This is a genomic window from Streptomyces sp. MS19, assembly GCF_047200595.1.
Classification (GTDB): Bacteria; Actinomycetota; Actinomycetes; order Streptomycetales; family Streptomycetaceae; genus Streptomyces.
The window spans coordinates 1-57671 of record NZ_JBJZOH010000026.1 but is presented as its reverse complement, the minus strand read 5'-3'; the positions used below and the strand labels follow the sequence as shown (position 1 = coordinate 57671).

General features: G+C 74.0%; 44 protein-coding genes and 1 pseudogene (1 of these 45 running past the window's edge). 21 read left to right on the top strand and 24 right to left on the bottom strand.

The window, feature by feature from the left end; translation table 11 throughout:
- From ACL02R_RS21890 to ACL02R_RS21875, 4 genes are all read left to right on the top strand, one after another.
- Nucleotides 1-285 carry the 3' portion of a hypothetical protein gene (locus ACL02R_RS21890; protein ID WP_412798666.1) on the top strand. The gene continues 408 nt to the left of window position 1, outside the view, so 285 of the gene's 693 nt are visible here — the last part of the coding sequence; its start codon lies off the left edge, out of view; its stop codon occupies nt 283-285.
- Nucleotides 286-415: 130 nt separating this feature from the next.
- A complete protein-coding gene (gene zwf / locus ACL02R_RS21885; RefSeq protein ID WP_412798665.1) occupies nt 416-1855 on the top strand; it encodes a glucose-6-phosphate dehydrogenase in 1440 nt (479 codons plus the stop codon).
- A 41-nt stretch (nt 1856-1896) separates the two neighbouring features.
- Nucleotides 1897-3687, top strand: coding sequence for a glycoside hydrolase family 15 protein (locus ACL02R_RS21880; protein ID WP_412798679.1), 1791 nt, complete (start codon nt 1897-1899; stop codon nt 3685-3687).
- A 204-nt stretch (nt 3688-3891) separates the two neighbouring features.
- Nucleotides 3892-4041: a hypothetical protein gene (locus tag ACL02R_RS21875; protein WP_362967147.1), complete on the top strand. Its 150-nt coding sequence runs from the start codon at nt 3892-3894 to the stop codon at nt 4039-4041.
- 90 nt (nt 4042-4131) lie between these two features.
- Here ACL02R_RS21875 and ACL02R_RS21870 read toward each other — a convergent pair whose 3' ends face one another.
- A complete protein-coding gene (locus ACL02R_RS21870; protein WP_412798664.1) occupies nt 4132-6603 on the bottom strand; it encodes a hypothetical protein in 2472 nt (823 codons plus the stop codon).
- Nucleotides 6604-6929: 326 nt separating this feature from the next.
- The gene (locus tag ACL02R_RS21865) at nt 6930-9407 is read right to left on the bottom strand and encodes a hypothetical protein (protein WP_412798663.1); all 2478 of its coding nucleotides are present in this window, start codon (nt 9405-9407) and stop codon (nt 6930-6932) included.
- Nucleotides 9408-9852: 445 nt separating this feature from the next.
- On the opposite strand from ACL02R_RS21865, the gene ACL02R_RS21860 reads away from it, so the two are divergent.
- The 3 genes from ACL02R_RS21860 to ACL02R_RS21850 all read left to right on the top strand — a co-directional run bounded on the left by ACL02R_RS21860 (nt 9853) and on the right by ACL02R_RS21850 (nt 12908).
- A complete protein-coding gene (locus ACL02R_RS21860; RefSeq protein ID WP_412798662.1) occupies nt 9853-11151 on the top strand; it encodes a hypothetical protein in 1299 nt (432 codons plus the stop codon).
- Between the two features lie 61 nt (nt 11152-11212).
- Nucleotides 11213-12175, top strand: a complete 963-nt coding sequence (locus ACL02R_RS21855; RefSeq protein WP_412798661.1) for a MerR family transcriptional regulator — start codon at nt 11213-11215, stop codon at nt 12173-12175.
- A gap of 94 nt (nt 12176-12269) precedes the next feature.
- The gene (locus ACL02R_RS21850; RefSeq protein ID WP_412798660.1) at nt 12270-12908 is read left to right on the top strand and encodes a flavodoxin family protein; all 639 of its coding nucleotides are present in this window, start codon (nt 12270-12272) and stop codon (nt 12906-12908) included.
- Between the two features lie 9 nt (nt 12909-12917).
- Here ACL02R_RS21850 and ACL02R_RS21845 read toward each other — a convergent pair whose 3' ends face one another.
- From ACL02R_RS21845 to ACL02R_RS21805, 9 genes are all read right to left on the bottom strand, one after another.
- Nucleotides 12918-13574, bottom strand: coding sequence for a molybdopterin-dependent oxidoreductase (locus ACL02R_RS21845; protein WP_412798659.1), 657 nt, complete (start codon nt 13572-13574; stop codon nt 12918-12920).
- The gene (locus tag ACL02R_RS21840; RefSeq protein WP_412798658.1) at nt 13571-14368 is read right to left on the bottom strand and encodes a formylglycine-generating enzyme family protein; all 798 of its coding nucleotides are present in this window, start codon (nt 14366-14368) and stop codon (nt 13571-13573) included. The genes ACL02R_RS21845 and ACL02R_RS21840 overlap by 4 nt, the downstream gene beginning before the upstream one ends.
- Nucleotides 14368-14805, bottom strand: coding sequence for a DUF2000 domain-containing protein (locus tag ACL02R_RS21835; protein ID WP_412798657.1), 438 nt, complete (start codon nt 14803-14805; stop codon nt 14368-14370). Before ACL02R_RS21835 ends, ACL02R_RS21840 begins: the two co-directional genes overlap by 1 nt.
- A 68-nt stretch (nt 14806-14873) precedes the next feature.
- A complete protein-coding gene (locus tag ACL02R_RS21830; RefSeq protein ID WP_412798678.1) occupies nt 14874-15848 on the bottom strand; it encodes a DMT family transporter in 975 nt (324 codons plus the stop codon).
- A 48-nt stretch (nt 15849-15896) separates the two neighbouring features.
- Nucleotides 15897-16496, bottom strand: a complete 600-nt coding sequence (locus ACL02R_RS21825) for a hypothetical protein (protein WP_412798656.1) — start codon at nt 16494-16496, stop codon at nt 15897-15899.
- A gap of 274 nt (nt 16497-16770) precedes the next feature.
- On the bottom strand, nt 16771-16893 hold the full coding sequence (locus ACL02R_RS21820; protein WP_412798682.1) for a hypothetical protein: 123 nt from the start codon (nt 16891-16893) through the stop codon (nt 16771-16773).
- Between the two features lie 41 nt (nt 16894-16934).
- Nucleotides 16935-17495: a snapalysin family zinc-dependent metalloprotease gene (locus ACL02R_RS21815; RefSeq protein WP_412798655.1), complete on the bottom strand. Its 561-nt coding sequence runs from the start codon at nt 17493-17495 to the stop codon at nt 16935-16937.
- Between the two features lie 173 nt (nt 17496-17668).
- Nucleotides 17669-20725: an alpha-mannosidase gene (locus ACL02R_RS21810; RefSeq protein ID WP_412798654.1), complete on the bottom strand. Its 3057-nt coding sequence runs from the start codon at nt 20723-20725 to the stop codon at nt 17669-17671.
- 157 nt (nt 20726-20882) lie between these two features.
- Complete coding sequence (locus tag ACL02R_RS21805) at nt 20883-23051, bottom strand: ROK family protein (RefSeq protein WP_412798653.1); 2169 nt, start codon at nt 23049-23051, stop codon at nt 20883-20885.
- Nucleotides 23052-23395: 344 nt separating this feature from the next.
- Between ACL02R_RS21805 and ACL02R_RS21800 the strand changes: the two genes are divergently transcribed.
- Nucleotides 23396-27304, top strand: a complete 3909-nt coding sequence (locus ACL02R_RS21800) for a discoidin domain-containing protein (RefSeq protein WP_412798652.1) — start codon at nt 23396-23398, stop codon at nt 27302-27304.
- A gap of 459 nt (nt 27305-27763) precedes the next feature.
- Here the strand turns inward: ACL02R_RS21800 and ACL02R_RS21795 are convergent, their stop codons facing one another.
- Together ACL02R_RS21795 and ACL02R_RS21790 are read right to left on the bottom strand one after the other, a co-directional pair.
- Nucleotides 27764-28996, bottom strand: a complete 1233-nt coding sequence (locus tag ACL02R_RS21795) for a glycosyltransferase (protein WP_412798651.1) — start codon at nt 28994-28996, stop codon at nt 27764-27766.
- 98 nt (nt 28997-29094) lie between these two features.
- Nucleotides 29095-30687 (bottom strand): N-acyl-D-amino-acid deacylase family protein, encoded by a 1593-nt coding sequence (locus tag ACL02R_RS21790; RefSeq protein ID WP_412798650.1) that lies wholly within the window; start codon nt 30685-30687, stop codon nt 29095-29097.
- A gap of 71 nt (nt 30688-30758) precedes the next feature.
- Between ACL02R_RS21790 and ACL02R_RS21785 the strand changes: the two genes are divergently transcribed.
- Both ACL02R_RS21785 and ACL02R_RS21780 read left to right on the top strand, forming a co-directional pair.
- Complete coding sequence (locus ACL02R_RS21785) at nt 30759-31160, top strand: RidA family protein (RefSeq protein WP_362967107.1); 402 nt, start codon at nt 30759-30761, stop codon at nt 31158-31160.
- Nucleotides 31161-31240: 80 nt separating this feature from the next.
- A pseudogene (locus ACL02R_RS21780) lies at nt 31241-31369 on the top strand (SAM-dependent methyltransferase); the annotation flags it as partial.
- Between the two features lie 144 nt (nt 31370-31513).
- Here the strand turns inward: ACL02R_RS21780 and manD are convergent.
- A complete protein-coding gene (gene manD / locus ACL02R_RS21775) occupies nt 31514-32743 on the bottom strand; it encodes a D-mannonate dehydratase ManD (protein WP_412798649.1) in 1230 nt (409 codons plus the stop codon).
- Nucleotides 32744-32864: 121 nt separating this feature from the next.
- Between manD and ACL02R_RS21770 the strand changes: the two genes are divergently transcribed.
- Nucleotides 32865-33599, top strand: a complete 735-nt coding sequence (locus ACL02R_RS21770; RefSeq protein WP_412798648.1) for a GntR family transcriptional regulator — start codon at nt 32865-32867, stop codon at nt 33597-33599.
- 27 nt (nt 33600-33626) lie between these two features.
- On the opposite strand, the gene ACL02R_RS21765 is transcribed toward ACL02R_RS21770, so the two are convergent.
- Nucleotides 33627-34118 carry a cupin domain-containing protein gene (locus ACL02R_RS21765; RefSeq protein WP_412798647.1) on the bottom strand — a complete coding sequence of 164 codons (492 nt, stop codon included), beginning with the start codon at nt 34116-34118 and terminating at the stop codon, nt 33627-33629.
- Nucleotides 34119-34458: 340 nt separating this feature from the next.
- On the opposite strand from ACL02R_RS21765, the gene ACL02R_RS21760 reads away from it, so the two are divergent.
- On the top strand, nt 34459-36531 hold the full coding sequence (locus tag ACL02R_RS21760) for a S9 family peptidase (protein WP_412798646.1): 2073 nt from the start codon (nt 34459-34461) through the stop codon (nt 36529-36531).
- Between the two features lie 52 nt (nt 36532-36583).
- Here ACL02R_RS21760 and ACL02R_RS21755 read toward each other — a convergent pair whose 3' ends face one another.
- Nucleotides 36584-37381: an MBL fold metallo-hydrolase gene (locus tag ACL02R_RS21755; RefSeq protein ID WP_412798645.1), complete on the bottom strand. Its 798-nt coding sequence runs from the start codon at nt 37379-37381 to the stop codon at nt 36584-36586.
- A gap of 135 nt (nt 37382-37516) precedes the next feature.
- On the opposite strand from ACL02R_RS21755, the gene ACL02R_RS21750 reads away from it, so the two are divergent.
- Complete coding sequence (locus ACL02R_RS21750) at nt 37517-38296, top strand: SDR family NAD(P)-dependent oxidoreductase (RefSeq protein WP_412798644.1); 780 nt, start codon at nt 37517-37519, stop codon at nt 38294-38296.
- Between the two features lie 11 nt (nt 38297-38307).
- Here the strand turns inward: ACL02R_RS21750 and ACL02R_RS21745 are convergent, their stop codons facing one another.
- The 5 genes from ACL02R_RS21745 to ACL02R_RS21725 form a co-directional block, all read right to left on the bottom strand.
- The gene (locus tag ACL02R_RS21745; RefSeq protein ID WP_412798643.1) at nt 38308-38763 is read right to left on the bottom strand and encodes a VOC family protein; all 456 of its coding nucleotides are present in this window, start codon (nt 38761-38763) and stop codon (nt 38308-38310) included.
- Between the two features lie 84 nt (nt 38764-38847).
- Nucleotides 38848-39966, bottom strand: coding sequence for a homoserine O-acetyltransferase MetX (gene metX, locus ACL02R_RS21740; protein ID WP_412798677.1), 1119 nt, complete (start codon nt 39964-39966; stop codon nt 38848-38850).
- The gene (locus tag ACL02R_RS21735; RefSeq protein WP_412798642.1) at nt 39963-41324 is read right to left on the bottom strand and encodes a bifunctional o-acetylhomoserine/o-acetylserine sulfhydrylase; all 1362 of its coding nucleotides are present in this window, start codon (nt 41322-41324) and stop codon (nt 39963-39965) included. Before ACL02R_RS21735 ends, metX begins: the two co-directional genes overlap by 4 nt.
- Before the next feature lie 90 nt (nt 41325-41414).
- A complete protein-coding gene (locus ACL02R_RS21730) occupies nt 41415-41903 on the bottom strand; it encodes a beta-class carbonic anhydrase (RefSeq protein WP_412798641.1) in 489 nt (162 codons plus the stop codon).
- Between the two features lie 200 nt (nt 41904-42103).
- A complete protein-coding gene (locus tag ACL02R_RS21725) occupies nt 42104-43777 on the bottom strand; it encodes a SpoIIE family protein phosphatase (RefSeq protein ID WP_412798640.1) in 1674 nt (557 codons plus the stop codon).
- A 333-nt stretch (nt 43778-44110) separates the two neighbouring features.
- On the opposite strand from ACL02R_RS21725, the gene ACL02R_RS21720 reads away from it, so the two are divergent.
- From ACL02R_RS21720 to ACL02R_RS21710, 3 genes are all read left to right on the top strand, one after another.
- Nucleotides 44111-46951: a PQQ-dependent sugar dehydrogenase gene (locus ACL02R_RS21720; protein ID WP_412798639.1), complete on the top strand. Its 2841-nt coding sequence runs from the start codon at nt 44111-44113 to the stop codon at nt 46949-46951.
- On the top strand, nt 46948-48675 hold the full coding sequence (locus ACL02R_RS21715; protein ID WP_412798638.1) for a ThuA domain-containing protein: 1728 nt from the start codon (nt 46948-46950) through the stop codon (nt 48673-48675). The genes ACL02R_RS21720 and ACL02R_RS21715 overlap by 4 nt, the downstream gene beginning before the upstream one ends.
- A gap of 169 nt (nt 48676-48844) precedes the next feature.
- The gene (locus ACL02R_RS21710; protein WP_412798637.1) at nt 48845-49732 is read left to right on the top strand and encodes a ricin-type beta-trefoil lectin domain protein; all 888 of its coding nucleotides are present in this window, start codon (nt 48845-48847) and stop codon (nt 49730-49732) included.
- A gap of 242 nt (nt 49733-49974) precedes the next feature.
- On the opposite strand, the gene ACL02R_RS21705 is transcribed toward ACL02R_RS21710, so the two are convergent.
- On the bottom strand, nt 49975-50622 hold the full coding sequence (locus tag ACL02R_RS21705) for a restriction endonuclease (protein WP_412798636.1): 648 nt from the start codon (nt 50620-50622) through the stop codon (nt 49975-49977).
- A 380-nt stretch (nt 50623-51002) separates the two neighbouring features.
- Here ACL02R_RS21705 and ACL02R_RS21700 point away from each other — a divergent pair, with 380 nt between their 5' ends.
- The 5 genes from ACL02R_RS21700 to ACL02R_RS21680 all read left to right on the top strand — a co-directional run bounded on the left by ACL02R_RS21700 (nt 51003) and on the right by ACL02R_RS21680 (nt 55428).
- The gene (locus ACL02R_RS21700; RefSeq protein WP_412798635.1) at nt 51003-51596 is read left to right on the top strand and encodes a sigma-70 family RNA polymerase sigma factor; all 594 of its coding nucleotides are present in this window, start codon (nt 51003-51005) and stop codon (nt 51594-51596) included.
- Entirely contained in the window at nt 51593-52390 is a 798-nt protein-coding gene (locus ACL02R_RS21695; RefSeq protein ID WP_412798634.1) for an anti-sigma factor domain-containing protein, read from the top strand. The genes ACL02R_RS21700 and ACL02R_RS21695 overlap by 4 nt, the downstream gene beginning before the upstream one ends.
- 127 nt (nt 52391-52517) lie before the next feature.
- Complete coding sequence (locus ACL02R_RS21690; RefSeq protein WP_412798633.1) at nt 52518-54149, top strand: molybdopterin-dependent oxidoreductase; 1632 nt, start codon at nt 52518-52520, stop codon at nt 54147-54149.
- Between the two features lie 69 nt (nt 54150-54218).
- On the top strand, nt 54219-54881 hold the full coding sequence (locus ACL02R_RS21685) for a fasciclin domain-containing protein (protein ID WP_412798632.1): 663 nt from the start codon (nt 54219-54221) through the stop codon (nt 54879-54881).
- Nucleotides 54882-55041: 160 nt separating this feature from the next.
- The gene (locus ACL02R_RS21680; protein WP_412798631.1) at nt 55042-55428 is read left to right on the top strand and encodes a Dabb family protein; all 387 of its coding nucleotides are present in this window, start codon (nt 55042-55044) and stop codon (nt 55426-55428) included.
- A 13-nt stretch (nt 55429-55441) separates the two neighbouring features.
- Here the strand turns inward: ACL02R_RS21680 and ACL02R_RS21675 are convergent, their stop codons facing one another.
- Nucleotides 55442-56716, bottom strand: coding sequence for an MFS transporter (locus ACL02R_RS21675; RefSeq protein WP_412798630.1), 1275 nt, complete (start codon nt 56714-56716; stop codon nt 55442-55444).
- A gap of 166 nt (nt 56717-56882) precedes the next feature.
- A complete protein-coding gene (locus ACL02R_RS21670; RefSeq protein WP_412798629.1) occupies nt 56883-57467 on the bottom strand; it encodes a TerD family protein in 585 nt (194 codons plus the stop codon).
- Nucleotides 57468-57671 lie beyond the last annotated feature (204 nt).

Here is a 57671-nt window from a genome sequence, read left to right as displayed (position 1 = left end):
AGGAAGGGCAACCCCTTCTGGTGGACGGTCTGGTGGCTCGTCTCCCCGATCCAACTCCTCCTCCTGCTCGCCGCGCTCCTCGGCGGCGACGTCGCCAGGCCGCCGCGCCGCACCAAATGGCGCACGGCGGAGGGCGTCGTCCTCGACTGGGCGTCGGGCGGCCGCGACTTCGAGCTGACCGAGGTGGCGGGGGAGTGGGACCCGCGTGTGACGGCCGCCCTGATCGCCCTGCTCCTCAGCCACGAGGGCTGGCTCGGCGACAACTGGGCACGCCCCCGAGGCTGACCTCCCGCCCCCTCTTGGAGCGGCAAGCCGGTGACCCCGGCGCCCGTTCCGGCGGGTTCCGTTGGCCGGCGGCCCCGCGGCGCGCAAGGTGAGGTCAGCACCCGGCGCACGAGAGGGAGACGACCCCACCATGACCGCCGACGATCACTCCTCGCCAGCCGCCCCCGGCGACCCCCAGGTCCTGGTCATCTTCGGCTCCACCGGCGACCTGGCACGCCGCAACCTGTTCCCCGGCCTGTTCCGCCTCCACCGGGCGGGCATGCTGCCCGACCGCTTCCGCGTCATCGGCTCCGGCCGCCACTCGCCCGGCACCGACGAGCAGTTCCGCGACCGCCTCGGCGCGTCCGTGCGCGAGTACGTCCCGGACGCCTGGGACCAGGCCGCCTGGGACGCCTTCGCCCCGCACATCGGCTTCGTCGCCTCCTCGGCCGACGACGGCGAGGAGCTCGCCGCCGCCGTGCGCCGCGCGCGCCAGGAGGCGGGGGACCGCTGCCGCACCCTGCTCTACCTCTCCGTGCCGCCCTCCACCGCCGAGGACATGGTCCGCATGCTCGGCGCCACCGGCATCGCCGAGGACGCCTCCCTCATCATGGAGAAGCCCTTCGGCCGCGACCTGGCCAGCGCCTGCTCCCTCGACGCCGCCATCGCCGGGATCGTCCCGGAGGCACGGGTCTTCCGCATCGACCACTTCCTCGGCAAGGAGGCGGTGCAGAACCTCCTCGCGCTCCGCTTCGCCAACGGCGTGTTCGAGCCCGTCTGGAACCGCGAGCACATCGCCTACGTCCAGATCGACGTCCCCGAGGACCTCGGCCTCGAAGGCCGCGCCGGATTCATGGAGTCCACCGGCACCTTCCGCGACATGGTCTCCACCCACCTGTGCCAGATCCTCGGCTTCGTCGCCCTCGAACCGCCCGCCAGGATCGCCGCCGAGGAGCTGCGCGACGAGAAGCTGAAGGTCTACCGCGCGCTGCGCCCGTTCGACCCGGCCGAGACCGTCTTCGGCCAGTACGAGGGCTACCGCGGCGAGGACGGCGTCGCGGACGACTCGGACGTCGAGACCTTCGTCGCCCTGCGCGCCTGGGTCGACAACTGGCGCTGGCAGGGCGTCCCCTTCCTCCTGCGCACCGGCAAGCACATGGCCAGGTCGGAACGCGTCGTCACGGTCGGCTTCCACAGCCCGCCGCACGCTCTCTTCGGCGACGCGCCACGCCCCGAGTGCCCCGACGAGCTGTCCCTCGCACTCAGCGACGAGCCCGTCGTCGCACTCCACCTCCGCGCCAAACGCCCCGGGCCCGAACTACGCCTGGGACGCGGCACGTTCACCTTCCGCTCCGACGACGACTTCGGCGGCGCGGTCCCGCTGGAGGCCTACGAGAAGCTCCTGCTCGACGCGATGCGCGGCGACCAGACGCTCTTCACCGGCGCCGCCGAGATCGAGCGGCTGTGGGAGGTGTGCGACCCGGTGCTGCGCCACCGCCCCGACCCGCTCCCGTACGCCCGCGGCTCGTGGGGCCCCGACGCGGCGCTGCGGCTGCCGGGCGGACGCGGCTGGGCGGTGGGGGACGCGTGAGGCCGCTCGACCCCCCGTACCTGCCGATCGCCGAGCACGGCATGATCGGCGACCTGCGCACCGCCGCCCTGGTGGGCACCGACGGCAGAATCGACTGGTTCTGCGCGCCGCGCTTCGACTCGCCCAGCGTCTTCGGCGCGCTCCTCGACCCGGACAAGGGCGGCCACTGGGTCATCGCGCCCCAGTGCGACGTGGCGTCGCGGCAGCAGTTCTACTTCCCCGACACCAACATCCTCATCACCCGCATGCTCACCGAGGACGGCATGGTGGAGGTGCAGGACTTCATGCCCGTCCTGCGCGAACGGGACACCGGCCACCGCCAGCGGCTCGTCCGCCGCGTCGTCAGCGTGCGCGGCGGGATGCGCATGCGCGTCGAGATCGCGCCGCGCATGGACTACGGGCGCGGCCGGCACCGCGTCGAGCCCCGTCCCGGCGGCCTCCGCTTCGTCGGCGACACCCAGACCCTCACCCTCCTCAGCGACATCCCGCTGCACCTGCGGGACACCGACGCCTGGGGCGAGTTCACGCTGGGGGAGGGGCAGTCGGCGCTGTTCGTGCTCGACACGGCGGGCGATCCCCCCGAGGCGGCGGTGGACGAGAAGGACGCCGAGCAACTGTTCGAGGCGACCGTCGCGTTCTGGCGTAGATGGCTCAGCCAGTCGCGCTACACCGGACGCTGGCGCGAGATGGTGCACCGCTCCGCGCTCACCCTGAAGCTCCTCACCCACGAGCCGAGCGGCGCCCTCGTGGCCGCCCCCACCCTCGGCCTGCCGGAACGCCTCGGCGGCGAGCGCAACTGGGACTACCGCCACGTCTGGATCAGGGACGCGGCCTTCTCCCTCTACGCGCTGCTGCGGCTGGGCTTCACCAACGAGGCGGGCGCGTTCATCGGCTGGCTGACCCGCTGCCTGCGGCAGACCGGCGCGGGCGAGGACGGCGGCCCGCTGCGCGTGATGTACACCATCGACGGCCGCGCCGACCTGCCCGAGGAGGAGCTGGACCACCTCGCCGGCTACCGCGGCTCACGCCCCGTCCGCACGGGCAACAGCGCCGCCGGCCAGCTCCAGCTCGACATCTACGGCGAACTCGTCGACTCCATCTACCTGTTCAACAAGTACGGCACCGGCATCTCGCACGACAGCTGGACCGACCTGTGCGGCGTCCTCGAATGGCTCCTCGGCCACTGGGACCAGCCGGACGAGAGCATCTGGGAGACCCGCGCGGGCAAGCAGGACCACACCTACTCGCGCGTCATGTGCTGGGTCGCCGTCGAGCGCATGGTCCGGATGGCCCGCCAGCGCGGCCTGCCGGGCGACCTCAGCCGCTGGATGGCGGTCCGCGACCGCATCTACCGCCAGATCATGGACCGCGGCTGGGACCCGGACACCGGGGCGTTCGTCCAGCGGCTGCGCGACAGCACGGACAGCTCCTGGCGGCCGCTGCTGGACGCGTCGCTGCTGCTGATGCCGATGGTCAAGCTGGTCTCACCGACCGACCCGCGCTTCCGCTCGACGCTGGAGGCCATCACGGAGGGACTGGTCGCCGACACGCTGGTGTTCCGCTACGACCCGGCCCTCGCGCCGGACGGACTCGGCGGCGCGGAGGGCACGTTCTCCATCTGCTCCTTCTGGTGGGTGGAGGCGCTGACCCGCACCGGCAGGATCGGCCAGGCGCGGCTGGCGCTGGAGAAGATGTTCACCTACGCCAACCACGTCGGCCAGTACGCGGAGCAGATCAGCCTCACCGGCGAACACCTCGGCAACTTCCCCCAGGCGTTCACCCACCTGGCCCTGATCAGCGCCGCGACCAACCTCGACCGCACGATGGGCTGACACCCCCGCCGGCGGCGGACTCCCTCGCCGGCCGCCCGCCGGACGACCGTACAGAGTGGTCCATCGGCAGACCGCTTCGTGGGAAAGGCCGGTTCGCGCTCCAGCCTTTCCGCCCGCAGCCGCGCCGAGGAGCGGGCGGCATGGCACCCTTCGGCCGGGGTAACCGCAGGGCCAGGGCAGGAACGGGCTGCGAGGAGGCACACCATGTCCCGATTGATCAGCCGTATCAAGCGGTTCAGCCGTTCGCCGCAGGGGCGGCGCACGATGAGTTCGGCACGGCGCGCGAGCGCGGACCCCAGGAGGCGCATGCAGGCACGCCGCCTCCTCGGCAGGCTGCGCGGCGGCCGCTACTGACCCGCCGCCGCGGGGATCACGCCGACGGAGAGGGCCCGGACGAGCGGGCCCCCTCCGCGTGTCCCCACCTCACGGCGGATCCGGCACGCCTCACTTGGCCTTGAGGTCGTTGTGCGTCGCCAGGTCGTAGCCCCTCTCCATGGCGTTGACGTACGGCCCGAAGTACTCGCCGCCGATGTCCTTCGCCGCCGCCTCGGCGTCGTCCCAGCCGTACTTCGCGGGGTCGTGCATCATGTCGCGTGTCAGCTGGTCCACTTCACCGTCGGCCCCGCGGAAGTCGGCGCGCAGTGCGGCGTCCGCCACGGCGACACGCATCACGATGTCCCCGTCGTTGTCCAGCTTCCACTGCGCTTCGTTGATCTCCTCGTTCGGATCGCCCATTTTGTGGTAGACCATGTCCTGTAGTGCCCAGGTGGTCAGGTTGGCGCCGACGGGGATGAGCTTCGGCCCCGGGACCAGCATGGACGCGACACCGAGGGTGGAACCGATCCCTCGCATGGCGGTCATCTGCTGGAACCGTTCGCTCTCCACGCCGTCCATCTGCTGGGCGTCGGCGATCGCGCCCGCGACACTGCCGATGTTCTCGAAGTCGGAGGTCTCCGTCAGCTTGCCGTCCGACCCTTGGAACAGGAAGGTCGCGCGGTCCACCATCCACTCCGTGGCGCCGCCGGTGAAGGAGAGCCAGTCGCCCTCTCCTCCGTGGAGCATGGTCTCGACCAGCGCCTTCCGCGCGTCCCTGCCGATCTGGAACGAGTACGTGTAGTCCTCGCCGAACAGCTTCATGTCCTCCGTCCCCAGCTGGCTTTCCTCGGACACCTGGGAGATGAAGTCCATGTAGTTGAGCATGGTGTCGCCGAGCACCCACTTGAAGGCGGTGTGGTCGAACCGGGCCGTGTTGAACTCGTTGCTCTCGCCGATGACGGTGTCGGAGTGGTCCTTGGCGTCGGTCAGGAAGTGGTAGGCCGCGTCGATGTACTGCCTCGCCTCCCAGTCGTTCCAGTCCATGCCCGCCGGGACGGTCGTGCCGCTGTCGATGAGGCGGGCGACCCCCTCGCTGTCCTCCCAGTAGGAGGTCAGCAGATCGGCCCGGAAGTCGTCGTCGTTGACCAGGCGCGCGCTCACCTCGGAGTTGAGCGCGACCATGCCCAGCAGATCGCCGCTCCCCGTGACAGGCACGAGGTTCGCGGTGATGGACTGGCGGTACTGGCCCATCGCCGCGTGCTGCGCGTCCAGCGCCGCCCTGCCGACCAGCTCAGCCCAGCTGTCGTGCGGTCGGACGTCGGCGTGCGACATGACGGTGCCGAAGCCGTTCCACTCCCCGATGTGTCTGATGAGCGGATCGGCCGGGTCGGTGTTCGCCGTCATCGCCAGCAGGTCCCGTACGCCCTCGGGCAGCTTCTGCCGGCCCTCGTCGAACCAGACGTCGTAGCCCCCGAGCGACGGGTCGGTGAAGACGTTGAGCGCGTTGGCGATCCGTTCGAGCACCTCGCGCTGGGACGCCGCCACCGGGAGAGTCTCCATGGAGGGCACGGGTTCGAAGCGCCCCAGCGCCTCCCAGTCCTCGGCGGTGAGCGCGCCGAGGACCGTGGACAGGTAGGAGCGCTGGTCGTCGGTCAGCTGCGCGCCGGGGACGATGCCGCCGTCCGTCTCCACGATGCCGTCGAGGATGGCGGCCAGTCCCTCGGTGTACATCTTGACGGCGTCCACGCTCGGGTTCTCCCCGCCGAGTTCCGCGTGCAGCCGGTCGGCCACGAAGTCGGCCATCTCCGGACTGGTGAAGAGCGCGAACGGGCCGCCGTCGAGGTCGTAGCCCTCCTCGCCGAGCCGGAGGGCGTAGCGCAGCAGGTCCGCGCGGTAGTCCTCCACCTCGTGCGTGATCCGGTCGTCCGCAGCCTTGGCGGCCTCGGCGACCGAGGCGATGTGGCGCTTCCTGATGCGGTCGGCGAGGGAGTCGGGAAGGTCTTCCCAGGTGAAGGTGGTGCTGATGCCGCCCAGCGTCGGCAGGGAAGCGAGGGTCACGCTGTCGTCGCGGTACGTGAGGGTGAGAGGACGCAGCTGGGGGAAGAGCATCACCGTCGGATCGATGCCGGCGATCGCGGCGGCGACTTCCCGTTCGCGGAGTTCCTGCCAGTCGTTCCACTCGGTCAAGACGTCCTGCTGATGTCTCCGCAGCGTGGCGTCGAGGCCGATCCCGGACTCGTCGATGACCCGGTCCACGGCGTCCACGGCGTCGATGGCGCGGTTCATGCTCTGCACGATGTGACGGACGGCTTCGTCGATGCCGTCGCCGTTGCCATGGAGTGCCCCTGCCGTCTCGTCGATCCGCTCCCCAGGTGCGATCAGGGAGGAACCGTCCAACTCGCCCGCCTCGCTCGCGACGTCCGTCGCCTGCTTCGCGAGGGCGCCCGCGTGGTGCGCTTCGGGCGCGGCGCGCGCGTACGCCACCGCCAGCTCGGCCATGTCGTCGGGTTTGATCTCCTCGCGGAAGTCGGCGCGCCGCTTCCAGGGCTTTCGGCGCGCCTTGGCCTCGACGTCCTCGCGGGTGAAGTCGAGGTGGGGCATGGGGATCTCCTCCGTCGCTGGGCGGAAAGGTCGGTGTGGCGTTCCCGTGCCGTCGGCCGGCCGTTCAAGGACCGCGCGGAGCCAGGCCGTTGCCGGATCAGTCTGCACCAGCGATGTCACACGCGTCCACGACTTGACGCGATCTTGGGGAACACCTGGTCGGAGGAACATTCTGTTTCCTCCACGAGAAACGCGCTTCATGCGCGAATGCAATCCGCGGCGAGTGGTGGACCCCCGGTCGGCAGCACCCGCTGTCCTCGGCGGAGCGGACGCGGACGGGCCCCCGGATGGGGTCATCCGGGGCCCGTCGGTCCGTACGGCCGGCGTCAGTTGGCCGTCAGGTCGTCGCGCACGGCCTGGTTGTAGCCGTCCTCCAGAGCGTTGATGTAGCTTCCGATGTACTTGCTGCCGATGTTCACGGCGGCGGCCTGCGAGTCGTCCAGGCCGTAGACGCCCGGCTTGTTCAGCCTCTCCAGGTCGTCCTTGTCCACCGTGCCCGCCGCGCCGTCGACGTCGGCGGCCAGCACACCGTTCGCCACGGCCACACGCATCGGAATGTCACCCATGTTGTTCAGGTCCCACTGCGCTTCCTTGAGATCGGCGGCACCGTCCTCCCTGCCGTAGCGCATGGCCTCCTGGATGCCGAAGGCCGCCACACTGGTGAGGACGCTCGTCTTGCCGAGCCCGAGCACCGTGTTGAAGACGGTGCCCGCGGTGCCGACGGCGCTCATGGCCGTGAAGTGCTGCTTGGACTTGTCCTCAAGGCCGTCGTTCGCCTGCACCTGGGCCCAAGTGCCGTTGACACTGCCGAGGTTCTCGAAGTTCGACGCCTCGTCGGGCGAGCCGCCGGTCCGTGCGAGCGACTCCGCCGTCCGTGTCTCCGTCCACTGGGTGAGGCCGTTGCCGAAGTCACGGCTGACGTCTCCGCCCGCGTCCCACATCATCTGGAAGAGCGCCTCGCGCGTGTCCATGCCGATGTCGAACGAGAAGTCGTAGTCGTTGCCGAAGAGGTTCTTGTCCTTGTCGCCGAGATGGTTGCCCTCAGGACCCGACAGCTGCGAGATGGGGTCCATGTAGCGCAGCAGGGTGTCGCCGAACGCGCTCTGGAGAGCGGTGTGGTCGAACCGCTCCGTGTTGAACAAATGACTGTCGCCGAGGACGGAGTCGGGGTGGCTGCCCGCGTACTGGAAGAGGTGGTAGGCGGCCGAGATGTACTCCCGCGCCTCGGCGTCGTTGTGGTGCACGCCCGCGGGGATCGTGGTGCCGCTCGTGATCAGCGCGGCGGCTCCCGAGCTGTCCTCCCAGCGCGCCTCCATGAAGTCGGTGCGGAACTCCTTGTCGTTGAGCAGATCCGCGCTCAGCCCCGAGTTGAGGGCGACCATACCGAGCAGGTCGCTGCTGCCCGTGTCCGCCTTCACGTCGGACACGATCGACTGGAGGTACTGGTTCATGGTGGTGTGCTGCGTCTCCAGCGCCGACTCGGCGACCCGCCGTCCCCAGTCGTCACTCGGAGCGAGGTCCGCGTGCGCCATCAGGGCACCGAACGCGTTCCAGTCCCCGATGTGGTTCACGAAGGGATCGGCCGGTTCGGTGTTCCGCGCCAGCGTGAGCATGTCCCGGAAGCCCTCGGGGACCTTCTGCCAGCCCTCGTCGGTCGAGACGTCGTAGCCGCCCGCCGCCGGGTCGGTGAGGAGGTTGATCGCGTTGGCGACGCGTTCCAGCACAGCGTTCTGCACGCCCGCCGCCATCGGGTTGCCCAGGCCCGTGCCCGGGGCGAACCGTCCCAGCGCGGCCAGGTCGTCGGCGGTGAGCGCGCCGAGGACGGTGGAGAGGTAGTCGCGCTGCGCCCCGGTCAGCTTCGCGCCGGGGACGAGGCTCCCGTCCTCCGCCACGATGCCGTCCAGGACCGCGGCGAGTCCCTCGGTGTACAGCTTGACGACATTGGGGTCGGGGTTGTCCGAGTTCAGCTCGTCGTGCAGCCGGTCGGCCACGAAGTCGGCCATCTGCGGGTTGGTGAACAGGGCGAACGGGCCGGCGTCGAGGTCGTAGCCCAGCTCGCCCAGCTCTCCGGCGTAGCCCGTCAGCGTGGTGCGGTAGGCGCTGATCGCGTCCGTGATCTGTTCGTTCGCGGCCTTGGCGGCCTCGGCGGTGGCGGCGATGTGCCGCTTCCTGACCCGGGCGGCGAGGGAGTCGGGCAGGTCCTCCCAGGCGATGAGGCCGCCGGACAGCGACGGGAGCGACGGCAGCGGGGCGAGGGTCACGCTGTCGCCCCGGTGCGTGAGCGTGATGGGGTGGATCTGGTTGAAGAGGATCAGCGTCGGGTCGATGCGGCCGACGGCGGCCGAGACGCTCTCGTTCCGCAGCCGGACCCAGTCGTTCCACTCGTTGACGGCGTCGCGCTGGTGTGCGCGGAGGATGGCGTCGAGGCCGTTCTGGGGTGCGTCGATGACCATGTCGACCTCGTCGACGCCCTCGATGGCCCGGTTCATGCTGCGGACGATGAGCCCGACGACGGCGTCGATGTCACGGCCGTTGCCCTGGAGTCCGCGTGCGGTCTCGTCGATCCGCGCCCGCGTGGCGACCAGTGACGAGCCGTCGAGGCTGCCCGCCTCGCCGGCGACCTCGGTGGCCCGCTCGGCGAGATCGCCCGCGCCGTCCGCCTCGCCGGCCGCCCGCGCGTAGACGGCCGCGGTGTCGGCCATGTCGTCGGGCTTGATCTCCTTGCGGAACGTGGTGCGCCGCTTCCAGGGCTTGACGCCCGCCTCGGCCTCGACATCCTCAACGGTGAAGTCGAGATGGGGCATAGGGGTCTCCCTCGTCGCTCGGCCGGACGGTCGGTGTGGTGCTCCCGCGACACCGGCAGTACATCCAAAGGCCGCACGGAGTGATCCAGATGTTCTCCCAGTCTGCAACGGCTATGCCCGCGCCGTCCATCCTTTGCCGGTAACGGAAGAACGGCCAGTTGGCGGGGCGTATCCCCGCCCCGGCGGGGAAAACGCAGGGCATGTGCATACGCAATGCGCCGCGCCCAAGTCCCGCTCGTGGTCGGCACGTTCCCTCGCCCGCCGGGCGGCGGACGGACGTTCTCCGTTCACACGGCGAAACAGTACGGGGGGCCCTCGTCATCCCCCGGCCCCGCTCTGCCGACGCTCCGCTGCCGCCCGCCCGCGGAGCACGCGCACCGAAAGCTTCATGTGCGACTGCACACGGTAAATCCCGTGCCGGAACGTGTCCGCGGTCCAGGTGCGCATGACCGGGACGACGCCCCGCGAAGCGGCCCTCCGCGAGCTGCACGCCTCGCTCGGACTGCGCCGACGGCCCGAGGACATCGCCCATCTGATCCTCGGTCTGTTCGCGTACGACGAGACCGCGGCGCCCGTCCCGGGCTCCCTGCGCAGGGCCCTGCGACGCGCCGCCGAAGGCTCGTTGCACAATCTCTGGCGCGAATACGCGTCGATGCAGCGCGAGTCCGCCCTGCGCGACGGTGCCCACCGCCGGTCCAGGCGACCGGCCGAGCCGTTCCCGGACCTGCCCGCCCTCCCCGACGTCCCCGGCGCCGACGACCCCCGGCGGATCGAGGACGCCGTCAGGGCCGCGGGGCAGGAGATGGCCGAGCGCCTCGGCGCGCGGCGGCAGGGCGACGAACGGTCCCGGCCGCTCCGCCGCACGGAGGTCAGGCTGGCCCGGCTCCTCGCCGAACGCCACAAGGGGGAACGCCCCCCGCCCGGCACGGGCGGCCTCGCGGCGAGCCTGCCGTACGACCGGTTCGCCGCCGACCCGGCGACCGCCGCCTTCCTCGCCTACCTCACCGCCCGGAACAACCTGCGCAGCGAGTACACCGTGAGCGGCCAGCAGCGCGCCTACGACGAACTCGCCGAGGCGCTGTTCCGCAGGCTGCGTGACCGGCCCGGCAGCACCGACTGGTTCGCCGTCGCCCACGCCCGCCCCACGGCGGAGGTCGTCACGCGCCTCACCGAACGGCAGCGCGGCGAACTCCTCGGCCGCTGCCACCGCGCCCTGCGCGATGTCGCCGGACTGCTCGAAGCCGCCTGGGAACGGCAGCCGTTCGACCGCGCGACCATGATCGTGCGCCGCGGCGACGACTCCACCGGCTGGAACTCCGCCGCCCGCGCCTGGGGCACGGCACGCGCCGACTGGTTCGCGCTCCTGCGCACGCTGGGCGCCCAGGAGATCACCGAGCACCTCTGCCCTGGCAAGGTCCCCCCGCTCGTGGCCCCCGACGTCGCCGCCTGGCACCGCAGAGTCGTCGGCGCGCCACCCCCCGACACCCCCGTGTGGGCGGAACTCCCGCTGCCCTGGCGCGTACTGCGCGGCGAGGACCCGTGCCCCCGCTCCCTCGTCGCCCGCGCCTGCCGCCGCTACGGCGTGGACCCCGTGGCGAGCGGCTGGACCGAGCCACGGCGCACGCTGCGGCACGCCCGCTTCCGCCCCACACCCGACTTCGCGCAGGGCGTCACCGCGGCGGATCCGCAGCTCGCACGCGTCCTCCACGCCACGGAGGTCTTCCCGCCCGGCCACGGCGGCTGACAGCGGGTGGCGGACCCGCCGTGCTTGCACCTCCCCCAGGGGGAGGAGCGAGAGTGAGGCCATGGACGGCGACGCACCCCACTCCATCGGAGACCTGGCCCGGCTCACCGGGCTCACGGTGAAGACGCTCAGGGCCTGGTCCGACCGGGGCATCGTCTCCCCGTCGGGCCGCACCCCCGCCGGGCACCGCCGCTACGGACCCGACGCCGTCGCGCGCCTGCGGACCGTACGGGCCCTGCGCGACCTCGGGCTCGGCCTGGCCGCCGCCTGTGCCCTCGCCGACGGCGAGGCGGAGCTGTCCGAGGCCGCCGCCGCGCACGCCGACGCCCTGACCGCCCAGATCGCGGCCCTGCGCCGCCGCCGCGCGCTGCTCCTGGCGATCGCCCACCGCGGTGGCGGCACCGCGCCCGACGAGGTCGCCTCCCTGGTCTCCCTGGCCACCCTGCCCGACGGCGAACGCCGCCGCCTCGTCGCCCAGTTCCTCGACAGTGTGCTCGGCGACAGCGCGCGCGGAGGACGCGACGACCCGGCCGTCGCCGGCTACGCGCGGACCCTGACCCCGGAGCTTCCGCCCGAACCCGAGCCCGCCCAGCTCGCCGCCTGGGCGGAACTGGCCCAGCTGCTCGCCGACCCGGACTTCCGTGCCCTGATGCGCCGCGCCGTGGACCACCAGCTCGCCGAGAGCGCGGCCGCCCGGCGCGCCGGCCCCGCCGTACGGCCGGGCACCGTCGCCGTCGTCCGCGCCCACGCCGCCCCCGCGCTCGCGGCGGGTACGGCACCCGGCTCACGCGACGCCGGGCGGATCGTCGAGGCCGTCGCCGCGCAGCGCGCACGCGACCTCGGCCGCCACGACGGCCCCGCGCTGCGCGACCTGATCCGCACCGGCGTCGACGCGGCCCGCGACCCGCGCAGGGACCGCTGCCTGCGGCTGCTCGCCACCGTCAACGGCTGGCAGCAGCCCGAGAGTCCGGCACCGCAGCTCGACTGGTTCGCCGACGCGATGCGCGCCCACACCCCGGCGTGACCGGCGGCGGCACGGGAATACCCCGGCGCCGCACCGCGTAGGACCTCTCCGGGACGCACCGGCGGCCCGTACGAGACGAGGGAGCGGTCCACCCATGGGGACAGCGGTCCAGGACGCACACGACGGCACGCCGGGCGGCGGGGAGGACGGCAGGGAGGACGGCGGACGCCGCTTCCTCTTCCTGCTCGGCAGCACACGCCGGGACGGCAACACCGAGCAGCTCGCCCGGCACGCCGCCGCGCATCTGCCCGAGGCCACCCCGCAGCGCTGGCTGCGCCTGGGCGAGCTGTCCCTGCCGCGCTTCGAGGACGTCCGCCACTCCGGCACGGGGGAGTACCCCCGGCCGGAGGGCGACCTCGGCCTGCTGCTCGACGCCACGCTGGACGCCACCGACCTGGTGATCGCCTCCCCGCTGTACTGGTACAGCGTCTCGGCGGACACCAAGCTCTACCTCGACCACTGGTCGGGCTGGCTGCGCGTCCCCGGCATCGACTTCAGGGCCCGCATGTCCGGCCGGACCCTCTGGGGCGTCACCGCCCTCGCGACCGCCGACCAGACGGTCGCCGGCCCCCTGGCCGGAACGCTCCGCCACACCGCCGCCTTCCTGCGCATGCGCTGGGGCGGCGTCCTGCTGGGCAACGGGACGAGGCCGGGCCACGTCCTGGCGGACACCGGCGCGCTGGCCGAGGCGGCGTCGTTCTTCACGCGGCACCCGGCCGACGCCCCGGCCTGACCCGCGCTGTCACGGCTCGGTGACCTCCCCCGGCCGCTCGACGAAGTGGTGGCGCCCCAGGTCGCAGAACCGGTACCGCTTCGGCCTGATCTGCCCGTCCAGCGTGTAGCCCGCCCGCATCTCCCACTCGCCCAGCTCGAACACGTCGGTGACCTCCAGCCGCGCCAGTCCCTTGACGCTCTTGTAGGCGTAGAGCCCGAAGTCCAGCAGCCGCAGCGGATGGCCCCGTTCGAGAGGGAGCGGCGCGCCGTCGATCCGGTCGATCAGCAGCGCCCGGCGCTCCAGCGCGTCGCCGAGCGGCACGGTCGAGGTGTACACCCCCTTCTCCGGCGTGCCGATGCTGGTCTGCCGCAGGTAACGGCCCTCCGTCGCGCCGTCGAAGCCCGCGAGCCGCAGGACGTCGGCGAGCAGGAAACCGCTCCAGTTCTCGCGCGTGCTCCAGTTGCAGACGCAGACGTACCGCCGGTTCTCGGTCAGCCGGGGCGCCGCCTGGACCCGCTCCCAGTCGAGCGCGGTGTCCTCCACCCCGAGCCCGCTGACGGTCAGCCGCCACCGGGCGAGGTCCACGTGCTCCGGCGGACCGTCCTGGTAGTAGCGCAGCGAGGAGGGCTTGGCCGGACGGTCACGCCGCGCGGGCGTCCCCGTCGCGGGTGCGGAACGGGTCATGTCGCCTCGCCCTCCCCGGTGCCGGACTCCCGCGGCAGCGCGCAGCGGAATCCGATCAGGTTGTCGCGCAGTCCCGGGTGGTAGTAGTCGCGGGCCGACCCGCGCAGGTAGTCCTCGTCGTGCAGGCCGCAGCCGCCGCGTACGACGTGGTCGTCGGACTCGTCGGTCATCCGGACCGGGTCGGGCCCGACCGGGCCGTCGCCGTACGGCCCGTACGTGTCGAGGCACCACTCGGCGAAGTTCCCCGCCATGTCGCGGACGCCGAACGGCGAGACGTTGCGCGGATGGTCACCCGGCCGGGTCGGCCGCCGCTCCTCCGGCTCACAGCCGGGCGCGTAGGTGGCGAGCGCGGGCTCCGGCGGGTCCTCGCCCCAGGGGTACGTGCGCCCGGCGGGGCCCCGGCAGGCGTACTCCCACTGCGCCTCGGTGGGCAGCGTCCTGCCGGCCCAGCGGGCGAAGGCGAGCGCCTCCCACCAACTGACGCCGGTGACCGGGACCTCGGGGTCGCCCGCCCACAGGGGGTCGTCCCAGTAGGTGGGCGCCGTGATGCCGCGCACCCGGACGAACTCCCAGCCCGCCGGGGTCCAGTACGCGGCGGTGCGGTACCCGCCGTCCTCGATGAAGCGGGCGAACTGCCCGTTGCTGACCGGATCGCGGTCCATCGCGAACGCGGACATCGCCACGTCCGCGACGGGCCCCTCGTCCGGTGCCAGGCCGGACCCGCGGCGGAAGGTTCCGGCGGGAACGGCGCACATCGGCGCGGCCGCGAGCGGCCGCTCGGTGGGGCGGCCCATCAGCGGAGGAGGGGGAGGCTGCCGGTCAGTTTCTGCACCTGCTTGCGGGGGCCGTGCAGCGCGACGCCCACGTAGGTGATGTCCTGGTCGGTGGCCGCTTCGAGCAGCGCCGCGTAGTCGTCGTACGTGCGGGTCCGCTGCGCGCAGTCGGTGAAGTCCACGACGAGGACGTCCGGGTGGTCCTGCGCGGCGCGGTTGCGGATCGCCTTCAGCGTGTCGGCGTCGGCGCACAGGACGGGCAGCGGGACGGTGGTGATCCCGGCGTGCGGGCTGCCGTCCGCGTCCTTCAGCTCGGGGCCGACGAGGGACTCGACCTGGCGGCCGAGGGACAGGGCGAGGACCGCCGCGGTGTTGGCGGCCAGTCCGGCGGGCAGCGCGGCGTCGATCAGCAGCGCCGCCTTGTGGGTCGTGGGGCTCACGGTCGCGTTCTCGGTCATGTGTTCCGGTCTCTCTCGGGAAGGGATGGATGGAGGTGGTGGGGGAGGGGGGAGGAGCGCGCCGGCGCTCAGCTCCGGCCGTCCCCGCGGGTGGTGACGGTGACGCCGATGATGACGACGAGACCGCCGAGCACCTGGAACGCGGTCACGTCCTCGTCGAGCGCCACCACGGGGATGATCAGCCCGAACACCGGGACGAGGTTCAGCAGGTTGACGGCCGTGCTCGACCGCAGGTGCTGGAGCCCCTTGGCGTAGAGCCCGAGCCCGGCGATGGAGCACAGCAGGGTCAGCGCGGCCAGTGACGCGACCGTGGTGACCGGGGCGGCGAACTCCCGCCAGGAGCCCCACTCCAGCAGGGCCAGCGGCAGGAACGCCAGCGCGCCCGTCCGCGCCTGGTAGTAGAGGACCTGGTCGGCCGGACAGCGGCTGCCGACGTCGCGGGTGACGAAGTTGTAGAACGCCCAGACGACGCCGCTCAGCACGAGCAGGACGTCGCCCGCCCAGCGTTCGGTCCCCCCGTCCGGGGTGAAGCCGACGACCAGGCACACGCCCGCGACGGACAGCCCGATCCCCGCCAGCCCGCCCGCGCTGGTGCGCTGCCGGTGGACGATCAGTTCAAGCAGCGCCGTGAGCGCCGGGTAGGCGCCGACCAGGAGCGCGGCGTCCGTCGCCGTGGCCAGCTCGACGCCCACGTTCTCGACGGCGAAGTACAGCGTGATGCCGAGCAGTCCGCCGAGCGCCAGCCGCGTACGGTCGGCGCGGTCGGGCGCCGGATACCCGCGCACCAGGTGCACCCAGACCGCGAGCAGCGCCGCCGCGGCCGTGAACCGCAGCAGGCCGATCGTCAGCGGCGGCACGTCGCGCAGCGCCACCTCGGTCAGGGTGTACGAACTGCTCAGCAGCGCCGCCGAGAGCAGCACGGCCGCCACTCCCGTGCCACGGCCGCGCCGCACGCCCCCGCCGGTGCCCGCCGACGGGACGACAGGTGCGGCGGGGACGGGCTCGGTGACCGCCCGTCCGTGTCCGGCGTTCTGTTCCACCATCACGTTCCCACTGTTCCGCGCGCCGTTCCTGGCAGTTCCCCGTGTCCGTCAGGCGTCGCGCCCGCTCCGCCCGAACACCGACCAGAGCATGCGTATCGGGCGCGTGGCGGAGATGAACCGCAGGTCGTGCAGCGCCGCCGCGGGCGCGGTGGTGAGGGCGATCTCGGCGCCCCCGTCGGCCGCGTGCCGCGCGGCCTCGCTCGTGGACGTGGCGAACGCGATCCCGGCGACGCCGTACCCCGGCGGCATCAGCTGCGCGATCAGGTCGCGCGGCGCGGGGTGGGTGACCACGGTGCACTTCAGCGGGACCGGCGCCGAGGTGCGCACCGCCAGCCCGTAGTGCGGGGTGTCGAAGACGAACGCCTGCGCGAGGCCGAGGCGCAGGTCCATGTAGAACGAGTCGATCTCCCGGTAGGCGTTCGCCACCAGCAGGCGGTCCGCCGCGCCCGCGAGCACGGCGTCCCTGGCGTCCTCGTACGTCCCGAACAGGGCGACGGGCGACCCCGGCGTACGGTCGATGTGCCGCGTGAGGTGGCTCCCCGCCGCCTCACTGCTCGTCCCGGAGGGACCGAGCGTCGCGACGGGTCCCGCCGCCGCGGACGGCCGTGCGGGCACCCCGGTGGTATGCGCGTCGAGTGACGATGGCATGGTTCCGTTCCCCCTCCTCGGCCATGGGCGGAGCTGTCCACGGCCGAACGTGGCCGTAGCGTAGTGGCCACGGAGAGCGATGATCAAGCGGTCCTTGCACCGACAGGGGGACCCCTTCCCCCGCGTCGTCGCGCCGTCGGGGCCGCCGTGCCGCCACTCCCGGCCCGCTGGTGCCCCCCTGTCACACCGCCCGTGCCGCCCGCCGGAGCCGGGGGCGCACCGGACCGCTCCGACGGGCCTCCACACGCCTCCCGACCGCTCCCGCGAGCCCCCGTCAGCGCACGGAGAACACCGGACCCCGGGGCGCGAACGGCAGCCGGGCGCCGCGCGGGACGAGGAACGCGTGCGTGCGCCGGACGCGCGGCGGCTCGCACTCCGCGTCGGTGGTGTCGAGCACCGGCGCGTCCTCCGGGAAGTCGTCGGCGCACCCCGGTCCGGTCAGCGCGCGGTGGCGGCCGGCGCGGTGAGGGCCGTCGCGAAGTCGTCCTCGACCCAGGCGCGTTCCTGGGCGTCGGGGTAGATGTTGGTGCAGGAGACGCCGCCGGTGGAGCCGGACATCAGGCTGGAGCAGGGGCCGGGCTTGAGGTCGGGCAGCCCGAGGATGTGGCCGAGTTCGTGGGCGGCTATGCGGACGGTGTGGTAGCCCTCGTTCACGGCCTGGCGGCCCATCCAGACGGTGCCGTTGCCCAGGCTCGTGGTCTGGGCGCGGGGCCAGCCGTTGTCGGCGACGATCCGGATGTTGGCGCGCCGGCCGGGGGCGACCGGCTCCAGGCGGACGTTGGACACCGAGGAGTTCCAGACGGCGGCGCCGCTGGCGACGGCGCCCGCGAACTCGGCGGAGCCGCTCGCGTCGTAGGTGAGGACGACCGCGGCCGCGGACACGTCGCCGGTGGGCGCCGCCTCCGCGGCCTGCGCGGTCCCGGTGAGGGAGGCGCCGAGGACTACGGCGGCGGTCGCGAGGGCGCGGGTGGTGGTGCGGAAGGAGGTGCGGAACGGCATGAGCTGCCTCCGTGGGGGTGGGGGAGGGGACCCGCCCGGCCATGGCCCGTGCGTCATGACCATGACACGTCGGGTGACGACAGGATGACCCTGCCCAGCCCGTGGCCCTCCCAATCCGGTGGCGAGGACGGCTCGCCACCGGACCGGGAGGGGGCCCTGGAGGAGGAGGGCGCTCAGGCCCCCGGCGTCAGCCGCACCGTCACGATCTGGAACGGACGCAGCGTCAGCCGCCCGCCGTCCACCGCGGGCGCGTCCGGCAGGGGGCGTTCCAGCAGGTCGGTGAGCACCGCCCCGGCAAGCGGGAAGCCCGCCGCCAGGGTGGTCACGGCCCGGCCGCCCAGCGACTCGAAGAGCCGCACGACCACGTCGCCGCTCCCGTCGTCGGCCAGCTTCACCGCCTCGACCACCACCGCCTCGTGGTCCACCGACACCAGCGGCGCCACCGACGCCGCCGAGCCGGGCACCCGGCGCTCGGGGAGGTTGAACGCGTAGCCCTCCCGGATCGCGTCGCCCAGCGTCGCGCCCACCACCAGCGCGTACCGCAGCCGGTGCGTGCCCAGGTCGGCCTCCGGGTCGGGGAACCGCGCCCCGCGCAGCAGCGACAGGCGGATCGTGGTCGTCGTGCCGCCGTCCTCGCGGACGTCGCGCGTGATCTCGTGCCCGTACGTGGAGTCGTTGACCACGGCCATGCCCCAGCCCGGCTCCGCCACGTGCAGCCAGCGGTGCACGCAGAACTCGAACTTGGCCGCCTCCCAGCTGGTGTTGGAGTGGGTGGGCCGCTGGGTGTGGCCGAACTGGATCTCGCCGCGTGAGTGGCCGGCCCGCAGGTCGAGCGGGAACGCGGCCTTCAGGAGCCGTTCGCGCTCCCGCCAGTCCACCTCCGTGTCGATGTCGAGACGGCGGACGCCCGGCAACAGGGTGAGGGTCTGTGTGACGGTGGACGAGCCGACCGTGCGCACCACCCGCACGCCGCCGTCCACGGCGGTGACCTCGTCGGCCTCGGTGAGGTCGGTGACCGCATTGCGGTAGAAGACGTCGATGTCCCAGGCGTCCCACTGGTTGGGGAAGTCCTGGTGCAGCTGGAGCAGGTTGGCGCTGCTGCCGGGCGGGAGTGCCTCGCGCTCCTCGGTGAGGTCGAACACCGAGGTGACCAGGCCGCGTTCGTCCACCCGTACGCGCAGCAGGCCGTTGTCGAGCACCAGCGGCCCGCCGGGCGCGGACGCCGCGGGCACCGGCTCGGGCTCGGGCTCGGGCGCGGGCGCGGCGCCGAGGGCGGGGACGCCGTCACGGGCGTACGGCGCGGCGTTGAACACCAGCGCGGCGCCGTCCGCGTCCGCCGGACCCGCCAGCGCGCGCTGCGCCTCGTCCACCAGCGCCGTCAGCTCGGCCGTCACCCGGGCGTACGTCTCCTCCGCCTCCCGGTGCACCCAGGCGATGGACGAGCCGGGCAGGATGTCGTGGAACTGGTGGGTGAGCACCGTCTTCCACAGCCGGTCCAGCTGCGCGTACGGGTACGCGGCGCCGGTGCGCACGGTCGCCGTCGCGCACCACAGCTCGGCCTCCCGCAGCAGGTGTTCGCTGCGGCGGTTGCCCTGCTTGGTCTTCAGCTGGCTGGTCAGGGTGCCCCGGTGCAGCTCCAGGTACAGCTCGCCCGACCAGACCGGGGCCTTCGCGCCGTACTCCGCGTGCGCCTTCTCGAAGAAGTCCGCCGGCTTCTCGATGTCCACCCGGGGCGAGCCCGCCAGGTCGGCGAGCCGGGCCGCCCGGCCCAGCATCTCGCGGGTGGGACCGCCGCCGCCGTCGCCGTGGCCGAACGGCACCAGGGAGCGCCCGGCCGGGCCCTTCTCCTTGAAGTTCCGCTCGGCGTGCGCGAGTTCGGCGCCGGACAGCTCGGCGTTGTAGGTGTCGACCGGCGGGAAGTGGCTGAAGATCCGGGTGCCGTCGATGCCCTCCCACCAGAACGTGTGGTGCGGGAAGGAGTTCGTCGTGTTCCACGAGATCTTCTGGGTGAGGAACCAGCGGACCCCGGCCAGCTTCATCAGCTGCGGCAGCGCCGCGTTGTAGCCGAACGTGTCCGGCAGCCACATCTCCTCGGTCTCGGTGCCGAACTCCTCCAGGTAGAACCGCTTCCCGTGCACGAACTGGCGCACCAGCGACTCGCCGCCCGTGATGTTGGTGTCCGGCTCCACCCACAGGCTGCCGGTGGGCAGGAACTGCCCGGCGGCGGCCTTCCCGGCCGCGCGCGCGAAGAGCTCGGGCCGGTGCTCCTTGAGCCAGGCGAGCTGCTGCGCCTGCGACATGACGAACCGGTACTCCGGGTGCTCGTCCATGAGGTTGACCGCGTTGGCCACCGTCCGGGTCACCTTGCGGACGGTCTCGCGCAGCGGCCACAGCCAGGCGGTGTCGATGTGCGCGTGGCCCACGGCGGATATCCGGTGCGCGGAGTCCCCCGCGCGCTCGGCCAGCAGCGGCGCGAGGACCGCGCGCGCGGCGGCGGCCGTACCGGCGATGTCGTGCAGGTCCACCGCGTCGAGCGCGGCCTCCACGCCGTCGAGCACCTGCCAGCGGCGCGTCGAGTCGGCGGGCAGCTCGGTGATCAGGCCGTGCAGCACGTCGAAGTCCTGCGCCAGCTCCCAGACCCCCGGCTCGAAGACGGTCAGCTCGGCGCGCGCCAGCCGGTACAGCGGCTCGTCCGCGGCCGCGGCCGCGCCGTCCTCAAGCCAGGCGGCGCGGTCGCCGCGCCTGGTGGGCAGGAACGGCACGCCGCCGGGGCCGTCGTCGAGGATCAGCGGGTTGGCGGCGGCCTCGATCCAGTACGTGAACTCCTCGCCGCCCTCGGCGGACTCCGCCACGGTCAGCCAGCCGTTGCGCGGGTTGAGGGCCTTGACGACCGAGCCGTCCGCCCGGTGCACCAGGCCCTCGGCGGCGAACCCCGGCTTGGCGGCGTCGAAGCCCAGGTCGAGCACGGCCTCCACCCGCCGCCCGGCCCACGCGGCGGGCACCGTGCCGCTGATCCGGAACCAGCAGGTGGACCACGCGGGCCCCCACCGGTGGCCGGGCCGCACCGGCTCGTACGACGCGGCCAGCGCCTCGGCGGCCGGGACGGGCTCGCCGGGCACGGCCCAGGCGGCCACGTCCAGGGCGACGGCGTCCGCGTGGACGGCGGGGACGATGCGTTGGGTGAGCACTCGGTGAAGGCGTCGTTCGATGAGCGCGGGATCGCGATGCATGCCGATTATGAAAATCCAATGGATGGATTAAGTCAATGCGGCCTGCGCGCCCGGCATATAGCAAGGGCTTACCGGGGCAGCGAGCAGGGGCATGTCCCCATCGGAAGGAAGCGTTTTAATTGCCGCCCCCGGGACGGAGCCCGAGACGGAGCGCGCCTCATCCCGCCGCGAAGCCACCAGCCCCGCCCCGCGCGTGCGTGCGCAGCCGCGGCACGAAGGAGGCGTGGAAGACCCCGGACGCCGCCCCCATCGCGGCGGCCGACTCGTTCAGCAGCGAGTGCGCCACGTGCACCCGCCGTAGGCTGCGCGCGACCGGGAAGCGGTTCACGGCGGCGGCGATCTCCGTCAGGTACAGGTCCGCCACCTGCGCGGGCACGGCCGGCCCGCCGACCACCAGCGTCGTCGTGTCCAGCAGATCGACCACGCCGATCGCGCCCCGCGCCACCACACGGGCGACCTCCCGCACGGCGCGCACCGCCCGCGGGTCGCCCGCCGCCGCGGCGGCGCACACCCGCCCGTACGAGCCGGCACGCCGCGGCACGTCGAGCCCGGCCGCGACCGCCTTGTCCACCACCGCCGACATCGGCGCGCACTCGGCCACCATCGCCGGGCCGCCCTCCGGCGTGAACCGCCCGACCGCAAGCGCGCACAACTGCCCGAACTCGCCCGCGTTCCCCGTCCGCCCCCGGTACACGTCGCCGTTGAGGAACGCGCCGCAGCCCGCGCCCGTGCCCAGGTACAGGTAGACGAAGTCGCCCGCGCGCTCCGCCGCGCCGATCCAGCGCTCGCCGATGGCCGCCGCGGTGGCGTCCTTCTCGACCGTCACCGGCACGCCGAGACGCGCCGTGAGCGCGGCCCGCAGCGGCACGTCCCGCCAGCCGTCGAACAGCGGCGGGTCCAGGATCACCCCGGCGTCCGCGTCCAGCGGCCCCGGCACCGAGACACCCGCCCCGAGCAGCGTCCCCGCGCCGAACCCCGACGCCCCGACGGCCTCCCGCGCCATCGCGGCGATCCGCCCGATCACCCACTCGGGATCGCTGCGCCCGCGCAGCGGCAGCTGCCGCTGGTCCACCACCCCGCCGCACAGGTCCACCAGCACCTGCGTGACCATCTCCGGGTCGAGGTGGATGCCCACGGCGCAGGCGGCGTCCGCGCGCAGCCGCAGCGGCACCCGCGGCTTGCCCTTGCCCCCGGGCCGGTGGACGTCCTCCACGAGGAACCGCTCGGTCAGCAGGTTGCGCGTGATCCGGGAGACCGCCTGCGGCGTCAGGCCCGTACGCCGCGCGATCTCCACCCGGCTCAGCGCGCCCGCCTCGCGGATCGACTCGATGACCAGCTTCTCGTTGAACGAGCCGAGCGCCGGCTGGTCGAACGCGCGGGGCGCGCGCGGCGGCGGCTCCGGCGCGTCGGCCTCCTCCGGGCGCTGCCACCGCGCCGCCCCCGCGCGCAGCGCCGCCAGCAGCGACTCCAGGGCCGGGCGGGCGGCGCGGGGGCGGCCGAGCAGTTCGAGCAGGCAGAACACCGTCAGGGTGGCCGGCCAGTCCGTGTACTCCTTCGCCCGGTGGACCGTCAGCCCGCCGTCGCCGTCCGGGAGTCCGGTGACGCGGCGGTGGGGGTCCCACAGGAGGAGACGCAGCGGTCCGGCGCCGGGACGCGCCCGGCGCACCGACTCCAGCAGCTCCGCGGGACCGGCGGTGCCGCCGTCGGCCACGCCGGCCGGGCCGCCCCGCGCCCCGGCCGTGACCGCGCCGAGCGCGGCGGCGAACGCCCGCCGTTCGTCGGCCGGGGCGGCGGCCGCGTCACGGACGGGCTCGGCCGTGCTCTCGGCGAGCAGCACGGCGGCCGACCCGCCGTCCCGCCACACGCCGAGCAGCACCGGCCGGTGGCAGGTCAGCGGCGGCGTCAGGGGCAGGGCGACCGGCGCGAGGCGTTCGCCGCCGACGCCCCAGCGGCGCCACACGCCGCCGAGCGCCGTGTGGGAGATGCCCAGGTGGTCGGCGAGGGCGCGCGCCGACCAGGCGCGGCGCGGCGGGGGAGGGCCCGCCAGTGTCGCGGCGACGACGGCCGCCTCGTCGATCCGCGGCGGGCGGCCCGTACGCGGCCGGTGTTCGAGGCCGGACAGGCCCTGTGCCGCGTAGCGGTTGCGCCAGGAGGTGACGGTGGGCCGGGAGACCCCGAGCGCGCGGGCGCTCTCGGAGACGGAGACACCCCGGGCGGCGTCCAGCACGATCCGCGCGCGGACGGACCGGTCGGGCCCGGCCTGCGACCAGGCGAGGAGCGCCTCGCGGTCGGCTCCGGAGAGCGGCAGTTCCTGGTGGTCACGCATGGGCACATCCAACACCCACACCCGGACTGTAAAGCCACTACGTGTCCAATCCGGAGGTGTACCGCCGCACGGTAAGTCTCCTACAGGCCCCCCGAAGGGTCCCATGTGGCGCATGATAGCGCCGAGTTCGGACCGATTTACCGCTCCCGGAGCATTGACTTAGTCAATCCATTGGATTTACATGACCCCCGTCACGGCGCTTCGAAGGGGACCGCATGACCACTCGCGACCGGCCGCCACCACCGAGTTCCGCCTCCTCCTCCGCGCGCCGGCAGGACCACGCCGCACCCGTGCCTCACGCACTCTCCGCCTGAGCCCGCCCCGTTCCTACCGGGAGGTAGACCGTGCATTCCCCGCCCACGCCCACCACGGGACCGCCCAGATCGCGCGCCGCCACGATCCTGGTGCTGCTGCTGTCCCTGGTGCTCGTCCCCGCACTGCCCGCCGCGCACGCCGCGCCGCCACCCGTCGGCCGGCTGATGTACCCCCAGGGTCTCGGCGCCGACCTCGGCGAGGAGCCGCGCACCCTGGGCATCGACGCCTCGGCGGGCCAAAACCCCGCCGGGCTGCGCACCGGTGAGCTGGACGGCCGCGGCTTCTGGGCCACCGACATCGCCGCGGGAACGGGCGAGCTGGCGTTCGCGTTCGACGAGGACTGGCTCACCGACCTGCCGGGCGGCAGCCTGCTCGGCGCCGGCGTCACCTACCGCGACGCGGGCGAGGGCGACCTCGTGCTGACCGCGGGGGACGCCGTCCGGCGGATCGCCCTCACCGGCTCCGACACGTGGCGCACCGCCGCCATCGAGGTCCCGGCCGCCGGCGCCTCGGGGCTCGTCCTCACCGGCGAACAGGACGGCGAGGCCGCCGACATCACCGTGACCGCCCTGCGCGTCAGCGCCGTCGGCGCGTCGGCCCGGCTGGGCGCCTCCCTCGACACCAGGGCCCTGTCCGTCCGCGCGGGCGACAACCCGGACGCGCTGGTCACCGGCTCGCACGACGGGCGCGGCTTCTGGCGCACCGACCAGGCGGGCGGCACCGGGTTCTTCTACGCGAGCGTGGACGATACCTACGCGTACGACCACACGGGTCCGGTCCTCGTCAGCGTCGACTACCTGGACGAGGGCACCGGCGGCTTCCTGCTGCACTACGACTCCCCGGGCGACGAGCTGATCGACCGCTTCCGGCCCACCCAGGTCGTACCGCTGACCGGCTCGGGCGAGTGGCGCACCCACACGTTCGCCCTGGACGACGCGATCCTCACCAACCGCTCCAACGGCGCGGACTTCCGGGTCGCCGCCGAGGGCGGCGACGTGAGCGTGGCCGCCCTGCGCGTCACCGCGCTCGCCGCCGGGCTGGAGCCCGCCGCCGGGCTCGACCGCTTCGTCGACACGGCGCGCCGCACCCTGGACGCCGCCCGCGAGGGCGACCGCGACGGGCAGTACCCCGCGGGCGCCAAGGACGACCTGGCCGCCGCCATCGCGGCCGCCGCCGAGACCGCCGGGCAGGATGACCTGACCGGCGAGCAGGCCAAGGCCGCCCTCGCCGCCCTGCGCGAGGCGCTGGTCACCTTCGAGTCCCTCGCCGTCGACACGAACCTCGCGGGCGGCGCCACCGCGACCGCGAGCAGCGGCGGCGACCCGGCCGCCGCCGTGGACGGCGACCCCGGCACCGCCTGGGTCAGCGGCACCGGCGGCGACGGCGAGTGGCTGACCCTCGACCTCGGCCGCAACCGGCGGATCAACGACGTACGGGTCACTTTCGGCGCGCGCCTGTCCACGGCGTTCGAGGTCCAGGTCTCCACCAACGGCCGGAACTTCCGCACCGTCAGGCTCGCCGGCGGCACCGAGCCGAACCGCGAGGTCCGCCTGCGCCTCGACACCGTCAAGGCCCGGTACGTGCGCCTCGCCCTGACCGGCTACATGGAGGCGGCCGACACCCAGACGGTCTCCGAGGTCGAGATCCGGCAGGAGCGCACCGTCACCCCGCGTCCCCGCCTGGTGGACACCCGCCACTCCTCAGAGGGCTGGATCGTCGCCGACTTCGACGCCCGCCGCTACGGCGCCGACCCCACAGGCCGCGCCGACTCCACCGCCGCCATCCAGCGGGCCATCCACGACTGCTACGACGCGGGCGGCGGCACCGTCTGGCTCCCCGCCGGGACCTACCGCGTCACCGACACCGTCGAGGTCTTCGCGTTCTGCACCCTGCGCGGCGACCGCCGCGACCCCGACACCCGAGGCCGCGACTACGGCACCGTCGTCACCGCCGACCTCCCGCCGGGCGACGAAGGCCCGGTCCTCTTCCGCATCGGCGGCAGCGCCGGGGTCTCCGGCCTGACCACGTACTACCCGGAGCAGGACGCCGCCGACCCGATCCCCTACAACTACACGTTCCAGATCCCGGGGCGCGCCTGGGCCGGCGACGAGAACTACATGATGAGCACGGTCTCCGACGTGACCATGCTCAACTCCTACCGGGGCATCGGCCTCAGCACGATGGCCAACGACCGGGGCCAGGCGCCGTCGAGCGGCCAGGTCCACGAGTCGGCCACCGTGCACAACGTCCGCGGCACCGCGCTGTTCGAAGGCGCCACCGCCTACAACGGCGCGGACGTCGGCACCTGGGAGAACATCGTCTTCGACAACTCCTACTGGGCCGACGCCCCCGCCGCCTACGACCCGCCCGCCCGCGCGACCCTGGACGCCTGGACACGCGCCAACGGCACCGGACTCACCCTCGGCGACCTGGAGTGGGACCAGTTCCACCGCGTCAGCGTCTCCGACTACCGCACCGGCATCCACGTCGTACCGGGCCAGCGCGCCGAGTTCACCGGCTCGTTCCTGGAGACGGAGGTCCGCAGGACCGACACGGCGCTCCTGGTCGACGGCATCGACGACCGCTGGGGCATGCAGCTCGCCGACAGCGTGCTGGAGGGCAGCGTCGCCGCCGTGGACAACAACGCGGGCGGCTACGTGAAGCTCACCGGCGTCGAACTGACCGGCGCCGTCGAGGGCACCGTCCACCGCCTCACCGGTGAACTGCCCGAGCGCCACGAGGTCGCGCCCGCCCCGCAGGCCAGGCGCGGCGTGCTCTACGACGTCGACGCCCCGCACGGCGTGGGCGTCCTGCCCGGACGCGACGCCACCCGCGCCATCCAGGGCGCGCTCGACCGGGCAGGACGCGCCGGGGGCGGCATCGTCTACCTGCGGGCCGGCTGGTACCGCGTGGACGGCCACCTCGACGTCCCGCGCGGCGTCGAACTGCGCGGCGCGTCCGCCGGCCCCAACCGCGACCTGCTCGGCTCCAGCGGCGGCACGGTCCTGATGGCGCGCGAGGGCCGCGGGATCGAGGACGCGGCGACGGCCACGGCGTTCCTCACCCTCTCAGGGAACGGCGCGGGCGTCAGCGGCCTGCGCGTCTTCTACCCGGAGAACAGCGCCGCCCCGGCCGGGGGCGTCGCGGCCTACCCGTACGCGATCCGCGGCGACGCCGACGGCGTGTACGTCGTCAACGTCGGCCTGCCCAACGCCTGGAACGGCGTGGACATGGGCGACAGCGACGACTTCCTCGTCCGCAAGCTGGCCGGCGCCTACTTCAACGCGGGCATCCGCGTCGGCGCGTCCGAGGACGGCCGGATCGAGGGCGTCCTGTCCAACGGCAACGCCACCGCCCGCGTCGGCTACGCGCTCGCCGGATGGGGCCTGGAATCGAGCATCTTCCCGCAGGTCATCGACCGGTACACCCGGGCGCGGTCCGACCTGGTGACGGTGGACGGCGCGCGCGGCCTGCGGCTGCTCGATGTCTTCGGCTACGGCTACCGCAACGGCCTGGTCGTCACCGCGGGCGAGGCGACCGCGCAGAACCTCGGCACCGACAACCTCAACGAGAACGGCGTCGTCGTCGGCGCCGCGGAGGACACCGACGTCACGGCCGTCAACCTGGCCCGCTACAACGGCGCGACCAGCGGCGGACCCGTCCGCCTGGTCAACGTGATGGCCATCAACATGGTCAGCGACCCGGTGCGCGCCGAGGCGGAACCGGCCGCGGGCGGCACCGTCACCCTGGGCGGCCACCAGGTCGAACCGGGACGCTGGGAACGCGGCAGCACCGTGACGGCCACGGCGGAGGCGGCACCGGGGTACCGCTTCGACCACTGGACGGCGGACGGGGAAGCCCTGGACGGCGGCGCGTCGCTGACCCTCACGGCCGACGGCCCGCTCGACCTCGCCGCCCACTTCACCACCACCGGCTGACACCACCGGCCAGCCACCCCACCCCCCACCACCGCCCCCTCCCACGCACCCCGGGAGGGGGCGGTGCCTCGCTGCCGGGACGCCGCCCGGAACCAGAGGCAGACCCGCCCAGCCCACCGACCGGACCGCGCCGGCTGCGCCACGACCAGCAGGTGTCTTCCGCAGATCGGTTCCGGCGCAAGCGTCCCGACCGCCCACGCGGCACCGGCCGTTGACGCGGCAGGCCGTCCGGCAGCACCCATCTGTGCGGAGTCGTCGAGTCGGGCGACGCCGCGCCCGTACCGCCGACATCGCGTCGGCTCTGCCACAACCAGGGCGCGTTTTGCGGGACTTGTCGGGTCGGACCGCGTCGTCGGATGCGGTGGCCCGCAGCTCGTACTCGCGCGATGCGACAACGCGGCGAGGCTCCTCCAGAAGACGCGCCTGAGGTTGCAGCGCTGGGACGCCTCGGCGCCCGCGTCACATCCGCGCCGGCGCGGACGGCGACGGTACGGCCGCCGTGCGCCGGGCGCGCGCGGCCAGCGCCTCCAGATCGGCGGGCGCCCGCCCGATGTCCGGCAGCGCCAGCACCGCGCGCTGCGCACGGCGCGCCCGCGCCACCGTGTCCGCGTCGCCGAGCACCCCCTCGAACGCGGCGGCCAGCGCCGCCGGGCGCGTGTCGGTGAGCCGGACCCCGAGCCCCAGCTTCTCGACACGCCGCGCGTTGTGCGGCTGATCCCCGAAGTTCGGCAGCACCGCCATCGGCGTGCCGGTGCGGATCGCCTCGCGCACACCGTTGTACCCCCCGTGGTGCACGAACAGGTCGGCGCACTCCAGCAGCAGCGGCTGCGCGATCCGCTCCGCCAGCCTCACGTAGGGCCCCGGCTCCACCCCGTCCAGCGGCATGCCGCCCGTCGCGACGACCGCCGCGCACCGCATCCGGGACAGCGCGGCGACGATCGCCGCCAGCGCCCCCGCCGGGTCCGTGATCCCCTCGGGCAGCCGCCCGCCGCCCGTCATGGCGCGCACCATCGGCAGCGCCGTCCCGAAGGCCACCACCACCAGCGGCCGCCCCGCCGGGAGCCGCGCCACCCAGCCGGGCAGCGCCGCCGCGCGGTCCACCGCTGTGGTCTGCCGGTACGCGAGGACCGGCCCCGGACGCGCCGCGAACGACCAGTCGGGCGGCAGGAAGTCCAGCCGCCCGTACGGGTACAGCGACGCGGGCCCGTCCCCCGGCGGCAGGCCCAGCCGTTCGCGCGCCCGGTCGAGCGGCGCCAGCAGCGCCGCCGGGTCGGCGACGTTCGCGAACCCCGAGGGGATCGGCACCTGCGCGATGCCCAGGCGTTCGGCGAGCAGGCACCCCGCCATGTCCATCCCGTCCCGCACCAGCAGGTCGGGCCGCACCTCGCGCGCCAGCCCGGCCAGGACGTCCCAGGTCGCGGGCAGGTACCGCTCGGCGAGCACGCGCGCCAGCACGCCGATGCGCCCGTTCTCACCCGCGTCCCCCGCCCCCCGGGACATCTCCTCCCGGTCCATGAACGGCAGTGGCGGCAGGACGGGCACCACCGTCACGTCGTCTTCCGCGAAGACGGGCGCCACCGGCTCCGTCGCCGCCACGGTCACCGCGTGTCCGGCACCGGCCAGGGCACGCGCCAGGGGCAGCAGCGCCCGCCCGTGCGAGGGCGAACCGACGGCCGTGCACAGGACGCGCATCACTGTTCCTCCGGGCGGGGCGGCGAGTACGCCCGGACCCTGCCCAGCCCCGTCCGCGCCCGACCCGAACCGGCCCCGACATCACCCGAACCGGTGAGTCATCGCGTCACACCGTCGGGTCCCCGCCGCAGCGCCCGGCCGGGCAGCGCCCCCGTGTGCCGCCCGCAGTCCATCACCGTCACCCCCGCCACCAGTACGTACGCGATGCCCTCCGCCACCTGCCGCGGCTCCTCGAACGTCGCCGTGTCCCGCACCGTCCCCGGATCGAACAGCACCAGGTCCGCGTGGCAGCCGGGCGCCACCCGCCCGCGCCCCGCAAGACGCAGCCGCCGCGCCGGACGCCCCGTCAGCCGCGCCACGCACTCCTCAAGCCCCAGCACGCCCTCGTCCCGCACGTAGTGCCCGAGGTAGCGCGGGAACGTGCCCCAGGCCCGCGGGTGCGGGCGCTCGGCGGCGAGCAGCCCGTCGCTGCCGCCCATGTGCACCGGATGCCGCATGATCGCGCGGACGTTCTCCTCGTTCCCCACCAGCTGGAGGATCGTCGTGGACAGCCCGTCCCCGAGCAACAGCGCCACGAACACGTCGAACGGCGCACGCCCCGACTCCGCCGCGAGCCGGTCCACGGTCCTGCCCACCGCCGCCGCGTCGCGCGAACCCGAGATCCGGATCGTGCCCCACTCGACCGGCACCCCGTGGCAGCCGTCCGACCCGTCCACCTCCAGGGCACGCCGTACGCGCGGCAGCGCCGCCGGGTCGCGCAGCCGCGCCAGCGTGGCGTCCGGGCCGCCCTCGGACGCCCAGCTCGGCAGCAGCGCGGCGAGGGTCGTCGAGCCGGGCAGGTACGGATAGGTGTCCAGGGTGACGTCCAGGCCGTCGCGCAGGGCGGCGTCGAGCAGCGCGAGCAGTTCGGGCGCACGCCCCCTGTTGACGCCGAAGTTCAGCGTGGCGTGCGTGAGGTGGAGCGCGCAGCCCGAGGCGCGCGCCACCTCGATCATCTGGGCGTACGCGGTGAGCGCCCCGGCGCCGTACGAGCGGTGGTGCGGCGCGTAGAAGCCCCCGTGGCGCGCCACGACCCGGCACAGCTCGGTCAGTTCGGCGTCGTCCGCGTACATCCCCGGCGCGTACGTCAGCCCGCTCGACATGCCGACCGCGCCCTCCCGCAGCCCGGTGGCGACCAGTTCGCGCTGCCTGTCCAGCTCGGCCGGGGCAGGCGGCCGGTCGTCCCAGCCCATGGCGAGCATCCGCACCGAGCCCTGCGGCACGAGGTAGCAGGCGTTGACGGCGATGCCCGCGTCGAGCCGCCGCAGGTAGCCCGCGACGCTCCGCCAGTCCCACTCCACGCCGGGCGGATCGCCGTTCCACCCGGCGACGGCGCGCCGGATCTGCGGGAGGGTGCGGTCGTCGGCCGGGGCGTACGACAGCCCGTCCTGCCCCAGCACCTCGCACGTGACGCCCTGGCTGACCTTCGCCAGGTGCCCTGGGTCGGTCAGCAGGCCCAGGTCCGAGTGCGCGTGCATGTCGACGAAGCCGGGGCACAGCACCAGGCCCGCCGCGTCGACCACCCGCCGCGCGGCCGGGAACGGGCCGCCGACGTCCTCGATCATGCCCCCGGTGACCGTCACGTCGGCGACGCGGCCCGGCGCCCCCGTACCGTCGACCACGGTGGCGCCCCTGATCAGGAGATCGGCCATGCCGTCACCGCCCTCTCGTCACCCCATAGGGTAGGTGCCGCACAGACGTTGACCAGGAGAGAGGTACGGCGATGGCCGACAAGGAGCAGATCCGCGCCGAGGGCGCGCCGGCACCCGCGCACGGGTTCTCCCAGGGCGTCAGGAAGGGGCCGCTGCTCCAGGTCTCGGGCCAGGGCCCGCAGGACCCGGCCACCGGCGAGTACCTCCACCCGGGCGACGTGGCCGCGCAGACGCGCCGGACGCTGGAGAACGTCCGCGCCGTCCTCCTGGCGGGCGGCGCCGACGTCGAGGACGTCGTCATGTTCCGCGTCTACCTCACCGAGCGCGCGCACTTCGCGGCGATGAACGAGGCGTACCGCGCGTTCGTCGAGGAGAACTGCCCCAGTGGCATCCTGCCGAGCCGCACCACCGTCTTCGTCGGCCTGCCGCACGAGGCCATGCTCGTGGAGATCGACGCCCTCGCCGTCGTCTGAGACACATCCCTCGCCACGGCGGGCCGTTCCGGGCATCGTGCGCCGGCGTGGCCCGGGGCCACGACACGCCCGGCACCGGCATGTTCGCGCCTGAGGCCCTGGGACCGGCCGTGGACCGCCTGGCCGGACTCGCCGCGGGCGGCCCCGCACTGGAGTCCGCCGTCGGCACCGGCCGGGTGGCCGTCCCCCTGGCGCGCCCCGCGCCGCCGCCGCGTTCGCCCGGCTCGGCGTCCCCGTCAAGGAGATGACGGGCGGCTACGGGTACCGGGTCCGCGAGGGCTTCCCCGTCCGCACGGCCACCGGCCTCGTCCGCCGCCCCGCCCGGGATATCGGCTGCGCCTGCTGACCCCGCCTCACCAGTCGTGCACGGTGCCGTCCGTCAGCCGGTTCACGGGGAGGTACGCCGGGGCGTACGGGAAGCGCGCCGCGGCCTCCTCGTCCAGCGTGACGCCGAGCCCGGGGGTGTCCGAGGGGTGCAGCAGGCCGTCCTCGAAGGTGTACGACGTGCGGAACACCTCCAGCGTGTCGGGGGAGTGGCGCATGTACTCCTGGATGCCGAAGTTGTGCACCGCCAGGTCGAGATGGAGCGCGGCGGCCTGCCCGACCGGCGAGATGTCGGTCGGGCCGTGCATGCCGGACCGCACGCCGTACACCGCCGCCATGTCCAGCAGCTTCTTCATCGCCGTGACGCCGCCGGTGTGCGTGACGGCCGAGCGCACGTAGTCGATCAGCCGCTCCTGGAGCAGCGGCGTGTAGTCGTGCACCGAGTTGAAGACCTCGCCGATGGCCAGCGGTGTCGTCGTGTGCTGCCGGATCAGCCGCAGCGCGGTCGGGTCCTCGCCCGGGGTGGCGTCCTCCAGCCAGAACAGGTCGTACGGCTCCAGGGCCTTGCCGAGCTTCGCGGCCTGGACGGGCGTCATGCGGTGGTGCCCGTCGTGCAGCAGTGGCAGCTCCGGGCCGAACTCGTTGCGCACCGCCTCGAAGACGGACGGGACGTGCCGCAGGTACGCGCGGGTGTCCCAGGCCTCCTCCACCGGCAGCGCCGTGCGCCGCGCGGGCTCGTAGTCGTACCGGTCGCCGCCCCCGGCCGCCGACGCGGCGACGCCGTACACCGAGTCCAGGCCCGGGATGCCGGTCTGGACGCGGATGGCGCGGTAGCCCGCGTCGAGGTGGGCGCGTATCGAGTCGAACAGCTCGGGCACGTCCCGGCCCGACGCGTGGCCGTACGCGAGGGCGCCGCGCCGTGACGCGCCGCCGAGCAGCTCGTACAGCGGCATCCCGGCGGCCTGCGCCTTGATGTCCCACAGGGCGGTGTCCACGGCGGCGATGGCGGCCATGGTCACGGGGCCGCGCCGCCAGTACGCGCCCCGGTAGAGGTACTGCCAGGTGTCCTCGATGCGCCGGGCGTCCCTGCCGGTCAGCAGCGGCTCGACGTGCTCCGTCAGATAGGCGGCGACGGCCAGCTCGCGGCCGTTGAGCGTCGCGTCGCCCAGGCCCGTGATCCCGTCGGACGTGGTGATCCTCAGCGTCACGAAGTTGCGTCCCGGACTCGTGACGACGGTCCGCACCGACTCGATGCGCATGGCGGCCCTCCCGCTGGCTCGTTCCCTGCCGGTCCGGTCCGTCCGGCCGACCCGATCGGAAAAATCCTATAGGATCGTGATCCCGGCCCGACGGGGGCCGCGCCGGACCGAGGAGCAGCCGATGACCCACCCCACCGGCCCCGGCGGGGCGGCAGACGACCCCTGGGCCAGGGCCTCGGGCGCGATGCCGCGGCGGCGCGCCCTCGCCGAGCACACCTACGAGGCGATCCGCTCCCTCCTGATGGACCAGGTCCTGCGGCCGGGCGAGCGGGTCAACATCGACGAGGTCGCGCGGCGCCTCGACGTGTCGCCCACGCCGGTGCGCGAGGCCCTGTCCCGGCTGGAGAGCGAGGGCCTTGTCACCAAACGGGCGCTCGCCGGGTTCACCGCCACCCCGCTGCTCGACGCGCGCGGCCTCGCCGAACTCTTCGACCTGCGCCGCTACCTGGAGGAGCCCGCCGCGTCCGCCGCCGCGCGCCACCGCGACGACGCCGACCTCGCCGCCCTGCGCGAGCTGTGGCAGGGCGCGCGGGAGCCGTTCGACGGCGGCCGGTACGCGCACTACCGCGACTTCGCCCTGTGCGACGCCGGGTTCCACGACCGTGTCGCGGTGGCCGGCGGCAACGTCTTGCTCCGCGAGACCCTCGCCCGCCTCCAGCCCCACACCCACGTCTACCGGCTCCAGCTGCGCGTCGGCGGCCAGGAGCAGACGTACGCCGAGCACCGCGACGTGCTCGACGCGATCGCCGCGGGCGACGGCCGGGCCGCCGCGCGCGCGATGCGCGTCCACCTCGACGAGGCGGAGAAGCGGCTGCTGGCCGTCCTGCAACGGGAGGGCGGCGGCGCGCCGTCCTGACCGCCCGGCTGTCCCTGGCCGCCCGTGTCAGCCGGGCGGCAGGGCCGCGCCGCAGCGGGCGCAGTACAGCGCGTCCGCCTCCCGCACCCGCCGCCCGCAGGCCGCGCAGCCGGTCGCGGCCACCGCCGGGACGCCGCCCACCGGCCGCGCCGGGCCCTGCCGGATGCTGAGCCCCTGCCGCCTGCGGTGGACGGTCAGATGGGCCATGCCCTGCGCCCCCGCCGACAGCGCACGGCTCGTTCCCCGGGGCAGCGCCACGAGGCTGCCGGGCGACAGGTCCACGGCGCCCTCGTCCGTCCGCAGCCGCCCGTCGCCGCCGACCACGTACAGCAGGACGTCCACGTCCGGCTCGACATGGGCGGGAACCTCCGTGCCCGGCGCGAGCCGGATGACATTGGCGTCCAGCTGCCGGTCCCCCTCGGACAGCCGCCACACGGCGCCGCTGCGCGCGGGCGGTTCCTCCCCGAGCAGCCTGTCCATCCGGGCCAGCACGTCGGGCGACGTCCGTCGGGACTGCACGTCTCGTTCCTCTCCGGTGCGGCCGGTCCGCGCCACCGCGGACCCCGAGGGGCTGTCCCTCTGCTGTCCGCCGGAGCCGGCACCGCGCAAGGCCGCCCGCATGTCCCGTACGAGCCCCCCGCCGCGCGATGTGCCGCACCGGCCGCCGCGCCCCTGCCCCGGCGGGCGGTGCCCGCACCGGGGGAGACCGGCCCGCCCATGGTACGGGCCGTCCGCGCCGCCGCCGTCCGGCACCGGCCACGGGGTGGCCGGTTCTCGCCACCGGGGCCGCCACCGCGCGGCGGAATACGCCCGCGAAACGGCATGGAAACCCGTCAGTGCCGGGTGATAAGAAGACGGAATGACGAAAAGCCCTGATCAGGACGCCGCACCCGGCACCGCCTTCCACGACCTCGACTCCTACGCCGACCTGCCGCGCGTCGGCGGCCTGGCGCTGTCGCCCGACGGCAGCCGCCTCGTCGTCACCGCCGCGACGCTCGACAGCGAACGCGCCCGGTTCGTGCCGGCCCTGTGGGAGATCGACCCCGAGGGCGGACGCCCCGCCCGGCGCCTGACCCGTGGTGACAAGGCCGTCTCGGGCCCGGTCTTCGCCCCCTCGGGCGACCTGCTGTTCGTCTCCTCGCGCCCCGCCCCCGGCGACTCCGACCCCCAGGACGCGCCCGCGCTGTGGGCCCAGCCCGCCGCGGGCGGCGACCCGCGGCTCGTCGCCGCCCCCGCGGGCGGCGTGAAGGCCGCCCTCGCCGGCGCCTCCGGCACCGTCGTCATCGCCTCGGAACTGCTGCCGTCCGCCACCGGCACCGACCACGACGCGGAGCTGCGCGAGGCACGCAAGAAGGCCAAGGTCACCGCGATCCTGCACGAGGCCACGCAGACGCGCCTGTGGGACCACGACCTCGGCCCCGCCACCACCCGCCTCCTCACCACCGGGCTCCCCGACGACGCCGCCCCGGACGCCGCCCCCGCGTCCCCCGAGGACCTCACCGGCCACGTCGGCGCCGCACTCCACGACGACGGCGGCTGGGACCTCTCCCGCGACGGCGGCACCGTCGCCGCCGCCTGGATGGTCCCCGAGGAGGGCGGACGCCAGCGCCTCACCCTCGTCGCCGTCGACACGGCGACGGGCGAGCGCAGGACGCTCCTCGACGATCCCGCGATCGGCGAGGTGATCGCGCCCCGCATCTCCCCGGACGGCACACGCGTCGCCGTCGTCGTCTCCAGCCGCCTCGACCCCGAGGTCGCCGTCGAGGAGTGGCTGGCCATCGTCCCCCTGGACGGCGGCCCCGTACGCCACCTCACCAAGGAGTGGGACCGCTGGCCCCACACCCCCGCCTGGACCCCCGACGGCTCGGCCCTCGTGCTGTCCGCCGACGACAACGGCCGCTCGCCCCTGTGGCGCGTGGACGCCGAGACCGGCGAGACCACCCGGCTGACACCCGACGACGGCGCCTACAGCGACCCGCACGTGTCGCCCGACGGCCGCTGGGTCTACGCCGTGCGCTCCGCCATGGACGCCCCGCCCGCGCCCGTCCGCGTACCGCTCGACGCGCCCGGCCCGTTCCAGCCCCTCCCCGGCCCGGCCGACGCGCTGGGCCGCCCGGCCACCCTGCCCGGCCGGCTGACCGAGGTCACCACCACCGCCGAGGACGGCACCCCGCTGCGCGCCTGGCTGTCCCTCCCCGAAGGCGCCTCCGCCGACAACCCCGCCCCGCTCCTGCTCTGGATCCACGGCGGCCCGCTCGGCTCGACCAACGCCTGGTCCTGGCGCTGGAACCAGTGGCTCGCCGTCGCCCGCGGCTACGCCGTCCTCCAGCCCGACCCCGCCCTGTCCACCGGCTACGGCAACGCCTTCATCCGCCGCGGCTGGGGCCAGTGGGGCGGCACCCCGTACACCGACCTGATGTCCCTCACCGACGAGGCCGAGCGCCGCTCCGACATCGACGGCAACCGCACCGCGGCGATGGGCGGCTCGTACGGCGGCTACATGGCCAACTGGGTCGCGGGCCACACCGACCGCTTCGACGCGATCGTCACCCACGCCTCCCTGTGGACGCTGGAGCACTCGATCCGCGTCAGCGACTACGCGTATGCCTTCGCGGAGGAGTTCACCCCCGAGATGGCCGACGAGTTCTCGCCGCACCACGGGATCGGCAAGATCACCACGCCGATGCTGGTCATCCACGGCGACAAGGACTACCGCGTCCCGGTCGGCGAGGGCTTCCGCCTGTGGGCCGACCTCCAGGCCAAGGACGGCCGCGCGGACGGCACCAGCCCGCACAAGTTCCTCTACTTCCCCGACGAGAACCACTGGGTCCTGACGCCCAACCACGCCACGGTCTGGTACGAGACCGTCTTCGCCTTCCTCGCGCAGAACGTGCTCGGCGAGGAGTGGAAGCGCCCCGGCCTGCTGGGCTGACGCCGCCCGCCAGGGGCCGCCCGGCCACGCGCCGGGCGGCCCCGCTCAGCGTTCACCGCACCCCGCTGCCCGGGACGAGCACCGTCCCGTCGAACGGCGCCGCCGCCCCCACCCGGGCGAGGATCGCGTCCAGCTCCGGCCCCGGCGGGTTGGCGCAGCCGAGCGCCACGGCGACGACCTGCGTACGCGCGCCGACCGCCCCCCGTTCCCGCAGCGCCGCGACCGTCCGCGCGAACGCCGCCAGGTCGTGGTGCTGCCCGTCGCCGCGCCGCAGCCCGTCGTTGCAGTCGAGCAGCACGAAGTCGTAAGGCGCGTGCGCCACTTCAGGCAGCCGCGGCCCGGTGTCCCAGGCGGCGAGCAGGCGGTCGTCCACCGAATACAGCAGCGCCGGGCCGACGTACGGGTCGCCGCGCCAGTGGTCGGCGGCGAACGCGCGCACCCGGTGGCCGCTCGCCAGCCGCACTGTGTCCCCCGCCAGCAGCGGCGTCCACGTGACGGGCGCCCCGGGCGCCACCCAGTCACGGCACAGGTCGAGCGCCGCGGGCGGCCCGGCCACCTCCAGCGGCTCCGCCACCTCCCGGCGCGCCTGCGCGTACTGCCGCCACAGCAGCGGCTGCGGATCGGCGTGGTCCGGATGCGCGTGCGTGAACAGGACGGTCCGCACCTCGTGCAGCGGCACGCGCGCCCGGCGCGCACTGCCCGTGTCGATCAGCAGCGTGCCGTCGACCAGCACGCTCGTCTGCCCGCGCTCGGCACCGGGAGTCTCCCGCGCCCAGGCGCACGAGCGGCACACGCACCAGGGGTTGGGCCATCCGTCGGCCGAGCCGGTCCCCAGCAGCCGGATCTCCACGCCCGCCCCCACCCCCGCACCCGCACATCAGTTCCCCGGCCATCATGCACGGCTCCTCCGGACGCCGTGCACCCGGCCGGTCGCCCCCGTAATCCGGTTCCCCGAGGGCGCCGCGCCGTGTGAGAATCCCGCCCCATGCACACCGCTTCCTCCGCACGCCGCGTCGCCCTCGTGACCGGCGCGAACCACGGCATCGGCGCCGCCACGGCGCGCGAACTGGCCGCCCGCGGCGCCGCCGTCCTGTGCGCCTACCTCGACCCGGGCCCCGACGGCGGCCCCACCGGGGAGGACACCGCCGGGGAGATCCGCCGGGCGGGCGGACAGGCGGCGGCGTACGCGGCCGACCTCGCCGACACGACGGCGCCCGCCGCGCTCTTCGACTTCGCCGAGGAACACCTCGGGCCGGTGGACATCCTGGTCAACAACGCCTCCGGTTGGGTCCAGGACACCTTCACCCCGGAGTCCGCCGACCGCTTCGGACGGCCGATGCGCCCCGTGAGCCCCGAGACGTTCCAGCGGCAGTTCGCCGTCGACGCCCTCGCCCCCGCCCTGCTGATCGGGGAACTCGCACGGCGCCACCGCGCCCGCGGCGCGGACTGGGGACGCGTCGTGGGCCTCACCTCGGGCGGCGCGCTCGGCTTCCCGAGCGAGGTGTCCTACGGCGCCGCGAAGGCCGCCCAGACCGACTACACGCTCTCCGCCGCCGCCGAACTGGCCGGTCTCGGCATCACGGCCAACGTGGTCCACCCGCCCGTCACCGACACCGGCTGGGTCACCGACGAGGTACGCCGCTTCGTCGCGCAGAGCCCCACGCTCTTCCACGTCGCCACCCCTGAACAGGTCGCGAAGACCATCGCCCACCTCGCGTCGGACGAGGCGGAGCTGATCACCGGCAACGTCCTCACCCTCCGCTGAACGCCCCCACCTCAGCCCGACCGGCCCGGCGTGTCGGCGAAGAGTCCCTCCAGCATGCCGGTGGCCTGGCCGACCTCGATCAGGTAGCCGTCCGGGTCCCGGAAGTAGCAGCGGATCTCCGCCTTCCGGTCCAGCGGCTCCGTCACGAACTCCGCGCCGTGCGCCACCGCGTGCGCGTGGAACGCCGCGATGTCCGCGACCCGCACGTTGAGGAACGACGACACCGGGTCGCCCTCCTTCGGCGCCCGCAGCGTGATCCCCGGCTTGTCCGGCGTCGGCCCGCCGCCCGGGTTCATGATGAGCCACCCGTTGGCGACCTTCACGATGCACGGGTTCTCGTCCAGCACCACCTCGCCGCCGAGCACCTCGGCGTAGAAGCGGCGCGAGACGGCCACGTCCCTCACCGTCAGGAAATGCGTCAGCACCAGCCCCTCGGCGGGCACGGGCCAGTCGGCACGGCGTTCCATCCGCGTGCTCCCTTCGCTGCGGGCGTCCTGCGACGACGCTAACCGGGGCACCCGGCGGCGGCAGCCGGGGCGCCGCCGTCCGCGTCAGGCCAGCAGCTCGCGCAGCAGCGCCCCGACCTGCTCCGTCTCCGCCAGGAACCCGTCGTGCCCCCGCGCCGACCTGATCACCCGCAGCCCGTCCGCCCCCGCGATGCCGCCCGCCAGCTCCGCCTGCTGCGACGGCGGGTACAGCCGGTCGGAGTCCACGGCCGCGACCAGCGTCGCCGCCCGCACCCGGCGCAGCGCCGCCGCGACGCCGCCCCGGTCGCGGCCGATGTCGTGCGCGTTCATCGCGTCGCTGAGCACCACATAGCTGGCCGCGTCGAAGCGGCGCACCAGCTTCTCCGCGTGGTGGTCCAGGTAGTCCTGCACGTCGAACCTGCCGTCGTGCCCGGCGCGCCCGAAGCGCGCCGCCAGCTCCGGCTCGCTGCGGTACGTGACGTGCGCGATCCGCCGGGCCAGCCCCAGGCCGAGGTGCGGCCCCCGGCCCGGCGGGGCGTCGTGGTAGTGCCCGCCGCGCCAGCCGGGGTCGTTCCGCACGGCCTGGATCTGCGCGTCCGACCAGGCGATCTGCTCGGCGGACGCGGCCGCCGAGCAGGCCAGGAGGAACAGCGACCCGACACGTCCCGGGTGCGTCACCGCCCACTCAAGCGCCCGCATGCCGCCCATCGAGCCGCCGATCACGGCGGCCCACCGGCCGACGCCCAGTACGTCCGCGAGCAGCGCCTCGGCCGCCACCTGGTCACGCGGCGTCAGCAGCGGGAACGCGCCGCCCCACGGCCGCCCGCCGGGGCCCGGCGACGCGGGGCCCGTGCTGCCCTGGCAGCCGCCCAGGACGTTCGGCGCGACCACGAACCAGCGGTCCGTGTCCAGCGGGCGACCCGGCCCGATCAGCCCGTCCCACCAGCCCGCCGTCGGATGCCCGGGACCGGCGGGACCTGCGGCGTGGCTGTCGCCGGTGAGCGCGTGCAGGACGAGCACCGCGTTCGACCCGTCGGGCGCCGGACGGCCCCACGTCTCGTACGCCAGGGTCACGTCCGGCAGTTCGCCGCCGCGCTCGGGGCGCAGCGGGCCCAGCCGCGCGAAGCGGCGCGCGCCCACCGGGTCGCCCTCCCGCCAGGCCCCGGTGACCGGCGGGAGGACGGTGTCGGCCGCCGTGTTCAGGACGCGCCCTTCGCCGCGCGGAAGCCGCTCTCCAGGTCGGCGACCAGGTCGTCCACGTGCTCAAGCCCCACCGACAGCCGGACGAGGCCGGGCGACGTGCCGGTCGCGGCGAGCTGCTCCTCGTCCAGCTGACTGTGCGTCGTGGACGCCGGGTGGATGATCAGGCTGCGGACGTCGCCGATGTTCGCGAGGTGGCTGAACAGGCTCACGCCGTCCACGAACCGCTTGCCCGCCTCCACGCCGTCGCGCAGCTCGAACGCGACGACCGCCCCCGCGCCGCGCGGCAGGTACCGCTGCGCCGCCGCGTGCCAGCGGCTCGACTCCAGGCCCGGGTAGTGGACGGCCGCCACCTCGTCGCGCTGCTCCAGCCAGCGGGCGAGCGCCAGCGCGTTCGACGAGTGCCGGTCCACGCGCAGGCTCAGCGTCTCCACGCCCTGGAGCAGCAGGAACGCGGAGTGCGGCGCGATGGCGGGGCCGAGGTCGCGCAGCAGCTGCACGCGGAGCTTCACCGCGTACGCGCTCGGGCCCAGCGCGGGCCAGTATTGGAGGCCGTGGTAGCTGGGGTCGGGCTCGTTGAAGTCGGGGAAGCGCTCCGCGTGCGCGCCGAAGTCGAACGTGCCGCCGTCCACCACGACGCCGCCGATCGTCGTGCCGTGCCCGCCGAGGAACTTCGTCGCCGAGTGCACCACCACGTCCGCGCCGTGGTCGAGGGGCCGCAACAGGTACGGCGTGGGCACCGTGTTGTCCACGACCAGCGGCACGCCCGCCTCGTGCGCCGCGCCGGCGACGGCCGCGACGTCCAGGACGTTGCCGCGCGGGTTGCCGAGCGACTCGGCGAAGAACGCCTTGGTGTTCGGCCGCGCCGCCGCGCGCCACGCCTCCGTGTCGTCCGGGTCCTCGACGAAGGACACCTCGATCCCGAAGCGCGGCAGCGTGTGGCGGAACAGGTTGTACGTGCCGCCGTAGAGCGACGCGCTCGACACCACGTGGTCGCCCGCCCCGGCCAGCGTCAGGATCGCGAGGGTCTCGGCGGCCTGCCCCGACGCGACCGCGACGGCCGCGACACCGCCCTCCAGCGACGCGACGCGCTGCTCCAGCACGTCCTGGGTCGGGTTGTGGATGCGGGTGTAGATGTTGCCCGGCTCGGCGAGCGAGAACAGGTCGGCGGCGTGCTGCGTGTCCCGGAAGGCGAACGACGTCGTCTGGTAGATCGGGACCGCGCGGGCGCCGGTCGCCGGGTCGGGCTCGGCCCCGGCGTGGATCTGGCGGGTCTCGAACGACCAGGCGGCCGACGGCTCGGGCCGGTCGTCGTCCTGCGGGGTGTGTCCGCCGGTCACGGCGTCGACGGGCTGGCTCATGCGGGTTCCTCGGGAGTCTCGGTGCGGGTGTGCGGGTGTGCGGGTGTGCGGGTGTGGGGGATGCGGGGGAGCGGCGGCGGACGCGGGGACTCAGACGACCTCGCCCAGCCGCCCGGTGGACACGTCGAGGACGAAGCCGCGCACGGATTCCTTGTGCGGCACGAAAGGACTCGCCGCGATACGGCGCAACGACTGCCGCACGTCCTCCTCGGCGTCGGGAAATGCCTCCGCCGCCCAGGGCGGACGCAGCCCCGTCTCGTTCTCGATCCCCTGCCTGAACGCGTCGTCGGTGAAGGTCACCATGCCGCAGTCGGTGTGGTGGACGAGCACGATCTCCCGTGTGCCGAGCAGCCGTTGACTGATGGCCAGTGAACGGATCACGTCGTCCGTCACCACGCCGCCGGCGTTCCTGATGACATGCGCGTCACCCTCCCGCAGCCCGAGGGCGCCGTACGGGTTCAGCCGCGCGTCCATGCAGGCCACGACCGCGACGCGCCGCGCGGGCGGCAGCGGCAGCGGGCCTTCGAAGCCCGCCGCGTACGAGGCGTTGTGCTCCAGGAATTCGTCCGTGACGGCCATGTGCGCCCCTTTTCCCTCGCTCTGCTCCCGGAGCCTAGGCAGCGCGCCGTGAGCCGGAAAAGGAAATCAGGGAAAATCCACGAACCTGCCACGCGACCGCAATGCGCGGCAACATTCCGGACTTCCCGCCCGCCCATTCCCGAACACCCGCGCCAAGCCCCGTGCTTTCCCCCACGGGCGAATGCCCGCCGGGCCCCGCCTCAGCCGCCGTCCGGGATGCGCAGCGCCAGCACCGCCACGTCGTCGTCGTTGTCGGACGGACGCACCCGCGCCAGCAGCAGATCGCAGAACGCGCCCAGCGGCCGCCGCGCCAGCGCCGCTGCGTGCTGCCGCAGCCGCAGCAGCCCCTCGTCGATCGAGTGGCCCGGCGACTCCACCAGCCCGTCCGTGTACAGCACCAGCGTCGAGAGCGGCGGCAGCGCGGCCACCGCGTCCGAGCGGCCCGGCACCAGGCCCGTGCCCAGCAGCGGACTGTGCCCCTCGTCGAGGAAACGGGTCTTCCCGTCGTGCGTCACCAGCAGCGGCGGCGGATGCCCCGCGTTCACCCACCGCAGCCGCCAGCCCCCGCCGTCCAGCGGCTCGGCGCGGCCGAGGACCAGCGTCGCCACCGACGCCTCCGCGATGTGCGGGACCGCCCGGTCCAGCCGGTCCACCACCGCGCCCGGCGGCTCCCCCTCGGACCAGGCGTACGCGCGCAGCATGTTCCGGATCTGCGCCATCCCCGCCGCCGCGTCGAGGTCGTGCCCCACCACGTCACCGATCACCAGCGCCGTCGCCCCGTCGGGCAGGACGAACGCGTCGTACCAGTCGCCGCCCACCTGCGACGCCTGCGGCGCCGGCACGTACCGCGCCGTCATCTCCAGACCGGGCACGCCGGGCAGCTGCGGCAGCAGATGCCGCTGCATCGTCTCGGCGACCCGCCGCTGCCGCTGGTACAGCCGCGCGTTGTCCAGCGCGAGCCCGGCACGCCTCGCGATGTCGTCGAGCAGCGACAGCTCCGCCGCCCCGAACGCCACGGGCTGCGCCGACCGCCCCAGCGTCAGCGCCCCCAGCACCTCCCGCAGCCCCCGGATCGGCGCGATCGCCGCCGAGTGCATGCCCGTCGCACGGAACAGCGCCCGCTGGACGACCGCCACCCCCGAGTCGGGCGCCACCTCGTACGCGTCCGGGCCGGTCAGGGCCGACGCCGCCCCCCGCAGGGCACGGGACAGCGGCATCGGCGAGTCGGGCACCACCGGCGGCAGCGGACCCTCCAGATCCTCCCGCCGCACCAGCGCGCCGCCCTCGTGCCCGACGACCGCCGTCCGCCACACCTCGTCCTCCTCGGTGATCAGGTCCACCACCGCCCAGTCCGCCAGCCGCGGCACGACCAGCCGCTCCAGCCGCCGCAGCGCCTCCTCGGTGTCCAGCGTCGAGGTCAGCCGGGTCGTCGTCTCCGCCAGCAGCGCGAGCCGGTCCAGCTCCGACAGCGGCGCGGCCGTCCCCGCCGCCTCCCAGCCGCCGGCCGCGGCGGACGGCGACCGGTGCAGCAGCACCAGCGCCCCCGTACGGCCGTCGCCCAGGCCGCAGGGCGTGACGAGCCACGACGTCGCCAGCGGCGAGCCGTCCCCGCGTTCGAACCACTCCAGGTCGCCCCGCGCCGTCCGCCCGCCGAGGAACGCCCGCAGCATCGGGCACCGCGCCCGCGGCAGCGTCCGCCCCTGGCTGTCACGGTGCAGCAGGTCGTGCGCGTCCCGCCCCACCAGTTCCTCCGGCGCCCGGCCCAGCAGCTCCGCCGCCCGCCGGGAGACCCGCACGATGTGGCCCCGCTCGTCCACGACGTACGTCCCCACATCCGGCAGGTCCGGCAGCCCGCCACCGTCAGGAACGCCCATCCGCCCACCTTCTCCGATCCGCAACGCCCGTGGGCACATCCTGCCCCCAGGACCCCGCCGTTCCCCGCACGACCGGACAACGAGACGGCGGGGTGACGGTACCGGTTCCGGCCGCCCCGCGGGCACACCGGATTCCGGCGCGCGGGAGGACTATCCAGCGACGTGCTTAGTCGTTACCTTCCCTGTGAGCCCCGGTCTTGCCTGCCGGTGCCCATCACCTCTGGCCTGCGGAGCCACCCCTCCCGTCCGACGGTTCCCGCATGCCCCGGCGCGACGGCGCGCGCCTGTGCCACTGCTCGTTCCCATGCCCCCCGTTGTCCACGGAGGACGCACGTGCACAGGAGATTCAGAAGGTTCTTCGCCGCGTTGACAGGGTCGGTGCTCGCCATGGCGGGCGCCCTCACGGTCATCGCCCCGTCCACCGCCACCGCGGACCCGGCCCCGGCCGCGCCCATCGAAGCGGCTGCCGAATTCCAGCAGGTGACGCTCGCCAGGGGCGTCGCCGAGACCGGCGAGCCGATGACGCTCGCCGTGCTGCCCAACCGCTCGGTGCTCCACACCTCGCGCGACGGCACGCTCCGCATCACCGACGCCAACGGCAACACCAGCGTCGCCGGCCGCGTCCCCGTCTACTCCCACGACGAGGAAGGCCTCCAGGGCGTCGGAGTCGATCCCAACTTCGCCACCAACCGGCACATCTTCCTCTACTACGCGCCCCCGCTCGACACCCCCGCCGGCGACGCGCCGAGCGAGGGCGACGCGGCGGCGTTCGCACCGTTCAACGGCGTCAACCGCCTCTCCCGCTTCACCCTCACCACGAGCAACACGCTCGACCTCGCCAGCGAGGTCCGCATCCTCGACGTGGCCGCCAACCGCGGCCAGTGCTGCCACGTCGGCGGCGACATCGACTTCGACGCCCAGGGCAACCTCTACCTGTCCACCGGCGACGACTCGAACCCCTTCGCCTCCGACGGGTACACGCCCATCGACGAACGCACCAACCGCAACCCCGCGTTCGACGCCCAGCGCTCGGCGGGCAACACCAACGACCTGCGCGGCAAGGTCCTGCGCATCAAGGTCAACCCCAACGGGACGTACTCCATCCCGTCAGGCAACCTCTTCGCCCCCGGCACGCCGGGCACCCGGCCCGAGATCTACGCCATGGGCTTCCGCAACCCGTTCCGCATCAGCGTCGACAAGCGGACCGGCGTCGTCTACGTCGGCGACTACGGCCCCGACGCGGGCACCGCGTCCTCGTCGCGCGGCCCGGCCGGACTCGTCGAGTTCAACCGGATCACCAGCGCGGGCAACTACGGCTGGCCCTACTGCGTCGGCGACAACCAGCCGTACGTCGACTTCAACTTCGCCGACAACACGTCGGGCAGCGCCTTCAACTGCGCCGCCCCCGTGAACAACTCGCCGAACAACACCGGCCAGACCACCCTGCCCCCTGCGCGCGCGGCCTGGATACCGTACGACGGCAACTCCGTCCCCGCGTTCGGCGGCGGCTCCGAGTCGCCCATGGCCGGCCCGGTCTACAACTACGACCCGAACCTCCAGTCGGCCGTCAAGTTCCCCGCCGAGTTCGACGGCGACTTCTTCGCCCTGGAGTTCGGCCGCCGCTGGATCAAGAACATCGACATCCAGGCCAACGGCGCGGCGGGCGCCATCAACGCGTTCCCCTGGACCGGCACCCAGGTCATGGACGCCGCCTTCGGCCCCGACGGCGCGCTCTACGTCCTCGACTACGGCACCGGCTGGTTCAACGGCGACGCCAACAGCGGCGTCTACCGCATCGAGAACGTGACCAACGGGCGCTCCCCGGTCGCCCAGGCATCGGCCGACCGCACCTCGGGCCCCGCCCCGCTGACCGTGCAGTTCTCCTCGGCCGGGAGCAACGACCCGGACGGCGACCCGATCACGTACGCGTGGAACTTCGGCGACGGCACCAGCTCCACCGCCGCCAACCCGAGCAAGACGTACAACCAGAACGGCAACTACACCGCCACCCTCACCGTCCGCGACTCGACCGGCGCCACCGGCACCGCGTCCGTCCAGATCTCGGTGGGCAACACGGCACCGACCGTACGCCTCGAACTGCCCGCCGAGGGACAGCTCGTCGACTTCGGCGACGCCGTGCCCTTCCGGGTGGTCGTCAGCGACCCCGAGGACGGCACGATCGACTGCTCGCGCGTCACGGTCAACTTCATCCTCGGCCACGACAGCCACGGCCACCCGCAGACGTCCGCCACCGGCTGCTCCGGCACGCTCCAGACCCTCGCGGACGGCGAACACGACCCGAACGCCAACATCTTCGGGGTCTTCGACGCCGTCTACACCGACAACGGCGGCCTGACCGTCCACGACCAGGCGCAGACCCAGACCCGCCAGCGCCAGGCGGAGCACTTCTCCTCCTCGCAGGGCGTCGAGGTCGCCAGCCACGGCACCGCGCACGGCGGCAGGACCGTCGGCTTCGTCGACAACGGGGACTGGATCGCCTTCCAGCCCTACCTGCTCTCCGACGTCACCCGGTTCACCGCGCGCGTCTCCTCCGGCGGCGCGGGCGGCACGATACAGGTCCGCGCGGGCTCGCCCACCGGCACCCTGCTCGGCTCGGTCGCCGTCGCGCCGACCGGCGGCTGGGACGTCTTCCAGAACGTGAGCACCGCCATCACCAATCCACCTGCCGGGACCACCACGCTCCACCTCGTCTTCACCGGCCCCACCGGCCAGGGCGCCCTCCTCGACCTCGACGACTTCACCCTGACCACCGGCGGCGGTACCGGCCCCGACCCGGCCACGGGGCGGATCACGGGTCTCGACGGGAAGTGCGTGGACGTCTCCGGCTCGAACACCGCGGACGGCACGCGCATCCAGCTGTGGACGTGCAACGGGACCGGCGCCCAGAACTGGACGCTGCCCGGTGACGGCACCATCCGCGCGCTCGGCAAGTGCATGACCGCCACGGGCACGGCCGACGGCTCCGCCATCCAGCTGTTCACCTGCGACGGCGGCACCGACCAGCGCTGGACGCCCCAGGCCGACGGGGCGCTGCTCAACCCGACCTCCGACAAGTGCGCCGACGCCGACGGAGTCTCCTCGGCCGACGGGACACGCCTCCACCTGTGGTCCTGCCACGGCGGCGCCAACCAGAGATGGGTCCTCCCCTCATGAGCCGAACACTGACCCGCTTCGCCCGCATGGCGGCCGGAGCCCTGCTGTGCGCGACCGCGCTGCCCGCCCTCACGGCGGTGTCCGCCACCGCCGCGCCCGACGACCCCGCCTACCAGGTCCTCGTCTTCTCCAAGACGGCCGGTTTCCGGCACGACTCGATCGACGAGGGCATCACCGCGATCAACCAGCTCGGCGCGGCGAACAACTTCACCGTCACCGCGACCGAGGACGCGAACGCCTTCACGAGCGGCAACCTCGCCCAGTACGAGGCGGTCGTCTTCCTGTCCACGACGGGCGACGTCCTCAACGGCGCGCAGCAGGCCGCGTTCGAGGGCTACATCAACGACGGCGGCGGCTACGTGGGCGTCCACGCGGCGGCCGACACCGAGTACGACTGGCCCTGGTACGACGGCCTGGCCGGCGCGCTCTTCCACTCGCACCCCCACATCCAGTCCGCGCAGGTACGGGTCGAGGACCGTGCGCACGACGCCACGGCGCACCTCGGCACGACCTGGCAGCGCACCGACGAGTGGTACAACTACCGCACCAACCCCCGCTCCACCGCGCACGTCCTCGCCTCGCTCAACGAATCGAGCTACACCGGCGGGAACATGAGCGGGGACCACCCCATCGCCTGGTGCAAGGACTACCAGGGCGGCCGCGCGTTCTACACCGGCGGCGGCCACACGGCCGAGTCGTTCAGCGAGGCGGCGTTCACCCGCCACCTGCTGGGCGGCATCCGCTGGGCCGCCGGGGTCACCGAGGCCGACTGCCGCCCCGAGACGGGCTACCGCAGCCTCTTCGACGGCTCGGCCACCACGGGCTGGTCGCAGGCCGGCCCGGGGTCGTTCTCCCTGTCCGACGGCACGCTGACGTCCCAGGGCGGCATGGGCATGCTCTGGTACCAGGCGCAGCAGTTCACGTCCTACTCGCTGAAGCTCGACTGGCGGCTCGACGGCGACGACAACTCGGGTGTCTTCGTCGGCTTCCCGCCGTCGTCCGACCCGTGGTCGGCGGTCGACAACGGCTACGAGATCCAGATCGACGCCACTGACGCCGCCGACCGCACCACCGGCTCCGTCTACGGCTTCCAGTCGGCCGACCTCGCCGCCCGCGACGCCGCGCTCAACCCGCCCGGCGAGTGGAACACGTACGAACTCCTCGTCGAGGGCGAACGCCTGCGGATCTACCTCAACGGCAGGCTGATCAACGACTTCACCAACACCGACCCGGCCCGCAGCCTCCAGCAGGGCCACATCGGGCTCCAGAACCACGGCACGGGCGACACCGCGTCGTTCCGCAACATCCGCATCAAGGAACTGGGCGGCGGCCCAGGGCCCAACCCGGTGACGGGGCGGATCACGGGTCTCGACGGGAAGTGCGTGGACGTCTCGGGCTCCAACACGGCGGACGGCACGCGCATCCAGCTGTGGACGTGCAACGGAACGGGCGCCCAGAACTGGACGCTGCCCGGTGACGGGACGATCCGCGCGCTGGGCAAGTGCATGACCGCGACCGGCACCGGCGACGGTTCCGCCATCCAGCTGTTCACCTGCGACGGCGGCACCGACCAGCGCTGGACGCCCCAGGCCGACGGGGCGCTCCTGAACCCGGTGAGCAACAGGTGCGCGGACGCCGACGGAGTCTCTTCGGCAGACGGGACACGGCTGCATCTGTGGTCCTGCCACGGCGGCGCCAACCAGCGCTGGGTCCTGCCCAGTTGAACGGTGCCCTCCCGGCGTGACGCGTGACACCCGGGTGCCCGGCCGCCGCCGGCGGCCGGGCACCCGGCACGTTCCGCGCCTTCCCGGGGGCGGGGCGGCGCGCGGCGCCCGCAGCGCATACCCTCTACCTCGCACACCCCAGCCCCCTCCCCGCGAGCAGAGGAGCCCGGTGTCCGAGGAACGTTTTTCCACGACTTTCGCCCGTAAGCCCGCCCGGCCACCCACCGGCCTGCGGCCCGGCCGCCGCGTCTGGACGACCCTGTGCGCGACCGCCCTGGTCACCGCCACGGTCGCAGGCGCCGCCACCGTGACCGCCCGCCTCCTGGGCCCCGACGACACGGCACCCGTCGCCACCGGCACCGTCCCCGACGGCACGGCGGGCGGGCCCGGCGCCGCGCCACCGGCCCCGGCCTCGCCGGAGGCCGATCCCACCACTCCCGAGCCGGAGCCCGAGCCCGCCGACGAGCCCGCGGAACGGGACGAGCCGGCGGAGTCCGACGAACGGGACGCGGCGGCCCCCGACCCGGCCCCGCCGCCCGCCCCGCCCGCCGCCCAGGACGACGGCTCCGGTGGCGCGGACACTCGCGAGGAGGAGCCGGAGGAGGACGACGAGCCCGACGACCCCGCCCCCCGCAACGACCCGGCCCCGCCGCCCGCCCCGCCCGCCGTCACCGGCACGACCGGCCACATCATCGGCCTCGCGGGCAAGTGCGCCGAGGTACCCGGCAGCGCCGCGGGCACCGGCAGCCGCATCGGCGACTGCTCCAACTCCGCCAACCAGCAGTGGATGGTCGCCTCCGACGGCACGCTCCGCATCGCGGGCAAGTGCCTGGCGCTCTCCGGCGGGGCCATCACCGACGGCACCCGCGCCGTCCTCGCCGCCTGCGCACCGTCCGACACGCGCCAGCACTGGCGCATCGAACGCACCGCAGGGGACATCGTCAACGTCGCCGCCGACATGTGCCTGGACGTCGCCAACGCCAACGCCTCCAACGGCACCCCCCTCCAGATCGCCTGGTGCTCGGGCAACCCCGCGCAGAAGTGGTCCGCCCCCTGACCCGGCCGCGCCCACGCCCCCTGACGGCCCGTCCACGGCACCGTCAGGAGGCGCGGCGCGCGCCTGGCGACAGCACCCGGATCTCCTGATCGGACGGCCGGCCCCGCTCTTCGTGCCGCCTCTCGCGGTACGGTCCGGCGCCACGACGGCTCCGGCACCGCCGCGCTGGACGGCCGGTGGGCCCCACACCGGTGACAAGGGGGCAGGCCCACCGGGACATGTCCGCCCTCCGCCGGGATCACTCAGGACACGCGCCGCCGCCCCGCCCGGGGGCGCGCGGCGCCGTACGTGCGCCGCCACCGCGCCAGATGCCGCCCGTCGCCCTGCCCCCGCGCGCCCACACCCACCACCGAGGCGAACGGCGCCCCGTTCAGCCAGGACGCGAAGAGATCGCGGTGCACGACGAGGATGCCGTTGGCCACCGCGAAATCCAGCGCGGGCCGCGTGTAACGGGTGTTGGTGACGAAGACCGCCACATCCGCGCGGAAGTGCGTCCGCGTGCCCAGCAGGTCCCGCATGTCCCGCTCCCCGACCGCCCGGTGCGGCGCGAACCGCTTGCACTGCACCAGCATGGAGCGCCCATCCGGCAGCACCCCCGTCACATCCCGCCCGTTGTCCCCGCTCCTGCCCACCTTGACCACATCCCCGCACCCGTCACGCCGCAGCAGCGCGGCCACCAACCGCTCGAACGAGTCACCGTCCAGGCCGTCCACATCCGCCAGCCGCCTGTTCGCCGCCAGCACCCGGTCCTCCGCCCGCCATCGCATGTCCCGCTCCCGCAGCGCGCGATGCGTCCGCCACGCCCACCACCCGACGCCCCCCACCACGACCAGCACCACCGCCGCCAGCACTGCCCGCCCGACCCCCGGCCACAGCACCAGCGCCAACATCCCCACCGCACCCCACACCGCCACCCGCTCACGCCGCCGTGACCGCCTCGCCACCCGCACCCACCCCGTTCCCCTGTGGACACCACACCGGACCAACAGCCTGGCCCCCAGGAGCCCCTGGCGGAAGAACGCACACCCATGCGACCCCGCCCACCCGGCGGACAACCCGGCAGGAGACCATGTCCCCACAGCCGGACACCTACCGGGCGGCCAGTGAAAAAACCCAGCCCGCACCAATCCGCGCGGGCACCGGCGGCGAATACCGCACGGCCACCGCACGGTGCGCCATGACCGCCGTCGTTCGGAGAAAGTCGCATGGATCCCGCCCGCACGGCCGCCCGGCCGAACCGCCACGCCCCGGCCGCCGAAGGAGACGACAGGTGAGGGATTCCGCCCGCCTCACCGGCCTCCCACGGCAGGGCGAGGGCCCCACCGGCCTCGCCGAGTCGCTCGCCGAGGTCGCGCGCGGCGACCAGGACGCGTTCGCCACGGTCTACGACCGCGTCGCCGGACCCGTCCTCGGACTGGTCAGGTCGGTGCTGCGCGACCCCGCCCAGTCCGAGGAGGTGACCCAGGAGGTGCTGATCGACGTGTGGCGCTGCGCCGCCCAGTACCGACCGGAACGCGGCTCCGCCATGGCCTGGATCATGACCCTCGCGCACCGCCGCGCCGTCGATCGCGTACGGTCCGCCCAGGCCGCCAGCGACCGCGAGCAGCGCGCCGCCCTGCTGGAGCGCACCCCGGCGTTCGACGAGGTCACCGAACAGGTCGAGGCCCGCCTCGAACGCGAGCAGGTCAAACGCTGCATGGGCGGACTCACCGAACGGCAGCGGCAGTCCGTCACCCTCGCCTACTACCGGGGCCTCACCCACCGGGAGGTCGCCGACCTCCTCAAACTGCCGCTCGGCACCGTCAAGACACGGATGCGGGACGGCCTGATCCGACTGCGCGACTGCCTGGGGGTGATGTCATGAAGGGCGCCGGAACGAGCGGCGGGGGAACGACGCGTGACGACGAGGCCGAGCTGCACACCCTCGGCGGCGCCTACGCGCTGGACGCCGTCCTGCCCGCAGAACGCGAACGGTTCGAGGACCACCTCGCACGCTGCCCCGCCTGCGCGGCCGAGGTCGCCGAACTGCTGGAGACCGCCGCCCGGCTCGGCACCGCGGTCGCCGAGCCGCCGCCTCCGGCGATGTGCGAGGCCGTCCTGCGGCGGATCGGCAGCGTCCGCCAGGAACCCCCGCCCGGCGGCGACCGCACCGCCGACACCTCCGTACGGCGCGCCGTACGGCCCCGGCGCACGCTCGCCCTCGCCCTGGCCGCCTGTGTGACGGCTGCGGCGCTCGGCGGCACCGCCGTCTGGCAGTGGCAGGCAGCGCGGGACGCCCGCGCGCAGGCGGAACGGGTCGAGGCACGCGCCGCCGAACTGTCCCGCGTGATGTCCGCGCCGGACGCCCGGGTGGCCACCGGCGCCCTCCCCGGCGGCGGCAGCGCGACCGTCGTCGTGTCCGCCTCGGCGGACCGCGCGGCGTTCGCCGTCTCCGGGCTGGCCGCTCCGCCGCCCGGCCAGGTGTACCAGCTGTGGTTCGACGACGGGGGCCGGATGCGGCCCGCAGGCCTGCTCGACCCGGCGGCTGAGGGGGAGACGGTCCTCATGGACGGCGCCGTCGGCGGCGCGTCCGGGATGGGCGTCACCCTCGAACCCGACGGCGGCTCCCGGCAGCCGACCGGCGACCCGCTGGCCGTCATGGCGTTCCCGGCCGCCTGACCCGCGCCCCCTCCGCGCCGCCGACCGCACCCGAGCGGTCGGCGGCGTCGTCACGTCCGCCACCCCTCGCGCGGAATTCACCCGAAGTCACACCCATCCACCGCCCGCCCCGCCCCGAAGTACGGGCATGGCAGGCAACGACAGCGGCAACGGCGCCCCGCGCGACGGGGACCGGCGGCGACCGGCGGGCCGCGTAGCCGTCCCCGGCGCGCTGTCCGGCCTCCTCGCGGCAGGCGCCGCCCTCGCCGCCGCCGAGCTGACCGCCTCCCTCGTACGCCGCGAGGCCGGGCCGGTCACCGCGCTCGGCGGGGCCGTAGTGGACCGCACCCCGGCCCCCGTCAAGGACTGGGCCATCCGCACCTTCGGCACCGACGACAAGCTCGTCCTGCGCCTCGGCATCCTCGCGGTGCTCGTCCTGGCGGCCCTGGCGCTCGGCCTGCTGGCGACACGCTTGCGCCGGCCGGCGGCGGCGGGTGTCCTGCTCGTCGGCGCGGTGGGAGCCGTCGCCGCCGCGGGACGCCCGGACGCCGGACGGTTCGACGCCGTGCCCTCGCTCCTCGGCGCGGTGACCGGCGCGGCTGTCCTGTACGCGCTGGCCGGGCAACTCCCCGCCCGGCACCACCCCGCACCGGGGCCCCACCCCGAGCTCCCGCCCGGCGCGCCCCCGCCGTTCGACCGGCGCCGCTTCGTCCTTGCCGCTACCTCCGTCGCCGCCGTGTCCGCCGCCTCCGGCACCCTCGCCGCCCGCATCAACGCGGCGGGCCGCACCGAGGCCGCCGCCGCCCGGGACGCGATCCGTATCCCCGCCCCCGCATCGCCCGTCACCCCGTCACCACGCGGCGCCAGCCTGGACATCCCCGGCATCACCCCTTACCTGACGCCCAACAGCGACTTCTACCGCATCGACACTGCGCTCACCGTCCCCAGGGTGAACGCCCGCACCTGGCGCCTCACCCTCCACGGCACCGGCGTCACCCGGCCCCTCAGCCTCTCCTTCGACGACCTCCTGGCCCGCGACCTGATCGAGCGGAACATCACGCTCACCTGCGTCTCCAACCCCGTCGGCGGCCCCTACGCCGGAAACGCCCGCTGGATCGGCGTACCCCTGGCCGACGTCCTGCGCGAGGCCGGCGTCCGCCCGCCCTCCGCCGGAGGCCGCGCCGACCAGCTCGTCGCCCGCTCCGTGGACGGCATGACCCTGGGCACACCCGTCGAGGCCGTGATGGACGGCCGCGACGCCCTCCTCGCGGTCGGCATGAACGGCGAACCCCTCCCGTTCGAGCACGGCTTCCCCGTCCGCATGGTCGTCCCCGGCCTCTACGGCTACGTCTCCGCGTGCAAATGGATCGAGGACATCGAACTCACCACCTTCGCCGGCTTCGACGCCTACTGGGTCCGCCGCGACTGGGCCGCGCAGGCCCCCATCAGGACCCAGGCCCGCATCGACACCCCCCGCGGCTTCGACGGCCTCGCCGCGGGCACCGTCCCCGTCGCCGGAGTCGCCTGGGCCCAGCACACCGGCATCGACCGGGTCGAGGTCCGCGTCGACGACGGCCCCTGGCAGGACGCCCTGCTCGCCGAGGAGGACACCGCGGACACCTGGCGCCAGTGGCGCTGGGACTGGCCCGCACGTCCCGGCAGGCACCGCATCGAGGTCCGCGCCACCGACCGCACCGGGCAGACACAGACCGCCGAACGCTCCGACCCCATCCCCGGCGGCGCGACCGGATGGCACTCGGTGGTGGTCGACGTGACCTGACCCCCCGTCCAGCGCCTGGACACCTTCGGCAGACCCACCCCCACACGCAACGCTCTCCAGGAGAACCCCGTGAACATCAACCGCATGCGCCGCACCACCCTCGCCCTCGTCGCCGCGGCCGTCCTGCCCCTCGGCCTGGCCGCCTGTTCCTCCGACGGCGACGACTCCGCCGCCGAGTCCTCCGACAGCAGCAGCGCCCAGGAGCAGGGCAACGAGGAGCAGCCCTCGGAGGACCCCGGTGACGGCGGCATGTCCGACGCGTCCGCCCCGTTCGGCCCGGCCTGCGCGGGCGTCCCCGCCGACGGCGCGGGCAGCTTCGACGGCATGGCGCAGGACCCCGTCGCCACCGCCGCGGGCAACAACCCCGAGCTGACCACGCTGGTGGCCGCCGTCACCGCCGCCGGACTGGGCGACACCCTCAACAACGCCGAGGCCCTCACCGTCTTCGCGCCGGTCGACGACGCGTTCGCCCAGATCCCCGAGGCCGACCTCACCGCCCTGCTCGCCGACCAGGACGCCCTCACCGACGTGCTCACGTACCACGTCGTCGGAGAGCGCCTGGCGCCCGAGGACCTGGCGGACGGCAGCTTCGAGACCCTCCAGGGCGGCACGCTGACGACCTCGGGCTCGGGGGAGTCCTTCACCGTGAACGGCGACGCCTCCGTGGTCTGCGGCAACGTCCGCACGGCCAACGCCACGGTCTACCTGATCGACTCCGTGCTGATGCCGTGACCCACCCCCGCCGGGCCGCCGTACGCCCGGCATGACCCCGGTGGCGCGGGCGCCTCCTGCACCGGCGCCCGCGCCACCGGACCCCTCGTTGCGCCTCAACCAACCAGTGCATTAATTTGAACTCACTGGTTCATTCGTGCGAGCGTCCCGAGAGGCCACCATGATCACCAACGTCCTCCGCTTCACCTTCAAGGACGAGACGACCGAGGAGGAACGGGCCGAGGTACTCGCCCTCATGCGGCGCACCGCCTCCGTCGAATCCGTCGCCTTCGGCACCGTCGGCCGCGACATCGGCGACCCCGCCGAGGGCTTCACCCACGCCTACAGCGCCTCCCTCCAGGACCTCGACGCCCTGGAGCGCTACCTCCACGACCCCGCGCACATCGAGGGCGACTGGACGATCCTCCCGCGCCTCGCCCGCCTCGCCGCCGTCCGTTTCACCGACGACCCCGACCCCGACGCCGCCACGCGCGTCGCCGCCCTCCACACCGCGAAGCTCGCCAAGTACCCCGAATGGGAACGGCTCCTCCACGCCATCCCCGCCTGATCCGCAGGCGCCGTCAGGCCCGGTAGCGGCGCAGCGTCGGCGCCGCTGCCAGGGCCAGCGACAGCACCACCACCAGACCCCCGCCGACCGCGATCGCCGTACGCGGCCCGAACGCCGAACCCCCCGCCCCGTGCAGCGCGTCCGCCAGCCGCGGCCCACCGGCCACCACCACCGTGAACACCCCCTGCATCCGCCCCCGCATCTCATCCGTCGCCGCAGACAGCAGGATCGCCCCGCGGAACACCATCGACACCATGTCCGCGACCCCGGCCGCCACCAGGAACGCAAGCGCCACCCACAGACTCCCGCTCAACCCGAACCCCATGATCGCCAACCCCCAGGCGATCACACTCGCAATCACCAGCAGCCCATGCCGCCGCGCCCGCGAGAACGTGCCCGACGCCAGACCGCCCAGCACCGCCCCCACCGGGATCGCCGCGTACAGCACCCCCAGCGCGAACCCTTCCCCATGCGCCACATACGTCTCCGACGCCAACTGCGGGAACAGCGCACGCGGCATCCCCAGCACCATCGCGATGATGTCCGCCAGGAACGACAGCAGCAGCACCTTGTGCGCCGCTATGTACCGAAAACCCGCCACGATCTCCCGCCACCCCGAACGGGCGACCGCCGCCGCACCCCCCAGCGGCGGCAGCGCGGGCAGCCGCCAGTCCGCCCACACCGCGGCACTCAGCGCCACCGCGTCGATCAGATACAGCTCGGCCAGCCCGATCACCGGGATCAGCGCCCCGGCCAGCAGCGGACCGACCAGCATCCCCGTCTGCGACACCGTCGACCCCAGCGCGTTCGCCGCGGGCAGCTCGTCCGCCGGCACCAGCCGGGGGATCGACGCACTGCGCGCCGGCGACACCAGACCGAAGAACGCCTGCTGCACCGCCAGCAGCACCATCAAGGCCGCCACCGAATCAAGACCGGCGAACGCCTGCGCCCACAGCAGCACCGACGTCACCGCGATCCCCGAGTCGCTGATCAGCAACAGCTTCCGCCGGTCCATCCGGTCGGCGACCGCCCCGCCCCACAGCGCGAACACCACCAGCGGCACCAGACCCGCGAGACTCGCGTAACCGACCCACACCGACGAACCGGTGATGTCGTAGATCTGCTTGGGCACCGCCACAGCCGTCAGCTGACTGCCGACCGCCGTGACCACCGTCGACCCCCACAGCCGCCGGTACGCCGGGCGCCGCAACGGCCGGGTGTCCATCGCCCAGCGCCGCCACCCGCGCCCCGGTATGGGACCCCCGCTGTCTTCCTTGCCCACGTCCACGGCCGTTCTGCTGTTCCCTCGCTCGACGCGAAGAGCGCCACACGCCCCTCACCGGCGCGAACGCACCACCACAGCTACGCCCGCCCCGCAGCAGAACATATCCCCCTCGCCCCCACGGGAGCGCGCCGGGCGCCCGGCCGCACCGGACGCCCGTGCGCCGCTCGCCTTACGCGCCCGCGGCGAACCGCATCAGGGACAGCTCGTCACCCTGCTTGGTCTTGCCGGTCTGGTTGAGCACCTGGAGCTTCCACGAGGAACCGACCCGGAACGCCTTGGCTATGGCGCAGCTGTTGTCGCTCGTCATCAGGCTCGGCCAGATGTCGGCGACCTGCTGGGTGCTCCCACCCGTCGCGTCGTACACCTTGAAGCTCACGTTGCGGGCCTTCTGGAAGCTGCTGCCCCGCTTGAACGCGCTCGCGACGAACACGACCGACGTGATGTTCGGCGGTATCCGCCCGAACTCGACCGTCACGGTCTCGTCGTCGCCCTCGCCACGGCCGGTCTGGTTGTCCCCGGTGTGCAGGAGCGCGCCGTTCCCGAGCGGATCCAGCGAGTCGAGCCCGGCGAGACGCACGGGGTCGCTGCCCTGGAGGGCGATGGCGATCAGATCGAGGTCGGTCCCCATCTTCCGCCGCACCTTCCCGAGGACGCCCCCGCTGCTCCCGGCGGTGGGGTCCCAGGAGACCCCGATGGACATGTGCGTGATCCCATCGAGATCAGCCGGTTCGTCATCTTTCGTCAGGGTGATCATCTATGACCTATTCCGATCGGTAGAGATGTGCTGTCCAGGGTGAAAGTGTGCCCGCTCCCACAACTCCCCGTCCCCCCGGGTCCACGACCACCTTCACCCCATCCCACCCCCTAAACGCCCACCTGACCCTCCAGGTTCCGCGTGCCTCGCTGCATGCTGCTTCATCCGACCTTGGTGTTCCGCGTGTGTTGTGTGGGTATGGGG

Coding starts and splice junctions, on each gene's coding strand:
- ACL02R_RS21725 (WP_412798640.1), bottom strand. CDS start 43,777: ATGGGCGTTCCTGACGGTGGCGGGCTGCCGGACCTGCCGGATGTGGGG.
- ACL02R_RS21790 (WP_412798650.1), bottom strand. CDS start 30,687: ATGGCCGATCTCCTGATCAGGGGCGCCACCGTGGTCGACGGTACGGGG.
- ACL02R_RS21850 (WP_412798660.1), top strand. CDS start 12,270: ATGGGGACAGCGGTCCAGGACGCACACGACGGCACGCCGGGCGGCGGG.
- ACL02R_RS21715 (WP_412798638.1), top strand. CDS start 46,948: ATGAGCCGAACACTGACCCGCTTCGCCCGCATGGCGGCCGGAGCCCTG.
- ACL02R_RS21815 (WP_412798655.1), bottom strand. CDS start 17,495: ATGCCGTTCCGCACCTCCTTCCGCACCACCACCCGCGCCCTCGCGACC.
- ACL02R_RS21870 (WP_412798664.1), bottom strand. CDS start 6,603: ATGCCCCACCTCGACTTCACCCGCGAGGACGTCGAGGCCAAGGCGCGC.
- ACL02R_RS21795 (WP_412798651.1), bottom strand. CDS start 28,996: ATGCGCGTCCTGTGCACGGCCGTCGGTTCGCCCTCGCACGGGCGGGCG.
- ACL02R_RS21705 (WP_412798636.1), bottom strand. CDS start 50,622: ATGTTGGCGCTGGTGCTGTGGCCGGGGGTCGGGCGGGCAGTGCTGGCG.
- ACL02R_RS21730 (WP_412798641.1), bottom strand. CDS start 41,903: ATGGCCGTCACGGACGAATTCCTGGAGCACAACGCCTCGTACGCGGCG.
- ACL02R_RS21860 (WP_412798662.1), top strand. CDS start 9,853: ATGACCGGGACGACGCCCCGCGAAGCGGCCCTCCGCGAGCTGCACGCC.
- ACL02R_RS21865 (WP_412798663.1), bottom strand. CDS start 9,407: ATGCCCCATCTCGACTTCACCGTTGAGGATGTCGAGGCCGAGGCGGGC.
- ACL02R_RS21830 (WP_412798678.1), bottom strand. CDS start 15,848: ATGGTGGAACAGAACGCCGGACACGGACGGGCGGTCACCGAGCCCGTC.
- ACL02R_RS21880 (WP_412798679.1), top strand. CDS start 1,897: ATGATCGGCGACCTGCGCACCGCCGCCCTGGTGGGCACCGACGGCAGA.
- zwf (WP_412798665.1), top strand. CDS start 416: ATGACCGCCGACGATCACTCCTCGCCAGCCGCCCCCGGCGACCCCCAG.
- ACL02R_RS21670 (WP_412798629.1), bottom strand. CDS start 57,467: ATGATCACCCTGACGAAAGATGACGAACCGGCTGATCTCGATGGGATC.
- ACL02R_RS21825 (WP_412798656.1), bottom strand. CDS start 16,496: ATGCCATCGTCACTCGACGCGCATACCACCGGGGTGCCCGCACGGCCG.
- ACL02R_RS21855 (WP_412798661.1), top strand. CDS start 11,213: ATGGACGGCGACGCACCCCACTCCATCGGAGACCTGGCCCGGCTCACC.
- ACL02R_RS21875 (WP_362967147.1), top strand. CDS start 3,892: ATGTCCCGATTGATCAGCCGTATCAAGCGGTTCAGCCGTTCGCCGCAG.
- ACL02R_RS21770 (WP_412798648.1), top strand. CDS start 32,865: ATGACCCACCCCACCGGCCCCGGCGGGGCGGCAGACGACCCCTGGGCC.
- ACL02R_RS21735 (WP_412798642.1), bottom strand. CDS start 41,324: ATGAGCCAGCCCGTCGACGCCGTGACCGGCGGACACACCCCGCAGGAC.
- ACL02R_RS21785 (WP_362967107.1), top strand. CDS start 30,759: ATGGCCGACAAGGAGCAGATCCGCGCCGAGGGCGCGCCGGCACCCGCG.
- ACL02R_RS21680 (WP_412798631.1), top strand. CDS start 55,042: ATGATCACCAACGTCCTCCGCTTCACCTTCAAGGACGAGACGACCGAG.
- ACL02R_RS21750 (WP_412798644.1), top strand. CDS start 37,517: ATGCACACCGCTTCCTCCGCACGCCGCGTCGCCCTCGTGACCGGCGCG.
- ACL02R_RS21690 (WP_412798633.1), top strand. CDS start 52,518: ATGGCAGGCAACGACAGCGGCAACGGCGCCCCGCGCGACGGGGACCGG.
- ACL02R_RS21840 (WP_412798658.1), bottom strand. CDS start 14,368: ATGGGCCGCCCCACCGAGCGGCCGCTCGCGGCCGCGCCGATGTGCGCC.
- manD (WP_412798649.1), bottom strand. CDS start 32,743: ATGCGCATCGAGTCGGTGCGGACCGTCGTCACGAGTCCGGGACGCAAC.
- ACL02R_RS21835 (WP_412798657.1), bottom strand. CDS start 14,805: ATGACCGAGAACGCGACCGTGAGCCCCACGACCCACAAGGCGGCGCTG.
- ACL02R_RS21745 (WP_412798643.1), bottom strand. CDS start 38,763: ATGGAACGCCGTGCCGACTGGCCCGTGCCCGCCGAGGGGCTGGTGCTG.
- ACL02R_RS21845 (WP_412798659.1), bottom strand. CDS start 13,574: ATGACCCGTTCCGCACCCGCGACGGGGACGCCCGCGCGGCGTGACCGT.
- ACL02R_RS21810 (WP_412798654.1), bottom strand. CDS start 20,725: ATGCATCGCGATCCCGCGCTCATCGAACGACGCCTTCACCGAGTGCTC.
- ACL02R_RS21760 (WP_412798646.1), top strand. CDS start 34,459: ATGACGAAAAGCCCTGATCAGGACGCCGCACCCGGCACCGCCTTCCAC.
- ACL02R_RS21805 (WP_412798653.1), bottom strand. CDS start 23,051: ATGCGTGACCACCAGGAACTGCCGCTCTCCGGAGCCGACCGCGAGGCG.
- ACL02R_RS21695 (WP_412798634.1), top strand. CDS start 51,593: ATGAAGGGCGCCGGAACGAGCGGCGGGGGAACGACGCGTGACGACGAG.